The sequence below is a fragment of the Candidatus Pantoea multigeneris genome (assembly GCF_011752615.1).
Classification (GTDB): Bacteria; Pseudomonadota; Gammaproteobacteria; order Enterobacterales; family Enterobacteriaceae; genus Pantoea; species Pantoea multigeneris.
In genome coordinates, this window is record NZ_VWXF01000003.1 from 115,344 (window position 1) to 171,819 (window position 56,476).

Consider the following 56,476-nt stretch of genomic DNA (forward strand, 5'->3'; position numbering starts at 1 on the left):
TTGAAACCGGTAAGCCGGATGCCGCGCTGACGCAAAAAATCCTCGACAGTGCCTGTCAGGAAGGGCTGTTGTTGATTAAGTGTGGATTACATCGCAACACCGTGCGTTTCCTTGCGCCACTGGTCACCACCGATTCTCAACTGGAAGAGGCGCTGCATATCTTCGATATCGCGCTGGCTCGCGCCACGGGTCGCCTGGGATAATCGTCTTTCCTCATTGATTTTGCTGGAATAATTACATAACAGTCCCGATGATGCCTGCCAGCGGTAACGCTGGCACAACCAGGGCAAAGCATGCTATACCATCGGGATATCCTGCACAGTTGTTTAACAATGAGGGGTGCTATGAACGGCTTAATGAAATTAGACCGCATCGATATCAACATTCTGGTGCAACTGCAAAAAGATGGCCGTATCAGCAACGTCAATCTGGCAGATGCAGTCGGACTCTCACCCAGCCCCTGCTTGCAGCGCGTGAAGCGCCTTGAACAAGCCGGTTTTATCACCGGTTATGAAGCGCATATTAATCTGACCAAGATCACAGACTCCGTGACGGTGTTTACTGAAGTGACGCTTTCTGGCCACCGCCGCGAAGACTTTATGAAGTTTGAGAATGCGATCCGCGAAGTGGACGAACTGCTGGAGTGCCACCTGATTACTGGCGGCTACGACTATTTGCTGCGCTTTATTACCCGCAGTATTGAACACTACCAGGAAGTGATTGAGAAACTGCTGGATGCCCAAATCGGTATCGACAAGTATTTCAGCTATATCGTGATTAAATCCCCGATCATGAAAAGTACGGTTCCCCTGCGTTCTCTGATTGCTAAACAGAACTCCGTGGAATTTGGTGCTTAAGCCACACTGCGCTGTGCAGGTTTTATTATAGATAGAGCTTGCATAGCCGTTTTCTGTCTAAGGTTATTGCAAAAAGTGTGGTTTGATGGCTGACTAGAAAATTCATTCAGGTTTTATTTGGTGATGATGTTGTTAAGTGGTTTTATTTTAATGCTGTATAACAGCCAGACTTTGTATCCTATCCTGATTGGGAAAGCAGCAGGAATAAGTGAATATGATGTAAGTGTACACGCTAAAAGAATGTTCCAGTCAGAAATGTCTACTATCAATAAAGAGAAAAGTATTATCGAAAAGAGGCATTTAAACAGTAGTTTGAATCTTTTAACTATTTCAGGAAGAGATTCATGAAGTTCCATCGTGTTATCTTCGCTGATAATCTGACAGAGGAATATATCAACCGGCCTAAACCCTGCTGCCAGTAGCGTCTCTTCATTTACCTTATCCAATTGTCACTTCCTTACCCAAATACTATCGTGACGCAAACTATTCACTAATCCGCTGTTATCCGTCAACTTGGTTTATATTTATTTACATTGCAATCGAAAGTGGCATTTTTTAATGAATGGCAATTGGGTGCATGTAATGAATTTCACGTAACTGAGAGGGGTATTTCATAACTGAAAAACTCTCTACTTCGCGGTGAATTAACTGAATAACTTACATTATCTACTAATAATAAATATTTCTCTCGCTCAGAACGGTCTTGTTGTTATTTTAATTTGAGTGTGAGATAAAAACGCGCTGTTAAATTTTAACCTCTGTGCAGAACGCTTTTGTCGTTCTGCGGTTTACTATTATCTAAAAAAGGAAGCGATAATGGATATTACCCACTTCAACGGGCAGCGTGACCGTGCCTGGGCTGTGAATATGATTAATCTTGAGGCCGGAAAGTTAACCTCTTTGGCAACAAAGATAGGCGCTTACCATCTTAAGGATGGACTGACACGGTTATCTTTCCTCAAAGAGGTTCAGCAGTTCATAGAGAAACAATTTGCTATTGCACGAACAGCTAAAAGCTCGGAGGCTTTACTTGAACCATTTAAAGCATTACGTGAAGAGAGTGAGCATCTGCAGGAACAAGACCGAACATTACGTTTAAAAATTGCTAAGGTTTATGCTCAGGTAGAAATCGTTCGGGATGAAAATAAAATCGTAGGATATATTATCACTGGTGTTACGTTGATCTTAGGCGTGTTTTCAATAGTTGCAGGCTTATCTCTCTTTGCAACACTCCATCCTGTGGGAATGGTTGCTGGTGCGGTTCTGGTTATTGATGGTTTTAATACAATTTCTAAAGAAATTGTGAGTTCCATTAGTGGGGATAAAAAATATGAAGGTATGGTAGCAGATGAATTTATTTCTATGGCTAAATTTTTAGGATTTAGCCCAAAAGTAGGGCTTGCGACATACAAAACTATAAGCTTAGCTGCGAACACATTTAATGTTTTCGGTTTGTTGAAAAAGAAAGGGACATTTTCATTGTTTAGGCATGTTCCACGTGATTTCTATAGAAATGCTGATAAAATGTCCAGCTCGATGCTTACGATAAAAGTTGTTGGTTTTGGGCTTGAAGCAAAGGCTATTATAGGTGTTATTAGTGCTTCTGTAGAAGAATAACTAAATAACTCTGCGCTTGGCCTTCCAGGAAATATACGCTAACCTGGAAGGCATTACTGACCAGATTATCACTTCACATGTCATTACTGTTATTAATAATGCTTTGAAGTGAAGCTCTGGTCCATTTACATACTTTAAAATAAGTAATGTTAAAAATAAAAAGTTAATCCAGATATTTAAAGTGAAACGCGCGGAAAGGCTTCTTACAAGAAAGGAAAAAGGCTCCTTTCTGTTCTTGACTGCATTTTGCAACATCATAATCTGCATGGAGTCAAACCCTGCCGCCAACAATGTCTCTTCATTCACTTTATCCATCATTCTCTTCCTTATCCCTACGCCACAGTGGCGCAAACTATTTACCAATCACCAACACTCGTCAACCCGCTTTATCTTTATTTACATCCATCGCGTTTAATTATGACTGACTCAAAAGTTCATCCGCAGCATAAAATTTCATTTCCCGGGAAAATTCGCGCTGTTTGCGACGCTTTGCTCGGCAGTTTCAGCAACCGCCATCACATCACCGTCTTACAATAAATTTCCCCCCACAACCGGAAGCCACCATGAGCAGCCTGAATATTGCCGACCAGCAGTGGCAGCAAGATGAATTTGAGATTTCAACCTGCCGTGAACGGCTGGATATCGACTGGATCCATCATCAGTTGGCGGAACGCTCTTACTGGGCCAAGGGCCAGCCGAGGGCCAAAACTGAGCGTGCCATAGCCGGTGCGCTGCCGTTTGGCCTCTATTATCAGCAACAGCAGATTGGCTTTGCTCGCTTAATTACCGATTACACCCGTTTTGGCTGGCTGTGCGATGTCATTATCGATGACAGCTGGCGTGGTCGCGGTTTAGGTAGCTGGCTGGCAACCTGCGTCCGTGAACACCCGGAACTACAAACGGTCCACCGCTGGATGCTCTCGACCAATGATGCTCACGCAATCTACCAGCGGCTCGGCTGGCGCGTGGTGCAGGAACCACACAAGTTGATGGAATTCCCTCTCTCCTGATTTGGAGCTTTACTCACCATGGGCTACCGCGTTGGCGTTGATATAGGCGGATCGTTTACCGATTTCGCCGTGCTGGATCAGCACACAAACCAGATCCACACCCTGAAAGTCCTGTCACGGCCAGACCAGCCAGGCAGTGAAATTCTTACCGGCCTACAGCAGCTTCACCAGCGAGACAACATCGATCCGCAGCAAATTGACTACTTCACCCACGGTACTACGGTGGGCATCAATGCGGTGATCCAGCGGCGCGGCGTGAAACTGGCGCTGTTTGCTACCGAGGGGTTCTGCGATGTGCTGGAGCTGGCACGGCTGAAAATCCCCCATATTCACGATCTCTTCTCACGACGCCCATTACCGCTGATTAGCCGCGATCGGGTCTTTGCGATTGAGGAACGGACCGATCGTGATGGCCGGGTATTACAGCCGGTCAATCGTGCCAGCGTGCTGGCGGCTATTGACGCAGCACAGGCCGCAGGCTGCCAGGGTATCGTGGTTTCATTACTGCACAGCTACCGAAATGGTGAAAATGAGGCAGCAGTAAAAGCGATCATTGCTGAAGCTGCACCTGAGCTTTTGACGTCGTGCTCTTCCGAGATCTGGCCAATCATCCGTGAATATGAACGCACCATCACGGCAGTGATCAATGCTTATGTGCAGCCGATGGTCATTAACTATCTGGAGAAATTTGAGCAGGCGCTGTGCACCATGGGCGTTAAGCCGCCACCGCGTATTACCAAGTCTAATGGTGGGGTGATGGGGGTGGAGCAGGCGAAGCGCGAGTGCGTGCAGATGGTGTTATCTGGTACGGCATCCGGCGTTATAGGGGCCAGTTACATCGCCACCCACTGCGGTTTCGACAAAATCCTTAGCCTGGACATTGGCGGCACCAGTGCCGATGTCGCGGTGATTGTAGATGGGCACGTTGCCCAGGGTAATGGCGAAATTATCGGTGATTTCCCCATCTACATCCCTTCGGTAGCCGTCACTTCGGTCGGGCAGGGGGGCGGATCGCTTGCATGGATCGACGGCCAGGGCGTGTTACAAATGGGCCCCGACAGTGCAGGGTCGCTGCCAGGGCCTGTCTGTTTCCGTCGTGGCGGCACGCAGCCTACCGCAACCGATGCTTTTGCTGCCTGCGGTATGATCGGCCATGGTGACCTGGGGTACAACGCCGTGCAGGTGGACGTTGCAGCCGCTCGTGCGGCCTGGCAGCCACTGGCCGATGCGTTGCATATCTCCGTTGAAGAGACGGCGGAAACGGCGATCCAGTTGGCTATCTCGGGGATGTATGGTGACACCAGTGGCCTGCTTTCTCGCTTTGGCCTTGATCCGCGCGAATTCTGGTTCCTGGCCTTTGGCGGCGCAGGGCCAATGATGGGCTGCTTCCTTGCGCGGGAGCTGAACATGAAAGGGGTTATTGTACCACCCACGCCTGGCGTGCTCTCGGCACTGGGTGGCCTGGTGGCCGATATTCGTAATGATTTTATTCGCACGCTCTACAGTGATCTCGATCTGCGTTTGGCCGATAAACTCGCCACTGAAGCGGAAGCCCTGAGTCAGCGCGCCCGACAGTGGTTAGCCCACGAACACGGTGTGCTACCCGTCACTTTGCAGTTCAGTGCTGATATGCGCTATCGCGGCCAGTCGTTTGAAATTGAAGTTCCGCTGCAACTCTCCTGGCTGCATCAGGCTGATGTCGGCGCTATCCATGCCGCTTTCGATAGCCAGCATCAGCAACTGTTTGGGCACTGTGATGCGGACGCAGCGGTGCAGATGATCAACCTGCGCCTGGTGATCACTTCACCTACGGCGAAACCGCAGCTCAATCGTCTGCCGCCTGCCAGTGGCGCGGTGGAGGTGGTTAAATATACTCAAGCCTGGATCGATGGTGCGACACATCAGGTCCCGGTGATTGCCCGCCATACGCTACGCGCCGGGCATCATATACCTGGCCCGGCGATAATCGCTCAGGATGACTGCACCACCTGTGTTCCACCGGCCATGGAGGTCAATGTCGACCACTTTGGCAACCTGCTGATCACCCATGTGGAGGGGGAATAAGATGGCGATTGACGGACGTAACCTACAAATTTTGGCGAACTACTGCGCTGCGGCGGCTGATGCCATGGCCTTCACCCTGATGCGTACCGCCCACTCTACCTTTGTAAAAGAGACGGAAGATTTCTCCTGTCAGATTGTCAGTCGTGACGGGATGGCGTTTGCCTCGCCGCGCAGTTTTGGCGCGCCCTGGTACAGTGGCATCGACTATGCGCCGGTTCTGGCGTTAATCGAAGATTATGCCGAAGGGGATATCTGCATAACCAACGACAGTTACGCCGGTAATGTCGCGACGCACTCGCCGGATATTCATATCTGGAAGCCGGTCTTCTGGCAGGGGGAAATTGTCTGCTTCGTGGTGGGGCATATTCACAATACGGACGTCGGTGGCGCTGTGCCTGCGTCACTTTCACGTTCGCTCAGCGAGATTGTGCAGGAGGGCATTCGCATACCGCCGCTGAAAATCATGCGCGGTGGCGAACTGAACGAGGATGTCGCGCGGATTATGCGCCTCAATGTGCGCGTGCCGGATCAGAACTGGGGGGATTTCAAAGCGCAAATTGCCTCGGTCAACGTGGGGGAGCGCAAAATTCATGACATCATTAAACGCTTTGGCCTACGAGACTTTGTGGCGGGTATTGAAGGTATTCTGGACTACGCCGAACGTCAGGCGCGCAGTATTATTGCCACCATTCCCGACGGTGAATACTTCTACGCGGATTATGCCGATGAAGATGGCGAAGGCGGTTATCCCTGCCGGGTCGCGATCACGCTGCGAGTGCAGGGAGAGACGCTGGAGCTGGATTATACCGGCAGCGATCCGCAGCTGGCCTCTTCGCTGAATATGCCAACCGGTGGGCGCGAACGGCATCCGTTGGCGCTGGTCGGCGTCACTTATGTTCTCTCGACGCTGGATCGTAACCTGTTGTTGAACGCCGGTACACTACGGCCAACGCGCGCCATTTTACCGCCGGGCACCATTATGAACTGCGAAGCGCCTGCCGCTGTCGGCATGCGGTCGTTGACCTGTGCGCTGTCACAGATTGCGACGATTGGCGTCTTTTCGCTGGCGATGCCCGACCGGCTGCCTGCCAATTCGCCGGGTGGTAACTCCATTATGAATATCCGCACCAGCGACAGTCGGAATCGTAGCGTGGTGGCCTCTCTTGGCCCGGTAGGCGGCGGGGCCGGGGGGACACCGCGCCACGATGGGCCAGACGGTTCTGGTGGACTCTCTGCGTTTCTGAAAAACACCCCGGTTGAGATCAACGAGGCTGAAGTGCCGATTCGCTTTCATCGCTACGGCCTGAAGCCAGACAGCGCGGGTGCCGGACGTTATCGCGGTGGTCTGGCAACGCAGATGATATTCGAAGTGTTTGCCCCGGAAACGGTGATTACTGCACGTAACCGCAATCGTTCGGTGTTTGCTTCTGCGGGAGTATTGGGCGGGCGCGCAGGGGGATTATCGCACTTTCGTACCCACCGTCAGGGGAAGGTGATTGAACACGGTAATACCGATGTGATTCGTTGCCAGCCGGGAGACGTGGTTGAAGTGTGCGGGCCGGGCGCAGGGGGGTATGGTGACCCGGCGCGGCGCGATATTCAGGCAGTATTGCAAGATGTGCGCTGTGGCTTTATTACGGTTGGCGCCGCGCGTGAACAGTATGGTGTGGTGATTATCGATGGACAAGTCGATGAGGCTGCCAGTACAGCATTGCGTGCGGAGATGCCTGCCAGACAGGGCCATTTTGATAAAGGGACGGCGCGTGAGGCCTTTGAAGCGCTATGGACGCCGCAGCGTTATGAACATCTGACGGCATTTCTTGCGGCTGCGCCAGTCAGTTGGCGGCATTATCTGAAAACCCAGGTGTTTCAGGCGGTTGAAGCCAGCGGCGAGGAAGCTAATGTGAGCAAAATATTCCGCACATTGCGGGAAAAGTTCCCCGACCTGATGGCGGGTTAGCAATAAAACAGCCCCGGTCAGTGCCGGGGCTGTGCGTTTAGCGCGAAGTCTTATTCGCCGAAGAACCAGTAACCGCTGTTGACCAGACCGGCCAACTGCGCCAGTACGGCGGGATCATCCAGTGCATCACCGAAATCTTCCAGCGTCAGCTCCTGATGATGAGCCAGTGCCGCGAGGAATTCCGGGCGCTGCGAAGTGAGCTGTTCACCGTTGATATAAACCGCGTTGCCAATGGTCAGCACGCGCAAGCCGCCGAGGCGGGTAAGCGCATCACCTTGTTGCAGCGCATCATAAATCTCATCCGGCTGATACGGCGGTTCTGGTGGTGCCAGATCCAGCTCGTGGCGCGTCTGCGAAATAAACTCACCGAACCAGCGATCAAACTGCTCTGGCTGTTGAATCACATCCAGCATGGTTTGACGAATGCCTTCAATTTCCTGTGGCAGGATCTGGGACGGGCAGTCACGTGCTGGCACATCCGGATCGCTGAAGCGATAGCTGCCTAACTCATTGGCCAGCGCATAGTCGGCGAAGCTGCTGATCAGCTCGCGGCCACTTGGCGCACGGAACCCCACAGAGTAGTTGATGGCGTTTTCCAGTGAGTAGCCTTCATGCGGGAACCCAGGTGGAATATAGAGAATGTCGCCCGGTTCCATCTCTTCGTCGATGATGGCGTCGAAGGGTTCAACTTGCAGCAAATCCGGGTGAGGGCAGTGTTGTTTCATCGGGATTTTCTCCCCCACGCGCCAGCGGCGGCGGCCGGTGCCCTGTACGATAAACACATCATACTGGTCGAGGTGCGGCCCAACGCCACCCCCCGGAGGGGCAAAGGAGATCATCAGGTCATCGGTACGCCAGTCTGGCAGCGCGCGGAACGGGCGCATCAGGGCCGCAGAAGGCTCATGCCAGTGGTTAACCGCCTGCACCAGCAGTGACCAGTTAGATTCACCGAGATGGTCGTAGCTCTCAAACGGGCCGTGTGCAACCTGCCATTTGCCATTGTTATGGCTGACCAGGCGGCTATCCACTTCGTTTTCCATGGCCAGACCGGCCAGCTCATCAGGCGAAATAGGATCGATGAAATTTTTAAAACCACGTTTCAACACTACCGGGCGTTTTTGCCAATAGCGTTCAATAAATTCAGGCCAGTTTAGATCGAGCTGATAGTCCATACCGCTGTTCCACTCAGGAAGACACAAGGAGCCAAGTATAACAGCCTGCGGGCGATTCTACTCGCGACGATGTTCCACTTCCTGACGATGAAACACCACTTCCATGCGTGCACCGCCTAGCGGGCTGGAAGATGCGGTGACTTTGCCATCGTACTGCTCGAGGATGTCGCGGACCACGGCCAGACCGAGTCCCTGGCCGGGGCGCAGGGTATCGGCGCGCTGTCCACGCACGAAGATTAAATCGCGTTTGCTTTCAGGGATGCCAGGGCCGTCGTCGTCAATAAAGAGATGCAGGGCATGTTCCGTTTCACGCGCACTGACCTCAATAAATTCCAGGCAATATTTGCAGGCGTTGTCCAGCACGTTACCCAGCACTTCCATAAAGTCGTTTTGGTCGCCCATAAAGGTCAGTTCAGGGGAAATATCCAGGCTGATGGAGACCCCTTTACGCTGATAAACCTTATTTAGCGCGGAACACAGGCTATCGAGCAGGGCTGAGACGGAGTGGAGATCGCGCTGCAACGGGTTGTGATCGGCCTGCATACTGGCACGGTGCAGGTAATAGCCAATTTGTTGCGAGATACGGCTGATCTGCTCCAGCATCACCGGCTCGGCCTGTTCGATCGTCAGCTGCTTGCCGTTCCGCAGGGAACGTAGCGTACTCTGCAACACAGCCAGAGGCGTTTTCAGACTGTGCGTTAGATCGGCCAGCGTGGTGCGATAGCGCGTATATCGCTGGCGCTCATTGCCAAGCAGGAGATTGAGGTTCCGGACCAGACTGCGCAGTTCTTGCGGCGGATTATCGTCCAGACTTTCACGCTGGTTGGTTTCCAACTCGCGCACCTGTGCCGTTAACAGACCAATCGGGCGCAGGCTCCACTGCGCGGCAAGCCACAGCAGCGGAATAATCAGCAACAGGTTAGCGGCCAGCACGTAGCTAAACCATGACCACACCACATCGGAGTGTTGTAGCTCCTGTGGGATGGAGTCCACCACCACAATGGTTAAGGCGGGCAGGTTCGTGGTGGCATCATAGCGGTTGACCGCCACGGAGTGGGTAAAGGTATCGTTGTTATTGCTGTCGATGGCATGGATACGCTGCTGTGCGGCTTGGTTATTGCCGATGGCAGCGACGCTGGTACGGTTGTTGGTATCAATTTCGTAAAAGTCGGGTTTTAGCAGCCATTCACGTTTGATTTTATTACGGATCTGCGGCACATCGCGCTGCTGCCACAGCAGGCGACCGTGCTCATCGTAAATAAACACCAGCGTAGGAAAGTTGAGCGTCATCCGCTCCGGCTGGGCAATCGTCAGGCGGTTATCCTGCCATTGTGCCAGGGTATAAAACAGGTTGCTTTCACCTCGCATGACGCGATAGGCGTTTTTATCAAAGCTCACCACATAGCCAACCACGGCCACCATGCCGTAGGAGAGCGAGAGAAATAGCACAATAGCGGCGCACGCCAGCAAAAAGCGGGCGCGCAGTGAAAATGGACCTTTGATCTTAAGTGCGGCCATATTACCCGTTTAAATCGAAGCGATAACCTTGACCACGCACTGTAGTGATAACTTCAAAGGTATGCAACGCCTGGATTTTTTTCCGCAGACGGCCCATTAATACGTCGATGGTGTGGCTTTCACGCAGTTCCGCATCCGGGTAGAGCTGGAGCATCAGTGAGTCTTTGCTCACGACCTTGCCTGCGTTGCGAATCAGGGTTTCTACGATGGTGTACTCAAAGGCGGTAAGCTTCACTGGCTCATCGTGAATAGTGAGTTCACGCCGCGAGAGATCAACCTGAAACGGTGTCATCGCAATAATCTGTGAGGCATGGCCACTGTTGCGACGCATCAACGCCTGCAAACGTGCGGCAACTTCCTCAATGTGAAACGGTTTTGTGACGTAGTCATCGGCACCGGCTTCCAGTGCTTCGACTTTCGCCTGCCAGCCTTCACGTGCAGTCAGGACAAGAATTGGCTGGCGGACATCTTCACTGCGCCAGCGGCGAATCAGTGTCATGCCGTCTTCATCCGGTAACCCTAAGTCGACCAGGACAATATCCGGCAGGTGCTCACGCAGAAAATAATCGGCTTCTTTGGCGTCTTCGGCTGCATCAACCTGATGGCCCATTTCACGCAGTTGCACGGAGAGGTGGTGGCGCAACAGGGCATTGTCTTCCACGACCAAAACACGCATATGTGATCCTTAACTAACTAAACGATGAAGTATGAAAGGGAAAGTATAGGTGATGGCGGCTAAACAGCAGGTTAACGCAGACCGGAGGCCCGGTCTGCGAGAGGGTGCTTACTTCAGGTCGTCAACCAGCTGGATGGCGCGTCCCAGATAGTTGGCGGGTGTCATCTGCTTCAGACGCACTTTTTCTTCTTCTGGCAGTGCCAGACTGTCGATAAATGCCTGCATACCCGCAGCGTCAACACGCTTACCGCGCGTCAGCTCTTTCAACTTCTCGTAAGGCTTTTCAATGCCATAACGGCGCATAACGGTCTGGATTGGTTCCGCCAGGACTTCCCAGTTCTGGTCCAGTTCATCCAGCAGACGTGCGCGGTTAACTTCCAGTTTGGAGATGCCTTTCAGCGTTGCCTGATAGGCAATCAGGGCATAGCCCACGCCAACACCCAGGTTACGCAGTACGGTGGAGTCGGTCAGGTCACGCTGCCAGCGCGAAACAGGCAACTTGCTCGCCAGATGCTGCAAGACAGCGTTAGCCAGGCCCAGGTTGCCTTCGGAGTTTTCGAAGTCAATCGGGTTAACTTTGTGCGGCATGGTAGAAGAGCCGATTTCGCCCGCAATCGTCTTCTGCTTGAAGTGATTGAGTGCAATGTAGCCCCAGATATCACGATCGAAATCGATCAGGATAGTGTTGAAACGCGCGATGCAGTCAAACAGCTCTGCGATGTAGTCATGCGGCTCAATCTGTGTGGTGTACGGGTTCCAGGTGATGCCCAGTGAGGTAACGAAAGCTTCGCTCAGCTGGTGCCAGTCAACTTCCGGGTAAGCAGAGATGTGGGCATTGTAGTTACCTACGGCACCATTGATTTTACCCAGCACTTCGATGTTGCCGAGCTGGCGCAGTTGGCGCTCCAGACGGTACGCCACGTTTGCCATCTCTTTGCCCATGGTTGATGGGGTAGCTGGCTGACCGTGGGTGCGGCACAGCAGAGGAATGTCGCGGTATTCCTGTGCCAGCGCTTTCACGGCATCAATGATCTGCTTCCAGTAAGGCAGAATCACATCGCGGCGGGCGGTGTTCAGCATCAAGGCATGAGACAGGTTATTGATATCTTCTGAAGTACACGCGAAGTGAATGAACTCAGAAACCGCGTGCAGGGCAGCGACGTCAGCCACTTTTTCCTTCAGGAAATACTCAACCGCTTTCACGTCGTGGTTGGTGGTGCGCTCAATGGTTTTGATGCGTGCGGCATCTTCTTCACTGAAATTGGCGACAATTGCATCAAGGAAAGCGTTTGCGTCAGCGTCAAAAGCAGGAACTTCCTTGATCTCTGCGGTCGCGGCCAGTTTTTGTAACCAGCGAACTTCCACCTCAACGCGGAATTTCAGCAGACCAAATTCGCTGAAGATAGCGCGTAGTGGGCTGACTTTGTCGCCGTAACGACCATCGACTGGTGAGACGGCGGTCAGAGAGGATAATTCCATCAGTGCAACTCCTGAATCATTTAGCAAAGCGTGAATGCCGCGCCAGCTTAATACGCTGGCGGCAGGCGGGATAAAAGGTTATTCGCTTCACGCAGTAGCTGTTTACGTGAAAGCATCAGCTGCAGGCGGCCACCGCCAACCTGCTGCCATAATACGGCAGAACGTATGCCCGCCAACAGCGTGGCGCGCACCCGGCTCTGGACCTGGGTGTTCTGTAATACGGCGGGGGAGCCAGTGACCTGGATACGCGGCCCAAGGGGGCTAATCACATCGACGTAAATTCCCGCCATCGCGCTGGTAATGGTATCTGATTCCAGCTCGTAATGCGCCAGTTGACGATCTAACTGGCTGATCCGCTGTGCCAGGGTGTTTAGCGCAGTTTTGTTGGCATTGAGTTTGCGCTCCAGCACCATCAGGCTAAGGGTATAACGCGTAAGTTCCGCACCCACTCCCTGCCGGGTCGCACTGTTCAACACCGCAACCAGCGTTTCGAGGCCAAGCCGTAAATTCGCTTCCTGGTTACCGTACACAGCCAGGACGGAAGTGGGGCTAAGATCAAGCAGACTACGCAGCGAGGTGGTGAACGCTTCAGGTTGGCACTGCCCCTGATGCGCTAACTGATGCGTCAGGTGTGCGGCCTGGCAAATACCTGCCAGTGCCAGCGTAATCTCATAGTAGTTCTTAGCCACGATTATTCCTTTATACGGGGAGCGACAGCGTTACTGCGCCACTAACGGCAAACGTTCTTCAATCACGCCGCCACCAAGACACACTTCGCCGAGGTAGAACACGGCAGACTGGCCTGGTGTCACTGCGGCGACCGGATCGGTAAAACGCACTTCAATGCGGCCATCAGCCAGCGGTGCTACGGTGCAAGGAATATCGGTCTGACGGTAGCGGGTTTTCACGGTACAGGTGAAGGGTGCGGTAATGTCAGCACGATCAACCCAGTGAAGCTGCCCGGCGACCAATCCTACGGACATCAGGCGCGGGTGTTCGCCCCCCTGCGCTACAATCAGACGGTTGCGTTCAACGTCTTTGTCGACCACGTACCACGGATCGTCTTTGCTCTCTTTGAGACCGCCAATGCCCAGACCTTTACGTTGGCCCAAAGTGTGGTACATCAGACCCTGATGCTCACCAACAACCTGACCATCGACGGTTTCGATTACGCCGGGTTGTGCAGGCAGATAGCGGCCGAGGAAGTCGCGGAACTTACGCTCACCAATGAAGCAGATGCCGGTAGAGTCTTTTTTCTTTGCGGTGATCAAATCCAGCTCTTCAGCGATGCGGCGAACTTCGGGTTTTTCCAGCTCGCCCACCGGGAACAGGCTCTGCGCAACTTGCTCATGGCTGAGCGTGTAGAGGAAATAACTCTGGTCTTTATTGCCATCTAACCCGCGCAGCAGGTGGCTGCGACCGTCAATATCCTGGCGACGCACGTAGTGGCCGGTGGCAATGAAGTCGGCACCGAGATCTTCCGCCGCGAATTCAAGAAACGCTTTGAATTTAATCTCTTTGTTACACAGGATATCGGGGTTAGGCGTGCGGCCCGCTTTGTACTCTTCCAGGAAGTGTTCAAACACGTTATCCCAGTACTCGGCGGCAAAATTGACTTTATGGAGCTTGATCCCCAGTTTGTCACAGACAGCCTGTGCATCAGACAGATCTTCAGCTGCGGTACAATACTCCTCGCCGTCGTCTTCCTCCCAGTTCTTCATGAACAGGCCTTCAACCTGATAGCCCTGCTGTTGCAGTAACCAGGCGGAAACGGAAGAATCGACGCCGCCGGACATACCGACGATCACTTTTTTCTGGCTGTTGTCAGACATGACTTTAACTCACTAGCGATAAAAACAGGCGGCGTATTCTATCACGCCTGTCCCTGTTGCGCACCTTGCGCAAACGGCCACTGAAAGGCACTCAACAGCGTTAACGGATAACGCGCATTTTGCTGCCATAAGCGGACACTTTCGGCGACCAGCGGCGAACGGAGGTTATCTGCATGGATAATCTGTTCGGGCGTCAGCCACCAACAGCGGTCTATATCGCTGTCTTGCGGCTGGGTAACCGCTTTTTCTGTTAACTCCAGCGCGAACAGGAAGCGCAGAAACGGGGTGTTATCCGGGGCGATCCACTGTTGAACACCGAGGAAATACTGCATTTCGGCATGAATTCCGGTCTCTTCATACAGTTCGCGCTGCGCAGCCTGTTGCACGGTTTCTTCGGCTTCGAGGTGGCCAGCAGGTTGATTGAGCGTAGGGCGGCCGTTAACTCGCTCTTCTACCACCAGTAATTCACCCTGTGCCGCAACAATACATGCGACGGTAACATGAGGTTTGAACATCGAATCTCCCGTTAAGTTAACCTGCGGTTATGTGTTGCTGAACCCGTTAGGCGGTGATTTCACACCATTCACCCGATGCTAACTGCCCTAAAGTATGCTCCCCCATTGCGTAACGGATCAGGCGCAAGGTGGGAAAACCAATATGAGCCGTCATGCGGCGAACCTGACGGTTTCTGCCTTCAAATAGCGTGATCTTCAACCACTGCGTGGGAATATTTTTGCGCTCACGTATCGGGGGATTACGCGGCCACAGCCACGTCGGCTCGTCGACCGCTTCCACTCCGGCCGGGAGGGTCGGGCCATCATTAAGGGTAACGCCAGCACGCAATTGTGCCAGATCGGCTTCCTGCGGCTGGCCTTCCACCTGGACAAAATAAATTTTGCCGGTGCGTTTGCCTGGCTGGGTCAGCGCGGCCTGGAGCTGGCCGTCATTGGTCAACACCATTAACCCTTCGCTGTCGCGATCGAGCCGGCCTGCCGCATACACATCCGCCACGGGAACGAAATCCTTTAGCGTTTGACGGCCTGCTTCATCGCTGAATTGCGGCAAAACATCAAAAGGTTTGTTAAAGAGTATGACGCGGCGAGGCCCGCGCGCGCGTTCCGGACGGCGTGCGGGGCGGCTGAATCGTTTATCCTGGTGATTTCGTTGAGAAGTTTTTCGCATGGTCTTTGCAGTCAGTCACAATTGGCGCATTATAGCGCGAAATTGCGATGATTGGCGTGGCGACAATATTCGAGTAGTATTGAGCCGCATCTTACAAATCATTAACAAAAAAGCGCTCGAAGGAGAGGTTAATGGAAAGCAAAGTAGTTGTTCCGGCAGAAGGTCAGAAAATCACCCTCAATCAGGGAAAACTGGTAGTACCGAATAACCCAATCATCCCTTTCATTGAAGGTGACGGCATCGGAGTTGATGTTTCTCCTGTGATGCTGAAAGTCGTCGACGCTGCTGTGAAGAAAGCCTACAACGGTGAGCGAAAAATTTCCTGGATGGAAATCTACACGGGTGAGAAATCCGTTGAACTGTACGGCCAGGACGTATGGTTGCCGCAGGAAACCCTCGATTTAATCAAAGAATACCGCGTTGCCATCAAAGGCCCACTGACCACGCCGGTCGGCGGCGGTATTCGTTCTCTGAACGTTGCTCTGCGCCAGGAACTGGACCTGTACGTCTGCCTGCGCCCAGTACGTTACTACAAAGGCACCCCAAGCCCGGTTAAGCGTCCAGAAGATACCGATATGGTGATCTTCCGTGAGAACTCAGAAGATATCTACGCGGGTATCGAGTGGAAAGCCGGTTCTGCTGAAGCAGACAAAGTGATCAAGTTCCTGCGCGAAGAGATGGGCGTGAAGAAAATTCGCTTCCCTGAGCAGTGTGGTATCGGTGTTAAGCCGTGTTCAGAAGAGGGCACTAAGCGTCTGGTGCGTGCTGCTGTTGAGTACACCATCACCAACGATCGTGACTCACTGACCCTGGTTCACAAAGGCAACATCATGAAGTTCACCGAAGGTTCTTTCAAAGACTGGGGCTACCAGGTTGTGAAAGAAGAGTTCGGCGGCGAGCTGATCGATGGCGGCCCATGGCAGAAATTCAAAAACCCGAACACCGGTAAAGAGATCATCGTTAAAGATGTGATCGCCGATGCCTTCCTGCAGCAGATCCTGCTGCGTCCAGCTGAATACGACGTTATCGCCTGTATGAACCTGAACGGTGACTACATCTCTGATGCCCTGGCGGCACAGGTTGGCGGTATCGGTATCGCACCAGGCGCTAACATCGGTGACGAATGTGCACTGTTCGAAGCGACCCACGGTACTGCACCTAAGTATGCTGGTCAGGATAAAGTGAACCCAGGTTCCGTTATCCTGTCTGCAGAAATGATGCTGCGTCATCTGGAGTGGTTCGAAGCAGCCGACCTGATCGTTAAAGGTATGGAAGGCGCAATCGCGGCTAAAACCGTGACCTACGACTTCGAACGTCTGATGGACGGCGCTAAGCTGCTGAAATCTTCTGAGTTTGGTGACGCGATCATCGCGAACATGTAAGACTCGGTAAGATGAGAACCCCGGTCGCCCTCTGGGCGGTCGGGGTTTTTTAATGCGCAAAAATCCGCCTTGTAAAAAATTTAGCGATTTTTATTTATCTGGTTTTTTGCTGGTGCAACATCGGTGATTTAATGTAAGGGTTGCAGAAAAAAGAGACCATCATTCCGTTACTAAAATATAGCAATCAAGATTCTAGCAACTAAGGCCGTTTTTAAATACCCTCCATGAAACATACAAACAATTAAGATCATGGATAAAGAACAGATAGAACAAATCAATGAGCTCGCTTTAGCTCTCACGCAAGAACAGCTTGATGCAATGGAAATTAAAATCACTCTCGGCTTTCTGACGCTAGAACATGCTCTTATGATTGAACAAACGAAAGGTAAAGTGTTGAACTGGATAGATTGGTTCAAAAATCATCATAATAATTTAACGAACAGATTTACACTCTCAGTTTCGTCAAAGGGACGCCCCCCAATGGTTATTGGTGCCGCTGTCTTTTCCTACGACATAAATAATCACGCTGTAAACATCCATATGGTTGAACATTTCAAAGGGATTGCCTTTGACGATCCTCTAATTAACCGAATGGGATTTGTCGTTTTGAATGTTGGCTTCGTGTTTGCGAAAACGGTGCAAGCAACTCATATTTGCATTATTAATCCATTGGCAGATGCTAAGCCCTATTATCAATATCTCACTTTTGAGCCGGTTGACGAAGGCGTGCTGAGCGCATCGCTGGCGTCAATCAAGGATAAGCTTGCATCCTTGCATGAGATGAACGGCCAACATGACTATAAGGACTTGGATGAACCGTAATGCTCTAATCAGTAGAATATTTCTACAGAAGTCAGTAGACTGCCGCTATCGTCAACAGGAGTGTCATATGAGAACAGTTCAAGAAATTGTCGATTCCATGAATCCCGAACTGCGCTGTGCAGCAGTAGAAGCGGTGGCTGAGTCTCGTATGATTGCTGCAACATTGGCGCAAATTCCGTCTCCATCAGTGTTAAATGGCCACACTGATAAACCTCTGGCCCATGTCAGTCGTGATGATGTCTCTATTTGATTTGCCATCCTGTTGAAGTTAAAGGTTGCTAAGGCGGCCTTTTTTATTGCCTGAACGACCAGAATTACCTTCGATCTGACCGGTGAATAATCTATGCACAGAGGTGGCATGGATGACGATCTCAAGTCACTTTGTGATTCACTGGATTAATGCCCCGTCATTCAAGGCCAATTTCCCCAGAGGGCGAAATCTGAATCTTGCCTACGCTACCTTAAGGCACGCACCGAATCCCGTTCTACCCACTGGCTGCGCAATAGAGGGCGGGCTTCTGGTTTTTCTCCTGCCAGCATACTGCGCAACTGCGCGATAGCCTGTTCGACCATGGCCGCCATCGGCACTTGCACGGTGCTGAGCGGCGGGTGGAACCACTGTGCGAGGGGGATATCATCAAACCCCATCAAAGAAACATCCTCCGGGATCTGTTTTCCTGCCGAACGCAACGCCTGCGCGGCACCCATTGCCATATCATCATTACTGGCCACCAGGGCGGTAAACGCCACCTTTCTGGCCAGTATTTCGCTGGCTGCGCGTTGTCCACTGGCTGGGGTCCAGTCACCTTCGGCGACGAGTTGCGTATTCAACGTCAACCCTTGTGCCTGCAAAGCGGAAAGATAACCCTGCCAGCGGCTATCGCCGGTAGGGGAATGGGACATGCCGCGGATAAAGGCGATGCGCTTGTGCCCGCGTGCAATCAGTGCGCTTACAGCAGCATAGGCATCTGCCTGATGATCAATACATACAGCCAGCTCAGGATGCTGCACCAACTGGCGATTAAGCACCACCAGTGGCTGATTGAGCTGCGGGATCAGGGCATCTATCTGCGCAACGTCGAGATAACGGGGGTAGAGAATCATCGCGTCACAACGCATATCCGCCAGAAACTGAATGGCTTCGCGCTCCTGCTCCGCGCTGTGTTTGCCGTCTGCCAGCATCAGCTGTGAACCTGACTGCTCGGTGAGGATCGCAGCCTGATAGAGCAATTCACTGAAGAACGGCCCGTGATACAGGGTATTTGGTGCCATTAAACCAATACTGTGCGAGCGCTGCGTAGCCAGGTTGCGCGCCACCAGATTAGGCCGATAACCCAGTGCTGCAATCGCCTGTAAGACTTTATCCCGCACCGGTTTAGATACATAACTGTGTCCGGCCAACACGCGGGAGACCGTGGCTTTTGACACGCCTGCACGTAAGGCCACATCTCGCATTGTTACCATGTTTCACCTGCCTGACTGGATCACCGCTGAGCTGCGGATCGTAAGCATAAACCTAATTAAATACGCTTTCTGGGTAAATGGATTTTTTTTCGTCATCTTTGCAGCAATATGAAACCGGTATCACATTTTTCCTGGTTTTATTATGACAGTGCGGGTAGCTGATTGCGGAAGGGATCACAAAAGAACAAAGATTAATCTGTAACCGGTTGCAGATTTCGATGATGATGCGCTAATAGTTAAAAAAACAGGAGGTGAGTCATGGTGAAAATTTTATTGTGTTGCTCTGCCGGAATGTCCACCAGCATGGTGGTGCAGAAAATGGAAAAGTACGCTCAACAATCTGATTTACAAGCTGAAATACTGGCTGTGTCACTTGAAGAGTTCCGCGATACCTTACCGAGATTCGACTGCTGTTTACTGGGTCCGCAGATCAAATACAAACTGGCGGAATTTAAACAGGTTGCAAGTGAGTTCAATATTCCGGTGGATGTGATTAATCCGATGGATTACGGCATGTTAAACGGTGAAAAGATATTTAAGTCCGCACTTTCCTTAATTGCCGCGAATAAGGGGGCGGTATGAGCAGCTTCGCGGACAGCTTATTTGGTGTGATCGAAAATCGTATCAGCCCGGTGGCTGCCCGCTTATCCAGCCAGCGTCATGTGGTGGCAATAAAAGATGGTTTTATTGCCTCGATGCCATTTCTCATCGTCGGTTCGTTCATGCTGTTGTTTTCACACCCGCCCTTCAGCGCGGACAGCCAGTGGGCGTTTGCCCAGTGGTGGTTAGGCATCGTGAAAGCCCACAATGAAACCCTGATGATGCCCTACAACATGACGATGGGCATTATGTCGGTGTTCATCACCGGGGCGATAGCCTATAACCTGGCGCAGAGCTACAAACTCAATGGCCTGATGGCGGCGCTGCTGGCTGTCATGTCATTTTTGCTGGTCGCTGCGCCACAACAGGGGGGCACGCTGTCTGCTGCTTCGCTCGGAGGCGAAGGGATCTTCACCGCCATTCTGATCAGCCTGTATGCCACCGAAGTGATGCACCTGCTGCATAAATACCATATTGGGTTCCGCCTGCCTGAGCAGGTTCCGCCCAAGATCCGTCAGTCTTTCGATCTGCTGCTCCCGATTATGGTGATGTTCCTGACGCTGTTTCCGCTCAGTCTGTGGATGCAAAGCCAGTTTGGTCTGCTGATCCCACAGGCCATCATGGCACTGTTTGCGCCAGTGATTTCCGCAGCGGATTCGCTACCCGCGGTACTGTTGGCGGTGTTGCTGTGCCACCTGCTGTGGTTTGCCGGTATTCACGGCGCGGCGATTGTTGGCGGCATTTTGCAGGCGTTCTGGTTGAGTAATTTGGGGCTGAACCAGGCGGCGCTCAACAACGGCGAAACGGTCACTAAAATATTCATCGAACCTTTCTGGCAGTTCTTTATCACGGTGGGCGGTTCGGGGGCCACGTTGGGTCTGGTGCTGCTGTATCTACGTAGCCGCTCAGCGCACCTGCGGGCGATTGGTCGCCTCGGCCTGGTACCGGGGATGTTCAATATTAATGAACCGGTCATCTTTGGTTCGCCGGTGGTGATGAACCCGCTGCTGTTTATTCCCTTTATTACGACTCCGCTCATCAATGCGGTGATCGCCTGGACCGCAACTCGAACCGGGCTGATTAATCACGTTATTTCGCTGGCTCCCTGGACGACGCCGGGGCCAATTGGTGCCGCCTGGTCTACCGGTTGGGACCTGCGGGCAGTGGTGTTGGTGCTGTTTTTAATCGGCTTATCGGCGTTGATTTATTACCCGTTTTTCAAAATGTACGAACGCCAATTGTTACAGCAAGAGGTGGATATGGCGGCTGAGAACGTCGCAGAACAGGAGGCTTGATGATGCAAACCGAAGAGATGGAAAGCACCGTGATGATGTTAATCATCCATGCCGGAGAGGCCCGTTCGGCTGCGATGCAGGCGCTGCAAGCGGCGAGGGAGGCCAACTGGCAGCAGGCGGATGATCTGCTGCAACAGGCGTCAGTTGCCTCGCGCGAAGCCCACAAAATCCAGACCGGCCTGATCGGTGCCGATGAAGGCAGCGGTAAAATCCCGGTCAATTTGATTCTGGTCCATGCGCAGGACCATCTGATGAATGCCATGTTATGTCGTGACCTGGTGGAAGAACTGATCTACCTGCATCGCCAACTGAGGTCGCTACACACTGCTCACTCACATTAATTTCTGATCGTTTAAGCAAAACAAGGTGGAATTATGTCACAACAGTGTCCCGAAGATTTCCTCTGGGGTGGAGCGGTTGCAGCCCATCAAGTTGAAGGCGGCTGGCAGGAGGGCGGAAAAGGTCCCAGCATTGTCGATGTGCTCACCGGAGGTGCGCACGGTGTCGATCGTGAAATTACCGACGGCGTCCTGCCTGGCAAACACTACCCGAATCACGTCGCGACCGATTTTTATCATCATTTTCCACAAGATATTGCGCTGTTCGCCGAGATGGGGTTCCGCTGTTTCCGCACCTCGATCGCCTGGACGCGCATTTTCCCCAATGGCGATGAAACTGAGCCTAATGAAGAGGGCCTGCAGTTTTATGATGCGATGTTCGACGAGCTGCTGAAGTACCGGATTGAACCGGTGATCACGCTCTCGCACTTCGAGATGCCGTTGCACCTGGTTAAACAGTACGGTGGCTGGCGCAATCGTGCGCTGATTGACCTGTTTGTGCGCTACAGCGAAGTGGTGCTGGAGCGTTACAAGCACAAGGTCAAATACTGGATGACCTTCAATGAGATCAATAATCAGCGCAACTGGCGCAAACCGTTATATGGCTACAGTAACTCCGGTGTAATCTTTACCGAGTTTGAAAAGCCAGAAGAGGTGATGTATCAGGTCCTGCATCACCAGTTTGTTGCCAGTGCCAAGGTGGTGGCATTAGGGCGCAAAATAAACCCTGCGTTTAAAATCGGCTGTATGCTGGCGATGGTGCCGCTCTATCCCTGGTCTTGCGATCCCGAAGACGTGATGTATGCACATCAGGCAAACCGTGAACGCCTGATGTTTGGTGATGTTCATATGCGCGGTCACTACCCGGCCTATGTGCGCCAGGAGTGGGCGAATCGTGGTTTCCATATTGAAATTGCCGAAGGGGATCTGGAGATCCTGCAACAGGGCTGCTGTGACTACCTTGGCTTCAGCTATTACATGAGTAACGTCGTGCAGCACGCGGCTGCGGCACAGCATAAAGATAAAGACAGCTATCCCGGTAGCAAAAAAAATCCACACCTCCAGGCGTCCGACTGGGGTTGGCAGATCGATCCCGTCGGGCTGCGCTATACCCTCAACCTGCTCTATGAACGTTATGAGAAACCCCTGTTTATTGTGGAAAACGGGTTAGGTGCGGTGGATGAGGTGAATCCGCGTGGGGAAATTGACGATGATTACCGCATCAACTACCTGCGTGAACACATTGTGCAGATGAAAAAAGCGATGCTGGAAGATGGGGTTGATCTGCTGGGCTTTACGCCGTGGGGCTGTCTGGACTGCGTCTCCTTTGGCACGGGGCAATACAGCAAACGGTATGGCTTTATTCATGTCGATCGTCATGATGATCAGACCGGGGATTTCCAGCGGCGGCGGAAAAAAAGCTTCTACTGGTATCAACAGGTGATCGCCTCAAATGGCGACAAGCTGTAACCGGGCATAGCGCCATCCCACCCGGGATGGCGCCAGATAACACTTAGAAGCTGTAGTTGAGCGACAGCCAGTAGTTGCGGCCTGGCATCACATAGCCGCTGGTGGAAGCCTGCGTATTAAAGTAGTTCCCCGCATACATGCTGCTGCTACCAGACTGGTAGAGCTGCACTTCTGAGAAGTCCTTATCCAGCAGGTTATTCACCGAGCCGTTCAGTTTGACGTTTTTCGTCAGCTGATAAGAGGCCCCGAGATTCACCACGGTCCAGGCTTTCAGGTACGCACCTTTGTTGTTATACACCGCCTGTTCCACCGCCGACAGATTGTTGTAGTTGTCGGTAAAGCGGACGGTCTTGCCCTGATACTGCGCTTCGATCCAGCTGTTCAGATCTTCATTGATCTGCCAGCTAATACGCGCGTTAGCAGCACTGCGAGGCGTGTTGGTCAACGCGGCACCTGGGTTATCGCCACCGATCTGCTGGCTTTGGGTGTAGGTGTAGTTACCGTTGAACGTCACTTCTGGCACGAACAGCGGGAAGGAGGTGGCGAACTCAATCCCCTGGGTGCGCGCTTTGCCTACGTTAGCGTAGGTGGTGGTGGTGTCGTTCACCGTCTGCGATTCAATCGCATTACGGAAGTTGTTGATAAAGCCGGTAATGTTCGCTTTGAACTGCGCATCATTGCTGTAATAAATGCCCAGCTCGTAGTTAACACTCTCTTCCGGCTTAAGGTTTGGATTGCCGATGGTTTCGGTTAAGCCGTTCCCGCCAACGCCGCTCACGCCGTCGTGCAACTGTGCCAGAGAAGGGGTTTTATAGCCGGTGCTGACGCCGCCTTTTACCGTCCAGTCATCCAGTGCATTCCAGACCAGATAGGCGCGTGGGCTGATGTGACTACCAAAGTCATCATGCTTTTCAACGCGTGCGCCATAAGTCAGCGTCAGCGGGTCGAGTAGCTGCCAGTCATCTTCACCAAACAGTGCCCAGGTTTTTTGATCGAACGTTTCGCCGCTGTTGGCGAGCACGATGCCATCTTTCAGCCGGGCCTGTGAGAACTCCGCACCGGCTGTCACCAGATGTGAATCACCAATCGGTGCCACCAGGGAGGTGTGCAGCATCAGGTTGGTATTACGTAACTGACGGCCTTCGCCTGCTTTGCTGCTGTTCGCTGCATTGAGCGTCTTTTTCGTCAGCAGGCGTCCGGTATTGGCAGTGTTATCCCACAGCAGGTACGAACTCCAGCGCCCAAAGCTTAAATCTGTATCATGGCCGACCATCAGCTTATTGCGCTGATAGCGCAAGGTGTCGGTGTAACCGCCGCCGGAGGTGCCAACCGGGCCCAACTGGCCGTCACGGTTGTCATACTTCTGGCGTGAGGTGTCGGCGTCGATCCACAGGGTGTTTTTATCGCTGGTTTTCCAGCTCAGCTTGCCACCAAAGTCGTAGTTATCACTCTGGGTTGGGTAGGGGACGCGGGTGTTGCTGCCGCTGTCGCTGAGTGAGGTAACGCTGGAGCCCTGACGGTGCAGGAAACTGCCGTGTAGCGTCAGGTTGAGATTGTCATTGGCTAACGGTCCGCTGGCATAGAAATCATACTTCTGGCTGTCGCCCCACTTGCTGTGCTCCTGGACGTTATGGCCAATATCGACCGCACCGTGCCAGGTTTTGCTCTCTTTTTTGGTGATGATGTTAATGACGCCACCAATGGCATCTGAACCATACAGCGTCGACATCGGGCCACGAATAACCTCAATGTGATCGATGGCCGACATCGGCGGCATCACCGCCGTGTTCAAAGTGTCAAAGCCATTGGGAGTGAGGTCTGAGCTGGCATTCTGACGTACGCCATCGATGAGGATCAGCGTATAGCTGCTCGACATCCCGCGAATGCTGATATCCAGGCCACCGGTTTTCCCGGTGCTGCCGTGAACGTTGACCCCTTCAATATTTCCCAGCGCTTCGCCGAGATCTTGGTAGTTTTTCTCTTGCAGTGACTGCTGGCTAATCACGGAGACGGAGGCCGGCGCATCCGTCAGCTTCTGCTCATAACCATTCGCAGTGACGACCAGCGTGTCGTCTGCGGTTGCAGCCTGTGCCAGGTTCGGTAGTAGTGCAATCAGTGCTGCGCTGAATAATCCCGCAGCTTTATCATTATTTTTCATGTCCGAAAGACGTCCTGTTTCAGTAAGTAAATCAAGCGCCGGAATGATAATGAAAATGATTGCTATTTGTAATTCTTCTTGGCGTACGCTTACAGTCTGTTGAGGTTGGGTTTAATTTCAACAATTGTGGAGGGAATGTGTAGAGTGAAAAATAAACAGCAGAGGAGGGCGGATTAATGGAGGCGAATATTTTCACCGGGAAAAGATAAACAGGGTGGAAATAATAACGGAAGCCTCAAGGCTTCCGTTATTGTTTATATTTCGTCTACCAGCAAGGGCTGATTAGAATTTATAACCTACGCCAACGTTCCAGGTACCAACCTGAGTGTGGCCCGCGGTACCGTATTCGTAGCCCGCATCCAGAACGATATTCTGGTATGGGTTGAACTGTACGCCTGCTCCGTAAACCAGCAGTGAGCTGTCGTGGTTCTGGGTAACTGCGTTACGGCTGAATTTGCTGCTCGCATAACCATAACCCACGTCCGCGTAAACGCTAGACCAGTCGTTGATGCGGTAAGTTGGGCCCGCTTTCAGAGAGAAGTAGTGGTGTGAACCGTCTCCTGAATCGCTGTAGTTGTTACCGGTGTAAGTAATGCCGCCCATTACGCCCCAGTCGTTAGTCAGTTCATAACGACCCTGCAGCTGTACGCCTTTAGCGTCAGTGCCGTGGGTGTGGTTGAAATGGCTCTGTGCATAACCGATGGTGGTGGTGACGTCGCCAGCGGCAGCATTTGCTGCGCCAACTACTGAAGTTAAACCTGCGAGTACCAGTGCTGAAGAAATAATAATTTTTTTCATGGTGTATTACCTTATAAAGACATAAACGCATTTGCTTCTGTGGAATGAATTCTGTCATCAGCTTGAAAGAATGTTTTGGCATTTTGTGAGATCGTTCAATCGGGATAAATATCGTTGAGCTGCCGTTGAAGTCTGTGTGAAAGTGTTAATTTCATTATCTGAAAATGCGTTTTTTTTCAATTTGTGCGCATTTTAATGCATATTGTATTTATTGTAAGCAGATAAAGGGCGAATAATGTCCGTTTACTTCATTAATTGAAATAAAATGAGAGCATTGTCAGAGTGTGTAATGCTGAAATAGCGTAAAGGAAAGCGCATGGAATGATAAATTAAACGCGCGGCGTTGGCGCAAGAGTCCCTGTATAAACGCCGCAATTGCCGGTTTATTGTTCAGCTGCCTGGCATCCAGGCGCCACTGAGGACAAACCACGCGAGTAAACTGACACCAGCCACGATGATCGCGATAGGAAAAAGAATACCGATTCTCACACACAAATCCTGTTAAAGAGGTTTCCGGGAGGGGGTATTTTAACTGGCGGGGAGCAAAGAAACAGCAAAAAGATGGGCTTCACCCCCGGTAAAGGGGGGTGAAGCAGCAGTGCGGTTTACTCAGTCACTTTTTTCTTCAGGTCACTGGCACCTTCTTTGGTTTTATCCCAGCCTTTTTTGCTGGCTTCTTTGGTTGAGTCCCAGCCTTTTTCAGTGGTCTCTTTGGTTTTGTTCCAGGCTTTCTGGCTGCCTTCCTGAATTTTATCACCGGTGGTGTTGCCGCCGTTCTCAACTTTGTTCTGTGCTTTGGTTTTCAGCTCAGAACCACGGTGCTCTGCCTGATGCAGTTTCTCTTTTGCCGTATCGGCACCGGCCTGTGCATTTTCTACTGTGCTGTCAGTTGCGTGTGTTAAAGCACCAGCTGCCCAGCTAGAAGAGGCGAAAAGTACCAGTGAAAGCGCAATAATTGATTTTTTCATGATCGTATATTCCCTATAGACAATTTTTTATCTGGCGACCACCAAGTCGCGTCATAAGAGCTTAGTCGCTGTTGCGCAGAATGGAATAAGAAAAATGCCTAATTATTTCATTGGGGGGATGGGAGGGATGGCGGCACCGCAGTGCCGCACATCATCAGACGGGATTAGAACGAGGTGGTAACACCTGCGTAGTAAGCGCGGCCTGGTTCATTGTAGGTTGATGCACCATCGTTGGAACGGTAGATGCGTTTGTCCAGCAGGTTGCTGATGCCAGCCGTAAAGCGCAGATTTTTATTCACCTGGTAGTTAGCGCCAAGGCCAAACAGGGTGTAAGCCGCCACTTCGGTATCAGACATTGAACCCACTTCTTTGCGAATATCCGCAGTATGACGTGGTTTTTGACGTCCGTAGTTGGTCATGCTCAGGCTGGTAGAGAACTGATCGGTGACCTGCCAGTCAAGCCAGGTGTTCACAGTATATTTCGGGATCAGCGACAGTGGGTTACCGGTCTCTTTATAGCGTGAGGTGAACATATAGGTCGCGTTGGTGCGCCAGGTCAGCGTGTCTTCGATCAGTGGCAGCGTCAGGTTGGCTTCCAGACCTTGCGTCAGCGCTTTACCGCCGTTCTCCCAACGGTAGACATTGTAGCTGGAGCTGTACCAGCCGCTTACCGCGACGGTGCCCAGCGAGTCATCACCGGCAACGATCTTGTTTTGGTAGTCGTTACGGAAGTAGGTCAGCCCGGCCGCATAGCCATCGTGATGCCACTGGATCCCGGCTTCTTTATTGACGCTGATTTCAGGTTTCAGATTGCTGTTACCCAACAGGTAGCATCCGCCTGAACTGCCCACCGCACAGCCATTACCGCTACTTGCTAACAGATAGCCATCGCTAGACTGGTACAGGTTCGGTGCTTTGAACACGCGTGCAATACCGGCTTTGAAGGTGAAGTCGTCCCCCAGTTCCTGTTGCAGGTTCAGGCTTGGGCTCCAGTTGCTGCCGAAGCGATCGCTGTAGTCAAGACGCAGGCCCGGAATCAGCGTGGTGCCATCCAGCACGTCCATGGTGTCTTCTATATACAGTGCGCTCAGCTCTTGTGAGTTCTTACCACTGCGGTCGGCTGAATTGCCAGAAACGCCATCAATGCTCACATCACCGGCATCTGTGTCCTGCATTGAAGCCGGATCGTTGAGGGTTTCACGATTCCACTCTCCACCCAGTGTCAGTGTGTTATCGACCCACAGAGTAAATGGAATGGTCAGCTCTTCGCTGGCGCGGAAGGCTTTGTAACGGCTGGTGGTGTAGGTGTTGCTGTCGATCATCCCCTCTACTTTACCGGTAGAACCTTCCGCCAGACGGGTGTTGTTGGTCTTCTCGTAGTTCAGGCTCAGGCGTGACTGGCCCCAGTCGAAGATACCGTTGTGAGTGATGTTCCAGTTCTGGCGGTACATGCGGTTGGTTTCTGCCCCGTACAGTTCTGGCACCAGCGTACTGATGTTGCTGTTGCTGTACTGGGTATCACCGGCATAAATGTTGCCCTGGCGGCTGTAGGAGTAGCCAAAGTCGAGGATCTGCGTTGGGCTGATTTTCCACTGGAACAGGGTATTAATATCGCGGTTACGCACCCCTTCGCGACCCGCAGCGTAGGAACCATTTTCAGCGGTATTAATGTTATAGGCATCAGCGTCGGTTTTGTTGATGTTGCCATACAGGCGCATGGAGAGAACATCATCAATCAAAGGACCGCTGAGACTGAAGTTCATGCGCTTGGTCGCGCCCTCTTTGTCATCTTCCGGCTGGTTGGTGAATAGCGAAAGCGAGCCATGCCAGTCATTGGTTGGACGTTTGGTGATGATGTTTACCACACCGCCCATCGCCCCTGATCCGTAGTGAGCGGCAGCGGGACCACGCAGAACGTCAATGTGGTCGACCATTTCCGCTGGCACCCAGTTAGAATCACCACGGGTATCGCGTTCGCCGGTGCGGCTGTAGCGTACGGAATCACGGGAAGTCACGGGATTACCGTCGATCAGAATCAACGTGTTTTCCGGGCCCATACCGCGAATATCAATTTGGCGGTTGTTACCCCGGCTGCCTGAAGCACTGTTGCCAGTTAAATTCACCCCTGGCATCTTACGAATGATGTCGGACAGGTCGTTAACCGGCGGGTGTTTTTCAATATCTTCTTTGGTAATAAGCGATGCGCCCGGCTGTTGCTTGAGCGCATCTTCGGCTTTAGCGGTAACCACTAAATCCTGTTCATTGGTGGGATTGGCTTTTTTCTCCGTGCTGGCGGTAGCGGCATCATTGCCGGTTAGCGACAGAGGAGCCGTGTCTGTTGCGGCCAGTGCGTAGCCACCGTTAATCATTAACCCGATGAGTATCGAAAGCGTTGTTTTTCTGCTGTAAAAAGACTGCGACATAAGTTACACCCTGTAATCATTATCAATAGAATAAAATGAAGCAGGGAATAATTATCATAATGATTCTCATTTGTAATAAAATTGAAATATTTTGAAATAAGTTAGCGCATTTGGTTACACGCCCTGTCAAGGAACTGTATTGACGTTTAGAAAACGTTAGGTTTGTGGAGAGATTAAGGAGAGGTGGTTTCAGGGTTTTTCCGTGGAAATATCAGGAAACTGATAATTTTTCAGGTTAACAGTTTCCTGCCAATTAATAACTAGCGACGGCCCAATAAAAAGCCTACCAACAGACCCACACCTGCCGCAATGGCAAGCCCCGCCGTTGGGTTCTCTTTCACCTGTTGTTGCAGGCAATCGGCGGCATCTTTGGCAGCATGGCTGGCCCGGTGTGAGTAGCGACGGGCGGCACCGCGTACCTGATGGCGCGGTGAGTCAGTCACCTCTCCCCACTGCTGTTCAGCAGCACCGGCAAATTCTTCCAGCGTGTCTTTCGTTTTCCCGGACATAATGTTCTCCATGGTTTGCGTTCAGATAAAGCATAGCAAACGCATTCAGTTTTGCCGGGCAGACGCTACGCTTGCAGGATGGCCAGGGCGTGACTAGGTTTACCTATTGAACCGCGCCGAAAGAGGGGGGAAGCATGAAACGTGATGTACTCAATGAAGAAGACTATGACGAAGTGTGCCGCGTCATTGGTGATGCTGTGATTGTCCTGGCTGAAAGCGGGCGTGACACTCGCCGACTGGCACTGACAGACGTCCTGCAACGCGCTCGCCATGAGCGAGCGCACAGTGAAAGAGACGAACAGCGGCTGCTGGAGCATGCCATCAGGCTGGTCAAACCCTAGATATGTTAGCTGGCCGGGCAATTCCAGGTGATCATCGTGTCCTGCCACGGATTAATCAGGCGGAACTGGTGATCGGAAAGCCGTTGAGCGTAGTATCCCTCGCTCGTGACCGCAGAAGGAACATACTGAAAGCGATCGAGGGAGTGCAGTCTGCCGCTGTCTACCACCACGCCACCTTTACTCACGCTGAATGAGGTGACAAGGTCAAAAATATGTCCCTGGGTTTTGCCCATCGGTTGCCCGCTGATGGTTGCTACCTCTCCGGGGCAGTCTACCCCGTGCGGCGTGGATGAACAGCCCGCAATAATCAAAGCCATACTGAGTAAAATAAGTCGCCGCATTTCCTTTACCTGCCTGATTCCATCACTAATGGCATAATTCTGAGTTTATCACATGCGCAACCTGCTGCTGTGGTATTCCCCACGCTCTGGTAATCTCTGGCTGGGTTAATTGTTAAGCATTAGCACGGTTACTGGATGACATTGATTGCGCAGAAAGGGTACCCTTGCCATTGTCACGCACCGGGAAAACCGAACAGGAGTCGTAAGATGCGAGAAGAAGATGCCAGTTTGATGATTATCCGCCACAGTGTCTCTCAGTTAGAAGATCAACAAAAACAGCAAGTTATTTCTTGTGTTGCCGCGTTGCGTCAAACCATGAGCGCATTTAGCCGTGAAGATGCCGAGCTGGCGCTGATGGTGGTGGCAGCGGAAGTGGCGGCTGACGAGCAACCGGGCACCGAGACAGAAAGATAACGTTTGATGACCAAAAGCAGGGCCGACGTTTTCCGTAGAGTACCAACGTTGGTCATTGTTACTCGGGTTTGTCATCCCCCCTTTTTGCCTGCTGCACACCGCTTAGCGACGCAGTACCGGATGCCCGCTGATGACGAGCTGGGCATTGCCCTCGCTGACATTGAGCTGTGCTTGTGCCCCTAATGGCAAAGTGACCGTATCGGCTTCATGGCCATAGGCCAGATCGCTGACCACCACCAGGCCATACTGCTCACGCAGTCGCTGCCAGACGCTATCCAGATCAAAGCCCTGATCGTAATCTGACACCGTGCTTTTACTGAAGCTACCGGTAATGATCGCCTGTTGGCGGGCAAGAATGCCACACTGCTGTAGCTGATTCAGCATCCTTTCCACCCGGAACGGGTGCTCGTTGATATCCTCGATCGCTAAAATCCCGTTCTCAATCTGGGGCATCCAGCGTGTGCCGATTAACGAGCAGATCATGGCAAGATTGCCCCCCCAAAGTTGCCCCTGCCATGTGCCCTGATCGGGGGTGAGCGTTTGCCAGTTAAGGGTGTAAGTCTCAGAGGTTAAGGCCTGCCAGAAGTGCTGTTCCGTAAAGGAAGAGGGGATTTCTGCACCAAAATTGCCTGCCAGCATCGGTGAGCTGAAGCTGATTAAGCCACACTCGGCTAGCAGTGCCAGCTGCAGGGCGGTGAAATCGCTGTGACCGCACAATGCCAGCGGTTGGTGCTGTAGGCGGCGTTGTAACGCCGGATAATCAATGGATTCCAGCAGACGACCCACGCCATAGCCTCCGCGCACGGCCATCACGATATCTGGCAATGACTCCAGTTCTGCCAGTTGGTTTATCTCGTCTAACCGTTGCTGGTCATCTCCGGCGAAGCGCTGAAAACGGCGGGTGACAGCCTGCGGGTTCTCAACCTGGTGGCCGGCTTCGCTCAGGCGGGCGATAGCCCGCTGCGCGGCAGCTTGATTAACACAGTAGCCCGAAGGGGCGATAAGGCGAATACGGCGAGAGGCGGTCATGGTATGATCCCTGTGACAGCAAGTATCAGAATTTTATGATGATGACGAATTCAAGCGCGAATGTCATTAATCCCGCTGATTTATGCTTTTTAGGACAAACGGTAATTTTGTTAACGTGCTGGCCAGGTAATATAGGCGAAGCCAACTCTATTATGGAATTTTCAATCAGTGAAGATCCGGTTATTTGTGCTCTCGGCGCTGTTTTTAACAGGTTGCGCCAGTCAGGCACCTCATACGGTAGTAAAACAGCAGTACACGCCTCTAACCCAGGCAGCACCAACACAGATTCAGGGCGAATGGTCATTGTTTACTGCGACTGCCGCCACTCATTATGGCATCGATGAACGTCTTCTCAGTGCCATTATTAGTGTCGAGTCAGGGGGTAACCCAGATGCCATCAGCCGTTCTCACGCGGTGGGATTGATGCAAATCAAGGCCTCTACCGCCGGTCGAGCGGTTTATCACTCCCAGGGACGTCGTGGACAGCCCACCACCGCCGATCTTCGCGATCCGGCGCGCAACATTGATATTGGCGCGGCTTATATCAAAATCTTGCAAGATCGCGCGCTGGCCGGTATCGAAAATCCATTGACCTTGCGTTATGCCACCATTGTCTCCTATGCCAACGGGGCAGGCGCGCTGCTGCGTACCTTCTCACGCGATCGCAGTGAGGCGATTGCCAAAATCAATGCGCTGACGCCAGAACAGTTCTATCACTACGTGCAGACACGCCATCCAGCGGCTCAGGCACCACGCTACTTATGGAAAGTCACCACGGCGTATCGCACTATCTGATGTCACTGGAAGCGATTAGCCTTATCCCGGGCGAGTCGCTCCAGCGCAAAAATCACCTGCTGAAGTTCTCGTGCCTGCGCTGGCGCGATGGTGGTGAAGCGGAAACTGAGTCGCGGCGTTATCCGCGTCTCATTTTTACTGGTGATGATCGTCCGCTCACCAATGTGTAACAGCTGTGCCGCGACGGAAAATTTACCGTACTCCCCCAGTTCCACCTCCAGCGATGGGAACATATCGCCCGCGCTGACGCCTTCCGGCAGGGGATCATCCAACAGTGCGCCAATCCCTCCCAATGAGAGATCCTGCAAACGAAAACGCGCTTTGCTGCCGTCAGGCCATTGGCTGGTGCACCAAAAGGTGGGTTCCAGCGGTGCAGTGACGCGGAAAAACTCCCGGCGTTGAATTTGCCAGATAAGGTCGGGCAGGGCAGCGCGAAAAGCAGGCAGGCCATCGTGCGTGTCAATCGTGATGGACGGGAGACAAAATTCTATTTTCGCCCCAGACGTTTCCGCAGAGATGTTCAATTGCGAGCTCTGTTGTGCCAGCGTATTTTCCTGCGCATCACTGCCCAGATCAAAATAGAGAAAGTGATCGTCAGCGCTCAGCATCCGACTGATAAACTGTCCGGAGGAGTAGCTCACCATTAAGGGCGCACGGCTGGTCAACAGCTCGCGCATGCAGTTAAGCACTGCCAGCGTGCCACGTTTTATATATTGTTCTTTGTCGCTTTTTGTCACGTCCGGCTCCAGTTCGGTTATGCAGCGCTCTCGCGCTCTTCAGCCGTTATCGGAAAGCAAAAAAAAATCTTTAGTAATTCCTGTTTGCGCCAGGCAGGATTGCGCAGGCCCGCTATACTTGATACCGGAACAGCTTGATTAATCAGGCTTTCACCACTGAAGTAGAGGGGCTGTTTTATAGTCTCCCAGCCGGGTGGTCACTATTTTTATGATGGGTTAAGGAGTTAGCGATGGGAATTATTTCATGGATCATTTTTGGTTTGATCGCCGGTATTCTCGCCAAATGGATCATGCCTGGTAAAGATGGTGGCGGTTTCATCATCACCGTGATTTTAGGTATTATCGGTGCGGTAGTCGGTGGCTGGATCAGTACTTTCTTTGGCTTCGGAAAAGTTGACGGCTTTAATTTCGGCAGCTTTGTGGTTGCGGTGATTGGCGCAATCGTGGTGCTGTGGATCTATCGCGCCGTACGAAAATAGCGATATTGAATAAAGAGGGCGCACTGCGGTGCGCCTTTTTTTATTGCTGTGTCGCAGTGACAGGAATGTCACCGGCATTACTACAGGTTTTGTCTTTTGGGCAATATTTATCCAGCAGCATCAGCGTGACGCCGTTGGTCCAGCCGAAACCATCCTGCAACGGATATTCCCCGCCGCCACCGCCGCCCAACTGTGGCCCTTCCACCACATATTTCTCCACCAGCTTGTGCTGTTGGTTATAGGTGGTCTGCACATTATTCAGGAAGTTAAGGCCAATTTTGCGCGCCAGATCGGCGTGATGGTAGTGATTCAGCCCTTCAACGGCCACCCACTGTAACGGTGCCCAACCGTTGGGTGCATCCCACTGTTGCCCATTGTTGACGGTGGTGGTGACCAGTCCGCCAGGTTTCAGCAGCTGTTTCTCCACCGCGGAGGCGGTACGGTCGGCCTGTTTATCTGTCGCCAGTTGCATATAGAGCGGGAACAGGGTGGCTGCCGTGAGCTGCTGATGAACCTTGCCGGTTTTCCAGTCGTAATCGACATACCAGCCCTGGCGTTCATCCCATAAATAGTGGTTGATGGCGGTTTTACGCTGCTCGGCGTGCTGTTGGTAGTGCTTCGCCTGCGCTGCCTGCTGCTGTAACTGGTAGCTCTTCGCCAGCGTCACTTCCAGATGATACAGCAGGCTATTGAGGTCAACCGGCGCTAACTGCGTGGTACGGATTGACCCTAACTGTTGTGGATCGCTAAACCAGCGCGAACTAAAGTCCCAGCCAGAAGCGGCCCCTGCACGCAGATCACGCCACAGTTCTGCCTGATTACGCTGCGGTGACTGCTTAGCCGTCTCTTCATCCGCCAGCCAGGATTCTGTACGCGGCGTGTCGCGATCGTCCCAGTAGCGATTAAGCAGGCTGCCATCGGTGAGTTTGATTACGCGTTTGCTGGCTTGTCCGGCCGCTACGTTATCGCTGCCCGCCATCCAGTAGTCATACTCTTTCTGCAGCTGTGGCAGGTAATGTTGATAGACCTTGTCACCGTTGTGCTGTGCCAGCAGATCAACCATCAGGCTGAAAAACGGCGGCTGGGATCGGCTGAGATAGTAGCTACGGTTGCCGTTCGGAATATGGCCATAGTGGTCAATCTCCCAGGCAAAGTTATCTACCATATCCTGTACCCGATCCCAGTGGCCGCTTTCTGCCAGCCCCAGCAGGGTGAAATAGCTGTCCCAGTAGTAGACCTCACGGAAACGCCCACCAGGCACGACATACTGTTTGGGGATCGGCAGCAGGGAATCATACTGATTCTGGGTTTTTGCCGTGCGTGTCAGCACTGGCCACAGACCATCGATATGCTGACGCAATGTTTCCCCTGCCGGTGGGACATATTTTGCCTGATCGATCGGCAGGATGAAGTTTTCAGCAATAAAGTGTTTGAGATCAAAATTGCGCTGATGCCGCTGCATCTGCCAGTCCGCGACGATGGAAGCGGGATCGGATTTTGGAACTGCATCGGCGAAGGTTTTTTGATCTTCCCAGAGTTTCGCCTGTTGTACCGCTTTAAAAAGTGGACCCAACTGGATATCCGGTGGCTGAGGCGGACCGGCCAACAGATGTTGATCGTCTGCGGCCTGTGCCAGGTAACTGGTGGAAGCGAGTAATAATGCCAGGCAAGTGCGGGCGTAGGTACGGCGAGAGTAAGGTTGTGGTATGGCCGGTCTTATCATCGGTGATTCTCCTTGTCGTTGGGGTCTTTTGCTGTAACACATTGACCACCCAACTAACTTTAGACGCGATTGCCAGGTTTTGCTTTTTGCTTGCCATCCGGCCACTTTTGTCTGAGGCTGGTGGAAACACAGGAGAATGCAATGAATATTATCTGGTATCACCCTTCGATGTCGGCAGAGGTTTGGCTGGAAGGGATGCGTGAACGGCTGCCCGGGGTTTCTGTTCGCCACTGGCAACCGGGTGACAATGGCCCGGCTGATTATGCACTGGTGCGTAAGCCGCCTAATGAAATGCTGGCGGGCCGCCATGATTTACGTGGTGTCTTTGCGCTGGGTGCAGGTGTGGATGAAATTATGGCACAGCTCAGGGATAACCCCGATCTGTTGCCTGATTCCGTTCCGGTGTTTCGTCTGGAAGATACCGGCATGGCGATTCAGATGCAGGAATATGCGGTGTGTCAGGTGCTGAACTGGTTCCGTCGCTTTGATGACTATCGTCAGTTACAGCAGGAATCTCGCTGGTTAGAGTTGCCAGAATACCGCCGGGAAACCTTCACGGTGGGTATTCTGGGAGCGGGCGTATTGGGGCAGAGCGTGGCACAAAGCCTTAAACCTTGGGGCTTCCCGCTGCGTAGCTGGAGCCGCAGCAAGAAGCAGATTGACGGTGTGACCAGCTTTGCCGGTCAGGAATCGTTGAGCGATTTTCTCCAGGGGACACAGGTTCTGATCAATCTGCTGCCCAGCACGCCGCAAACCGTGAATATCATCAATGCGTCACTGTTAGCGCAGCTACCGCACGGCGCCTTCTTCCTCAATTTGGCGCGTGGTGCACATGTGGTCGAGGACGACCTGCTGGCGGCCCTGGAGAGTGGACAGATCAAAGGTGCCGCGCTTGATGTGTTTCAGGTTGAGCCATTAGCGCTGGATCACCCTTTCTGGCGACACCCGCGCGTCACGGTGACGCCACATAATGCTGCTGTCACCTTACCAGGCGAATCTATGGATTATTACGCCCATGCGATCACACTGCTGGAAGCCGGTGAAATGCCCGCCGGACAGGTTGACCGTCAACGAGGCTATTAATCGTTCTGCCGCCCACGGGCGGCCTTAAAGGAGAAGAGGATGTATCCAGTCGATTTACATATGCACACGGTTGCCAGTACGCACGCCTACAGCACGCTGCATGATTACGTAGCTCAGGCGAAGAAAACCGGTATTCAGCTGTTTGCTATCACCGATCATGGCCCGGATATGGCAGATGCACCGCACTACTGGCACTTCGTTAATATGAAAATCTGGCCTCGGGTAATAGACGGTGTTGCGGTATTGCGAGGTATTGAGGCCAACATCAAGAATCAGCAAGGGGATATCGACTGTTTTGGCCCCATGTTAGAGGTGTTGGATCTGATCGTTGCGGGTTTCCACGAGCCGGTTTACGCCCCACGTGATAAACATCACCACACTGAAGCGATGATCGCCACCATGGAACAGGGACTGGTGCATATTATCAGCCACCCTGGCAACCCGAAGTTCGAAGTTGATATCCCAGCGATTGCCGAGGCTGCGGCGCATTTCAACGTCGCACTGGAACTGAATAACTCCTCCTTTACCACTTCCCGTCCGGGCAGTGCACCAAACTGCCGCCTGGTGGCGGAAGCCGTAGCGAAAGCCGGTGGACGGCTGGCATTTGGTTCAGATTCCCACACCTGCTTTACGCTGGGGGATTTTGAACACTGCCTGAACATCACCCAGGAGATCGGTTTCCCGGAAGAGCGTATCCTCAACGTCACACCACGCCGCCTGCTGGATTTCCTTGAAATGCGCACCGGGAAAGTGATTCCGGAGCTGGCGGGTTTATAGGATGGGTCAAGCCTTTCTAGGGCTTGTTCCGTAGATTACCTGAATAATTGCTATGAGCAGGCTTATTAATTGTGGCCGTTTTACAAGGAGGCCTGCTCTGCAATTACCGCCTCGTTAGAGTGAGGCGGTTGTTCATACACTACGAGTTCTAATTGGATAGTCCTTAAAACTAGTGGTGAGACGCTTAGACAATTTTTATATGATTAGATTTTACGAGTTTTTTAATTTTATATGCTTTGTAGTTTCTCATGGATTCAACGAGGGTGAAACATCCTGCCACGATAAACTCAAAAGAAACGACTAGCGGACCGTAAGCTTCTAAACCTGTTTTTGGCCATGTAATCCAACCAAAAATCTTAGAGTTAATGAGCAGGAAACTTGCTGAGAAAAATACAATGGTTAGTCCTAATACAATAGCACATTTGTACCGTTTGATGATTTTTATTTTAAAGTTAACGTGTGTCGATGTGGTATCTTCAAAAAATAAACCACCAAGTTTAGTAAAGTAATATATTTGATAAGAGTTAATTTTTACCCACTTTAAGAACCTTTCGATTTCACTGGTGTCCTTAAATGAGAAATCAAATGACAAGTTGAATTTGTCTACATCATGCTGATGCTTTGCGAACTCATTAATTACAGGGTTGTAATAATCTTTCTCACCAACAAACAATGCCCATAATTTATTGATAATGACGGATGAGCTTGTGCTTTTACTTCTTAGATACAAGCAAAAAATGATAGCTCCAATAGTAGCTAAAGAACCTATTCCAGGTAATATGTAATCTTTGACTATGTCGGACATATACTTCCCTCCATGTTTTAAATGTAACGACTTCCGATTTGGCTGATGAATATGGCATGAATAAAAAAACAAATCAATTGTCTTTTCTAATTTATAAATCATAACTGGTGATGTTATGGAGGTGTTTAGCGTAAGTGTTTTTTAATAACGGGCGAGGAATTTACTTTTTTTATCTTGTCTTTTCTTTTGGTGTTAACTGGAACTGTTTGATAGGGTGTAAAATGTTGATTGTAATGGTTTGGGCAAAGTCATCTTCCACAAGGTGGCTTTTAATTTCATTAATCCCTTCTTGGAACTTTAAGTTGTAAAAACTCCCCTTTAGCGCTATAACTGCTCCGACGGAAAAGAATTTCAATCATCAGGGAGTTGATAGCAATGAAAGTATGGATTTGGATTTTCACCGTATCGGCGGTCGTGCTGGTGGGGGCGATTGCCATCGGCTTGGTTCAAAGAAGTCTTGGCCTTCTTCCGGCTCAGATTGATGCTGCTGAAACTAAAATATGCCATACACTGACGCCACAACAGCCAGTGCAAGCAGTGATCGCCGATGTAACCCGTCCTGATAATCGTCGTTTTGGGCAATACCACCTGACCGCAAGCGATATTCACATTGAACCGTACTCTGTAATAACCAGCGGTCCCTTCGCAACGGTAAACTTCACTACGTCCCGTACTGCCAACCAACGTTACATTGCGAAGATTAAATGTTCTGATCTCTCTGTCAGCTACTTCGACTAAACATTCCGCAACCGTGCCGCTCCCTGCGGCACGGAAAGGTGACAAAAATTTAAAAGCCCACGGATCTGAGATAGTGCAGGCTAGCGGTGACATCACGCAGGCTGGTATCGGCATCGCGTGGGTCACGCTCCTGCTCGACGGTGATCCAGCCGTGGTAATTGCGTTCGGCCAGGAAAGCACGGACGGCGGGGTAGTCAATCGCCCCTTTGCCAATCGGACACATCACACCTTCCGCGCAGGCGGAAAAGAAATCCACGCCCCGGGCGATAACATCACGCCAGACGGCATCGTTGACGTCCTTGAAATGCAGATAGTCGATGCGATCCCAGTAACGGCTCAGCGCGGGGATCGGATCCATGCCGGAGTAATACAGATGGCCCGTATCGAGGCACAGTCCCGCCACCTCATGTGGGATATCTTGCACCAGTTGCTCAATTTCGTCCGCAAACTCAATGCAGCCACCGGCATGGGGGTGGATCACTGCGCGCACACCGTACTCATTCCAGGCGATCTGGCTCAGGGTGGTGATGTGCTGCATCATTCGTTGCCATTCACTGTCTGGCAGGCGAGGGGCTTTATCCGATTGACCAGCATATTTGGCGCGCTCTGGATTACCAAAATCGATAATGACCAGATAGGGCGCAGGCCGGTTTTCGGCGTGGGTCTTCTCTGCGGTGGGCACTTTCGCCAGGTTGCGGCAAATATTGTGCGTCAGTTCCACCATGGCCGGGAAATTTGCTTCGCTGACCAGATCATCAAATATAGTTCCCGCCACCAGGGAAAGCTGATGGGCTTCTAATTCCTGGCGCAGTGCATTTGCATCCGTTGGCAGATAAAACCATGGGCCTAATTCAATACTTTTATAGCCAGCTGCTGCTGCTTCGGAGAGCACTTTTTTGAAAGGCGGCAGGAAAGGATTTTTCGGGTCATCAACACCCCAGCTGCAGGGCGCATTCGCAATATGGATGGACATGAGGTTTCCTTACGGGGTTGAGTTGCCTCATTATCAAATTTTCATTCCAGATTCATCAATAATGGAACTTTCATTTTTTGAGGTGGATCAAACTATTTCACCTCATTGTTATGATAAAAAAATATCATTATAAATTTGTTTGTGGCGGGTGTCGTCAGCGAAGATGTTGCGTGTATATCATCATATATATGATTTTGATGATGATTTTTCCGGGCGGGGACGCCGTTTCATAAACGCATCCCCGCTTTCAAATCCTGAGTTACTTTTGATTCTTTTCGCTGAACTGCGTGTAGTTAGCCTGAGTGATGGTCTGATACGGCACCCAGTTATAGGCCTCGGTTTTTTTGCCTGCCAGCATATCGCTGGCTACATTCACCGCACCGATGGCCTGGCCTTTGGCATCCTGGAAGATCGTGACGGCCATTTTCCCGTTTTTGATAAATTGCAGGCCGTCAGGTGTGCCATCGATACCGGCCACTAAAACGCCTTTTTTCTGTAGCTGGTCCAGTGCCATGATGGCACCAATCGCCATTTCATCATTATTCGCCACGATGGCATTGATATCGTTGCCGTCCTGCAACCAGGAAAGCGTTTTATCTACGGCTTCGTTACGCTGCCAGTTAGCCGTCTGTTTCTGAACCACTTTCATCCCCGGATGAGCACGGACAAAATCCTCAACGGCTTTGGTGCGCTGCCGGGCTTCTTCGGTGGATAACGCCCCCATCAGGATGGCAATATTTCCCTTGTCGTGCATTTTTTCTGCCAGCGCTTCGATCTGCATTTTTCCGCTTTGTGCTGAATCCGACCCCACGTAGGCGATTTTTCCTGATAGCGGAACCTCAGGCTTACGATTGACAAAAATAAGGGGAATATTGGCTTTTTCAGCCGCTTTGATGACCGGCATTACGCCCTGGGTATCTACCGGGTTGATGATAATGGCGTCAGCACCCTGATTGATAAAATCATCAACCTGTTGAATCTGAAGAGAAACATCGCCTTTGGCATCCGCAAACTGACTTTTCAATCCTTTCGCTTTGAGCTGCTGTTCCATTTGCCCGCGCAGAATGGAGACAAAATTGAGGTCCAGGTTTGCCAGCGCTATGCCGACCATATACGTTTTCGCCTGCACAGAAAGAACACTACACAGGCAACCTGCTAACAAAAGCCATTTGATTTTGTTCATGTTTGTTTTCCTGTAGGGGTATCTACTTTTTATGCACTCGGGTGCAAATTCAACGAGATGAATATGCGGCTACGTTTTTATCGGTAATTAAACATCTCGGGAGCCTTCAATTTCTGGTGTGTGTATAAATTAGTCAACGGTGGAAATAGCGAAACTTTTGTTCCGGTCACAGATCTGAAAATTTTTGCAATCGGGTGCAAAAACCACATTGCACTCGGGTGCAGTTGAGGGGCATACTCCGGGCGTACACGCGATGAGAGGTGCGTCACGCGAGTGGGTGCAGTGAAGGTTTCTTTTCATGACGTTTTCTCTTTCAATATCAGAAATTAACTGAACATGGACGGGTAAATGAGAGAGAAAGTGCACCGCATTACCGCCAGTGACGTAGCACGCCTGGCGGGCGTTTCAAAATGGACGGTTTCCAGAGCTTTCGACCCTGAGGCGTCCGTTTCTCATCATGCCAGAGAGCGCGTGCTAAAAGTCGCCCATGAACTGGGCTATCGCCCCAATCTGCTGGCGCGCAGTTTGGGTAAGAAAAAGTCCAACATCATTGGGGTAGTGGTTGATGAAATGAAGAACCCGCATACCCTGATGATGCTGGATGAGGCCACAAGGCAGATGCAAGACCGGGGGCTGATGGCCTTGCTGCTGAATATTTCCGCGGGTGCAAACTACTCCTCTGTTATGGCGCAAGCCGATCAGTTGCAGGTTGACGGTATTTTGTTCCTGGGAACCATTCTGTCCTCGGAGATTATTGATCTGGCTGAAGATATTTACCGGGTTCCACTGGTGCAGGTTTGCCGCAGCGCCGCGTCCGACGAGATAGATGCCGTTGCCGTGGAGGGGATGCGCGCCGGTGAACAGATTGCAGAATTACTGGTGGCACAGGGATATACCCGCTTCGGCTACATGAAAGGGCCAGACACGCCAACGTCGCATACGTTGCGCAGGGAAGGTTATCAGGCGGGATTGGCAAAGGCCGGGTTTTCCCTGGCAGTGACGCTGACCGCAGGCAGTTATGATCGGGAAATGAGCTGGAAAACGGTGCGTGACTATTTGCAGGTAACGCCCATGGAGCAGCGGATCAACGCGCTGTTTTGTGAGAATGATGTGCTGGCGTTAGGTGCGATGGCGGCACAGCGGGTGATGGCACCTGAATGGCAACCTGGGATCGTCGGGTTTGATGATATTGAAGAAGCGTCGGCGGAATGCTGGCAACTGACCACGGTCAGCCAGCGTATTGACCGGCTGATGAATGAGGCACTCAACCGTCTGGTTGATGGGAAAGTCAGTAATGATCATTCATGGCAACAGGGAGAATTGCGTATACGGCGCTCTCATCTGAAGGCCTGACTTAAGGAGAAAGCATGAAGTTGTCTTTGCACGGTGTATCTGTCTGGTATAGCAATGCCGTTACCCAGGTTCGCCTGGCCCGTGATGCCGGTTTTGATGGCTTAGAAATATTGCCCGAACACTTATACCGCTACCTGGAAAACGGCGGATCTTATGCGCAATTCAGGGCGCTGCTGGCTGAAAACAACATTGAAATAACCTGCATCAATGCGCTAAAACGCATTGGCCGCCATCAGCCTGAAGAGCGTGCCGCATTGATAAAAGAAGCGGAACGCATCTGTCACGCCGCAGCAGAACTGAACTGTCCGGTGGTGCAAATTATGGCGCTAACCGAACTGGATTCTCTCCCTGAAGCGCAACGAAACGCCATTTTGCGCGATAACATCCGGGAAATCGCCGATATTGGCAAACCTTTGGGCATCAAATTCCAGATCGAAGTGGTGGCTTTTACGGCATTTAACTCTCTCCAGCAGGGGCTAGATATGATTGCCGCCGTTGATCGGGACAATGTTGGATTGGTGGTCGATTTCTGGCATCTGCATGCGGGAGGTAATACCCGACCGGAAGAGGTGGCAAAGATGGACGTCAATCTTATCTATGGCATTCACTTCTGTGATGGCCGTGCCGCGCGTCCCGGTGAAACCTGGGATGAGTGGGTGCAGCGAGATTACGCGCCCGGTCAGGGCGAAGTGGATATTCCAGCCTGGCTGGATGCGGTTAAGCAAACGGGTTACACCGGTGGATGGTGCCCTGAGTTATTAAGCCCGCACCATTGGGAATGGGATCTTGCCGATATTGCCAAATCCTGCATCGATAGCTTGCATGAATATGGCATTAAATAGTCTCTAATTATTTAAATATCACCACGATAGTGCTCTTGCTATGGCGGGGATTCTATTTTATTTAATTTTCCCTGCTAAAAAGGCCATACGTTTTATGGCCTTTTTCCGTGCTTTTTTGCTGCTACGCTCTTACTGCCCCCACCCGGATTTTGCATCGGGTGGGGGCTTTCTCTGTTAATGCGGGAACGTCTGATCAGAGGCGAGGGTGGGCCTGTTTCAACCCAGATTATTCGTAGTTGACCCAGCAAGCGTGATTATCCGCAGAGCGTACGCAGTTTTCCAGCCAGCGCACACCTTCAATCCCGGCATTAATGTCGGGATAGACCAGTTTACTGAGCGTCTCTTCATCACCGCGCTGTTTAGCATCAATCGCGATAGCAAATTTCAAATAGATGTTAGCCCAGGATTCGGCAAGGCCCTCGGTATGCAAAGCACCGAGACGCTCATCAGCCAGTGCGCTTTCATGCAGATAGGGCATACCGTGATGCAGGGTTTGATTCGGCTGACCCTGCACGTCATATTTCAGTTCGCCGGGATTAGAATCGGTCCACTCCAGGCTGGCGCGAGCACCGATAACCCGGATACGCTGGCTATCCATCGCACCGGCGTTAATGGAGGAAGCCCACATACGGCCCACAGCACCATTCTGGTAGCGGATCAGCACCATGGCGTTATCTTCCAGCGGTGCGCGTGAAGCAATAAAGCTTTGACGATCGCAGAGCAGGGCGGCGATTTTTTGTTGCGGCAGCAGCAATTGGGAGAGGTAGAAAGTATGGGTAGAAATATCCCCCAGCACGAAGGTGGGGCCGGCAATTTTCGGATCCACACGCCATTTTTGCGCGTCGCTAAACTTATCAGCCGCCTCGTTTGCGCTAAAGCCATGGGTGTATTGCATATCCACCATGCGGATATCACCCAGCTCGCCATTTGCGATCATGGCGCGCATTTGCATCAACAGGGGATGCCCGGAGAAGCCATAGGTGACGCCGACAATCAGGCCTTTTTGTTCTGCCAGTTGTTTAATTTCGCGTGCTTCAGCAGAGGTGAAAAACAGCGGTTTTTCGCAAATAACATGAATACCGGCTTGCAGCGCAGCGCGGGTGATTTCGTAATGCGTGCCGTTGGGCGTTGCCACGGAAACGACTTCTACACCGTCTGGACGCGCTGCCTCTTGCTCCAGCAACTGCTGATAATTATCGTAACAGCGCGCAGCATCAAGGCCGAGATTTACCCCAAAGTCGCGACCGCGAGCTGCATCCACGTCAAAGGCGGAAGCCACCAGTTGGTAAGCCGTATTATCACGCAGCGCACCGCTACGGTGTTTGTAACCCACCTGACTCAATCTGCCGCCACCAATCATGCCCCAACGCAGCGGACGGGGAATCTGTTTTTCACCATTTAACATAGCCACTCCTGATTGTTTATCTAATGCCATTCTCTTTGTGATGATTTTTGCACTCGGGTGCAAAATCAGGCAAAAAAAAAGTCTGGCTGATTGTTACGTGAGCTAAATGTTTAACAACGGGCGCATAAAGTAAACGGGAGAAGTGAGTCTTTCACGGGCAGATCACAAAATCATAACATTTTGCACCCGGTTGCAATTAAGGGGGATTGCATCAGTTTTGGTTTTACGGCATCGTGGATCGGTTAAATAATCCACTGCGTGGTGCAGTGATCTTTCGTACAAAATTCAAAGTAAGGCATTGATTTGTAGTGTTTATATTTTATTTGGCGATTGTCATCAGTCCTGCTTCTGGTCAGTCTGGTTCTTAAACTGTTTTTTCGGCATGAAAGGGTTTGTCTGGCGTACAGGATGTTTTTTGAGTCAGAAACTGAAACCAGAACAACAGGCGAATCCGTTATGGCTGATTAGCGAAAGCATCATGTGGGATGGCGGGTGAAAGCAGAAAACCATGGCCTGGCATTGTGCCAGACCATGGAGTGACAACTACTGCTGGGTAGGGGTTTTCAGCTTCTGTTTCGCATCAACGGCCTGGCGCATCTTCGCTACGTCTTCCGCCTTAACTTCAACAGCCTGGTTGTTCCAGCCATTTCGTACATAGTTGAGCACATCAGCAATCTGCTGATCGTTCATTTTCCATGCGAAAGAGGGCATGCCCGCTGCCGTTTGCCGTTCTTCCGTATGGGGGGCACGTGCGCCCATCAGCATGGCATGGATCATATTCGTCGGATCATTTTGCATCGCGCGGTTACCGGCGAAAGCGGGCACCATACCGGTGATCCCTTCACCCTGTAAGCCATGGCAAGCGGAACAGTTCACTTCATAGCTCAGCGCGGCGGCTTTCTCACGGGCGGCATCCATCTTAAACGCCGGTTGCGCTGGCGTCGTCGAAGGCGGCAATGAACGTAAGTAAGTCGCAATCGCTTGCAGGTCATCCTTGTTGAAGTACTGCGTTGAATGCTCAACGGCTTCCGCCATTGGGCCTGCTGCCACGCTGGTGCCGTTTGAACCGGTTTTCAGGTAGTCTTCAATCTCTCCGGCTTTCCAGTCACCAATACCCGCGTGTGGATTCGGGGTGATGTCAGGGGCATACCAGCTACCGAGATTCCCACCCTGCAGATAGGCACCGCTAATCTCTCCGCCCAGTGCGTTACGGGCGGTATGGCACACGCTACAGTGAGCGGGGCCATCCACAATGTACTTGCCGCGATTCCAGGCCTCGTCTTTGGTTGTTTCCACTTTATAGGCGGAACTGTCAAAGAACAGGACGTTCCAGCCCAACATGGCGAGGCGGATGTTATACGGGAAGTGCATGCCCGCATTTTCATCAACCGCATGGTTCACTGGCGCGATAGTGGAGAAATAGGCCCATAAGTCGTGCATGTCCTGGTCCGACATTTTCGCATAGGCGGTGTAAGGCATGGCGGGATAGAGGAAACCATGTTCACCACGGCCCTGACGCACCGCCGTAAAGAAGTCTCGCTCCGTCATGTTGCCAATGCCGGTGGCGCGATCGGGCGTAATGTTTGAGGTTTCTAGCGCACCAAATGGCGTATCGATTTTATAGCCGCCGTTGAAAGAGGCATTATGACAGGCCGCACAGTCTGCCAGACGCATGACATACTCACCGCGCTTGATAGCATCAACATCACTGCTCTTAAAATCAGCCAGTTTGACGTTGTTGTCCGCGACAGCAGATCGTGAGCTTTCTAATACTGTCCACAAGCGATAGCTGCCGCCTAATCCGGCCAATACCACCACGATGGCGGCGCCGTAAACCAGCTTTTTCTTCACTCCCATGATTATGCTCCTACCAGTGGTGATGGATTATTGATGTATTTCTGGTAGATAGCCTGTGCTGCACGAACCGCTAACGCGCCCACCGTGACCGTTGGGTTGTATCCGCCATTGTTAGGAAATGCCGAGGCACCCACCACAAACAGATTGTGGGCATCCCAGCTTTGCAGATAAGGGTTAAGTGCAGAGGTGGTCGGGTCTGCCCCCATAACCGCGCCGCCAATGGTGTGCGAGCTGTGCTGCATATAGGGGTTCCAGCTTTTCTCGGTCTGGTTATCCACCACCAGATGCTGACCACCCACTTCCTTCATGATATTGATGGCGCGGTCGGTGACGTAATTTGCCATCCGGATATCGTTTTTATTCCAGTCGAAGGTCATGCGGATCAGCGGTTGGCCGTGACGGTCTTTATAGACAGGATCGAGGTCAAGGAAGGCTTCACGCACCGGCATTGAGGTGCCCTGGCAGAAAATGGTGCCTGCCGTCTGGTAATCGCGGGCATAGCCTGCTTTCCATTCGCTACCCCAGCGTGGCGTGCCTGGGCGCAGTCCATTCATGTTTTGAATCGGACGGCCATTGGTGGAGAAGCCCATGATGCCGGCCCCGCCAATGAAGTCCAGCTGGCTATGGTCGAAGTTATCACCGTTAAAATCGTCGATCTGCACCGCCAGCGCGCCGCCGCCAATAAACGGATTCATATATTCGTTATCAAAGAAGCCAGTGACGCTGGAGCAGGTTTGATAGTTATAGTTGCGCCCGATGGTGCCACGCCCGGTGCGTGGATCGTATTGCTCGCCAACGCCGGAAAGCAACATCAGACGCACGTTATCCATTTGGTAGGCGGTGATGCAGACGATATCCGCAGGCTGGAAGCCCTCTTTACCATCTTCAGAGATAAACTTCACGCCGGTCACCGTTTTACCGTCTGCATGCTTAACCGCATGTAACACTTCGGTATTTGTCAGCAGCGTAAAGTTCTTACGGCGCATTAAAGCCGGAAGAATACAGGCCTGCGGCGAGGATTTAGAGAAGTTGCCGCAGCCGTGAAAATCGCAAAATCCGCAGTAAGTGCATGGACCCATGGTGACGCCTAACGGGTTCACATAGGCCTGAGAAATGTTACCTGCTGGCACGGTGAACGGGTGATATCCCATCTTTTCCGTGGTACTGCGGTACTTACTCATCCAGTGCGTGTCTTTGAGCGGCGGAGTAGGGTAGTCACGTTGACGTGCGCCTTCGAAAACATTGCCTCCCTGCTGGGGTTGCCCGTTTAAGTTCCCCGCTTTGCCAGACGTCCCGGCAATACGTTCAAAACGATCGTAAAACGGTTCCATTTCACTGTAGGTCACCCCCCAGTCTTGCAGCTGGAGTCCTTTCATTTTGTCTGCGCCGTAGCGTTCACGGGTTTGTGTGGCAACTTCAAAATCCCACGGCGTGAAACGCCAGGACATGCCCGCCCAGTGTGTTCCTGCACCACCGACGTTCCAGCCAAACTGGAATGCAGACCAGTTACGCACCGGCGCGGCGTCTTGATCGCTACGATTGCGGAACGTGGTGGTTTCTACACTCATCGGCTGCATGATTTTGCGCCGGGTATGCCAACGTAGTTCATCAGGGTCCACGGCAGGGGGGAAATCCGTTGAGGTGTCACGCCATGCACCTCGTTCAATCGCAACCACTTCAAGTCCTGCACGGGTGAGTTCTTCCGCCATAACGGAACCCGCCCAGCCTAGGCCGACGATGACAACATCCGCTTTTTTTCTTATTAACGACATTTTACAGCTCCGGAATTAATTATCAGGGATCAGGCTAACGGGGATTAATTGAAGATTTTCATTGCGACGGTCAATATAAGGACGGTAATCATAGCGTGCGCCAGGGAAACCAATCATTTTCCAGCCAGCCATATTTTTGTTGCCGCCATAGACAGGATCGGCGAGATAACCCTCGCGCGCATTTTGTAGCATTAACTCGAACAGTGCCTGGCTATTAATATCGCCCCCTAAGTCGATTTTCCCTTTTTCCATTTCTGTCAGGAAGGCATCGATCTGCGTGCTCTCCAGTTCAAAAAAAGGCTTATTAAGGTGCGCCTGTGACCAGCGATGTAAGGCCTTTAAACCGGTTAAGTAGCGTTCACGCGGGGTACTCAGGAATTGTGGGCTACCCATGATCGCGGCTTCATTTTGTGGGTTCATCGGACCCTCAAGATAGAGTGCAGCACCGCTGCCGTAGTCGCCTGCCAGCTGATTATCAACAAACTCGATACAGCCTGCTTCACTGGCGGAAGGGCCCAGTTTATCCGCTGGAATCAGGCGATCGAAGATGGCGGTAAGGGTTTTACGGTCGTTCTCATCGGTGAGGACCTGATAGCCTTTTTGCCATGCAGGTTGTGGCGTATGGTCGGCATTAAGCTGAGTGTCTAACGGCACATTGTGCAGCTCTTCGGCACGAAGTTTAGGTGCAACCGTGAGCGTCGCCACGATTGAACTCAAGGAAAAGAGCGCTTCTCTTCGGTTCATAAATAATACCTTCAACGAGCTGATAAAATACCAGCCGCACTGTCTCTATGCTTGTGACATAGTAAAAATGAGTATGTTTTCACATACTCGCCCTGTAAAAGAACACGACCTTGCATTTATTTAGACGCAGTATTGCCTGTGATAATAAAATCACATAAAAATAACCCGATGCGAAATAACGCCCATCCCTAAAACTGACGCATTGATCAGCTGATGAAATGGGCAGTCAGTACCCTATAAAATATTTATCTGTTTTTATCCCGTGTCTGGATGACATTACTCAACGAAAAAATTGCCTGAGGGTCAGGAGCCAACGATGCCGGTTTCATCGCCCTGCGTTTGTCATTAGCGCCATGGCAGCCTTTTCGCTGCCACCCACATTCGCCTGCTATTTTGCTGCGTCATTTTTTACTCAGGCACTCCCGCAGCCTCGTCAGTTCAGCTCACACATTTCCGCTTGCAGCCTTAAATGATGGAAAACTATCAAAATGAGGGTTAATGGCTATCCCCTACTAATGTTGCGATTATGTTTGATCTTTGCACCCGATTGCAAATTTTTTTGTGATCAATTCGACGATTTGCAACCGGGTGCTAATGGGTGATGTTTATGCACCTTGCCGTCTCAACAGTGAGATTTTTGCTGGGAAAGAGGGGCAATGAGTTGAGGGCGATGGGCGGTGAGGCAGGGGGGTATACGCTTTCAGTCTATGGCGTTGAGTGAACCCTGCGGCCGGTCGGCAGGGTCCAGGTGTATTACGCGATGGTGGCGAATTAAATATTTTCGCGCATTTTTATTTCAAAGTTCACCGGCATAAACAGAGGCGAAGTCGCCGTTTGAAATTCGGTATTGATGATTTCAATCATATTTTCTATCAGGCTGTGAATGTCATGATAAATAATGACATCGACGGCATCATTAATGAGCATGGCTTGCCAACCGGGGAACGGACCATGGCAGATCAAGAAGGTGTTATTCTTATTTTCTTTCAGCGCATCAATAATGCCTACGACGCCACCGCATGGGGCATAGACCAGATCCAGTTTGGCGTTTTTATTGACGAGGTCTAGCGTCTCTTTTCGTGCCAGATCAATCTTTTCATGCGTCAGAATCGGACCCAGAATATTGATATTGACATTCTTTTCACGGAAATAGGATCTGAAGCTAATTTCGCAAATCTCCTGACATAAAAACCTGTTATGGCCTTGAAATATAGCAACATTGTCACCTTCCTGGATCAGCTTGTAGGCTATCCACGCGGCACTTCTGCCTGCTTTTCTGTCATCAAGACCGAGGTGAGCAACCTGCCCGTAATCGGCGAGAGGAGAGAATAAGGTAAAGATTTTCACGCCAGAATCAGCGGCGGTTTTAATTGACAGGCCAATGATAGGATCATCCAGTGCGACTAATCCGATATAACCCACTTTATGACTCAACGTCTCAATTAATGACGCCACCGCAGCATGGTTTTGAATATCACATTCATAAACAATAATATCAGGTGGGTTTTTAAATTCCCGGGAGAGTTTTTCTTTTAGCCCATGAAGCAACGTATCGTACATGCTGTCGGAGACTGACGGGAATATAAAGCCAATTTTGGCGGGCAAAATGCGATCACAAGTTAATGCTTCCACCGAACTGTGGGTATTCACTGGGCGATAATCCAATTTAGCCATAGCACGGCTAATTTTCTCGGCGGTCGATGGCTTTACCGTGGTACGGCCGCTCAAAAAGCGATCCACCGTGGCTTGGCCAACACCGGCTTCTGCGGCAACGTCGGCGAGCGTCACTTTTTTCTTTTTGTTTTGAGGGTTTGTCATTGTAGGTTAGCCGTTTTTAACGCGTTGATAACGACTTATCTTATCACTTTCCAGCAGATTTACTGTCATTCATCGAAAGTGTTTCATTTATCATTATGATTTTAAACACTAAATTTTCTTGATTGAACTGAGGTGATAAATGATGGTTTTTATGGGTGCAGAAAAAACCCATCAAAGAGAGAGTAAAGAGGTGAGGCCGCCCTCAGGGATAGTCGCGAAACTTTGAGATCTGATGTCACGCAGAGAGTATTGCGCTGCCACCTGTCGGTGAGCTGAAGTGACGGCAGGTGTCTGCCGTCATCAAGGCTTCATCAGTTTAAACAGCAGATAACAGGCTACCGGCAACAAAATCAATGCCAGGTCGGGGTGAAAGCACAATCTCATAAATACCTCCAGGGGGCGGAATTGTAGCCCGGTGACTGAAAATAAAGATGGATAGATTGTGAGAATGCGTGGGTTAGATGTAAGCCGCTAGTCTGGATACGTTACGGAATTCGGTACAGTGTGAGCAGACGTTGCCACTTTACATACTCCGGTGTTCACCAGGCTGTGGCTTTTCCTGCCTGAGACGTGTCTAATGGCGGGCATAGCGTGTGTTTACCCCTCTTTTTGTCTGCTTTCTCAAGGAACATTGTTGCATGAATGAGTTTTCTATCCTGTGTCGCGTTATTGGTACTCTGTTTAACCGCCAACCTCAGGATCCATTGTTGGTGCCGTTGTTCACTGCCTTGAAAGAGGGCAAACTGCGGGCGCAGTGGCCACTGGAGCAGGATGAACTGCTGCAACGGCTGGAAAAAGATAGCGATCCCCAGGCGTTGGCGAGTGACTATAACGCGCTGTTTGTTGGCACCGAGTGCCGGGTTTCCCCTTATGCCTCACAGTGGCCACAGGGCAAGCCGGAAGCAGAAATTCGCGCTTTCTTGTCAACGCGCGGTATGCCATTAAGCGAAGCCCCGGCCGACCACTTTGGTGTTTTGCTGCTGGCAGCATCCTGGCTGGAAGATCATGCGGAAGCGGATGAATTCCAGGCCCTTAGCGAGCTGTTTGATGAGTACCTGATGCCATGGTGTGGCTCCTTCCTTGGCAAAGTAGAAGCACATGCAACTACGCCGTTCTACCGTACTCTGGCGGCGCTGAGCCGTGAGGCGATTCAGGCGATGCGCGAAGAGCTGGCAGAAATTGAAGCTGAACAGGGTGAAGATGACGCAGAGGGTGATGACGCCTGAGCGTCACCACTGTGCGTTGCTGCTACCTGGCAGTGAGCCTGGTCGGCTGAATATTTGCGCTGTACCGGGCAGGTGGGCGGCAGCATGCAGCCGCTCGCCGATGCCCCAAGGCGTCAGTTCCAGCGCGGTCAGTGCATCACCGGCTTTTGCCGTGATGCCACTGGCGGGCGTTACACTGGGGTGCTGAATCAGTAAATGTGCGGTGCGGGCCAGTGAAAGTTGTGCCCGGCTGCCATGTCCATGAATCTGCCGCTGACGCAGGCCTTGCAGCGCGGCTGCGGCCATCAGATAGCCCGTGGCGTGGTCCAGTGCCTGCACCGGTAATGGCGTTGGCCGCGGGTTACCGCTCCAGTGCATGCCTGCCTCGGCAATACCACAGCCCATTTGCACCAGGCTATCAAAGCCGCGTCGGTTGCGCCACGGGCCGTTCCAGCCCCAGGCATTTAACGAGATATCCACCAATCCCGGTGCAATTCGTTGTCTCTCTTCAGCATCAAGGCCCAACCTTTCCAGCGCATCGGCGCGGTAGCCGTGTACTACCACATCGGCCTGCGCGAGTAACTGGCGCAGATGCTGTAGTCCTTCGCTGCGTTTCAGATCTAACACCGCACGACGTTTGCCGCAGGTGATCTCTTCATCCAGCGTGGGTTCTTGCCAGCCAGGGGGATCAATGCGCAGCACTTCTGCTCCCAGCCCAGCGAGAAAACGCGTTGCCACCGGACCGGCGATGATACGGGTTAAATCCAGCACTTTGATGCCCAACAGCGGGCGGGCTGGAGGCAGTAGCCAGTGCGGTTTCTTCGCCGCTGGCGCAGGGTGCCACTGTATCAGGGCTTCCTGCTGCACTGCTTGCCCCTGCGGGTGCCGTTGCCACTCCTCAGCACTGCGCATCACTGCGGCACAGCCGCCAGCCTCAACAATGAGCTGCTCCAGTTCTTCCACGCGCCACTGGGCAACCCGTTCGGCCAGTTGCTCGCGATGGTCGCTTTTGCCCAATACCGCTTCCATCGCCGCACGATGGTGTGGCGCGTTGGTATGGAGGCGGATCCAGCCGTCAGCACCTGCGTAATCGCCCGCGAACGCATCCCACAGCTCGGCAGGGGGGCGATTCAGCGGCTTAAAACTACTGCTAAACCAGCGTGAAGCGAGACGCACATTCACACTCACCGCATGAGGTGATGCGATCAACTCCGCCACCGCCTGGGTGGCGAGGCCGATAGAGGTGGCTGCCAACTCGCTCACCGCAAAGGCGGAAGCGTACCCCTGCGGCTCCTGCCAGAGGGGAACGGCACGGGGCTGAGTGTCAGGATAGAGCGCTGTGTTCATCTCTTGCCACAGCGACTGTGCGAGTAAACGGTCCATTTTGGCTCCTTTGAGTCTGCCGCAGAGCAGAGCAGGGGATTTTAGCGGCGGCGCAGGCGGGGAAAACGCGCGTGCATCCGCAAATTACGCAAGTTGACGACCGCGATGGCGGTGCCGAGCACCACCAGTGCAGCGCCCAAAATCTTGAAGCTGTTCAGGCTATCACCGAGGAATAAAATCCCCATGATGACCGAAAGCACCGGCGTCAGCAGCGAATAGGGCATGATCAGATTGACGTTATATTTTTTCAACAGCCAGTACCACAGGGTATAAGCCACAATCGAAGAAGCAATGGCACTGTAGAAAATACCAAACCAGCCGTGCCATCCCGCATGACGCAGTGCGCCCAGTTGTTCACTCTCCAGCGTCAGTGAGGCCAAACCCACCACCGGCAAGGCGAAGAGCGCGATCCAGCCCGTCATGGTAAGCGGGGGAATCGGCGGTGATTTTTTCACGATCAGATTACTGATAGCCCAGCCTGTTGCGCTACAGATCAAGATCAGCAACACCCACCAGGCCGGGATCGTCGGGCTGCCTGCCAGGACCACAACCCCGCTAAGAGAAACCATAATGCCGAACAGCTGTATGGGACGGAGTTTCTCTTTCAACACCACCATGGCGAGCAACATGGCTATCGGGGTGCCCAGTTGCACCACTATTGCGCCGGTGCCCGCATCGGTGTAGCGCATGCCGACAAACAGCAGCGAGAAATGCAAAAAGCCAAAGGTAAAGCCGAGCAGCAGAAGCCAGGGAAGTTGCTGGCGGTTAATACGACAAAACGGCACCAGCAGCAGAGCAACAACGACAAAACGCATCCACGTGAGGAACAGCGGAGGCAGTTCATACAGGCCCCATTTCACCGCGATGTTGTTAAATGCCCACAGCGAGACCACCAGTAAAATCAGAAAAAAATGCCGGGTTGCCACAGCAGTTCCTTATTGTGCGAGTGACGACATGATAAGCCTATCTTGACATGAACCAGGGGGATTAGCTGTGCCCACAGTAAAAAAACTGTGCACCATTTTCAGGAAAAAGATAAGACAGGTTGTAGGTTTACTGGCAGACTGAGATTCGCATCGCACCTGAGACGAGGACACCTGCACGTATGACCGCTAGCACGGCTTTACCCCTGGCTTTAATTCAACTTGAAGTTCCTCCCGCACATGTCGCCGCCAAAATTGGCGAACAGTCGCAGTGGTTTATTGAGGCGTTAGCACTCCAGCCTGATGAGTATGTCATTGTGCGACCGGATCTCGGTGAATCGCTGCCGGAATTTGGTAGCGTCAGTGGCGCTATCCTGAGTGGTTCCTGGGCGATGGTGACGGATCATGCCGAATGGAGTGAGCGCACGGCGGCCTGGGTACGTGCGGCGGTGGATGCAAAATTGCCGCTGTTAGGCGTCTGTTATGGGCATCAGCTGATGGCCTATGCGCTAGGCGGAAAGGTGGATGATAATCCGCACGGCTGGGAGCGAGGTTTGTTACCGTTAGTCAGTGCCCCAGCCATTCAGCAAGATCCTCTGCTGGCGGCATTCCCCGCTCAGTTCAGTGCCTGGCTGTCTCACCGGCAGTCGGTGCTGGTGCCGCCGTCGAACGCGACGGTGTTGGCGGCATCCGCTAGCGATGGCTGCCAGATCCTGCGCTACAGCCCACAGGCGCTGTCAGTGCAGTTCCACCCAGAATTTGATCGTCGCATTATGATTGCCTGCACGCCGCCCGGTATTCTCGACGAAAGCCAGGACGTGCAGGGCAAAGACTGGGCACGTGCGTTGATTGAAGCCTTTTGGCAGCAAACGCGCCCAGTGAGCGCGGCTCAGGGCGCGTAGTGACGGGTGCAGCGATAAACCCACGCCGGCGGGACGTTTTTTAACACTCGCTGGCGTTGCCAGGTAAAGTAACGCGACAGATCCGGCTGCGTCAGGGATGTGTACTGGAACTGGACAAACACCCCATGGGCGCCCAGTACATCGTGTACCGCGGCCAGGATAGTGTTACGCAAAGCGGGCGCTAGCGAGAGCAGCGGCAAGCCGGAAAATACCACATCATACTCACCGCTCAGCAGCTCTGCCGAGCAAGCCCGCACGTGCAAGCGGGAATCGTTAATCTGATGCAGTTTCTCAACCAGCGTTGGGCTGATTTCAAACGCATCCAACTGACATTTTGACCCCATCCGCAGCAGGATTTGTCGGGTCAGTACGCCGTCTCCTGCTCCTAATTCTGCAATACGCAGCGGACGTTGCAGATTAACGGCATCTGTCATGGCTCGGCACAGTGCTTCAGAGGATGGTGTAATGCTGCCGATCGCGCGCGGGTTACGAATGAACTGCTGCACAAAATCAGCTTTGGCACGCATCATAGTGAAAGCGGAAGCTAACATGCCGGTCTCCTTGTTGATGATCTCTCCCATATTGACCACGATGCCGGGACAAGTTTCGTCTATTTGCGTCATGCGGCCTAAACTCAGAATTTTCCGGCCCGAAGCGATAACGTTTTTCCTCCATCCCGCTCACAGTTTCCGCAGAGGCGATCTGACAAGCTGGTATTTATCCACCATGTTAATTGCATGTTTTGTGGTTGTTAAATTCAAGCCTGAAGGAGAGACATCATGCGTTATGCTGCACCGGGAGAGCCGGGTTCCCTGATTACACTGCAAGCGCGCTATCACAACTTCATCAACGGCGAATTCGTTGCCCCCGTCAACGGGAATTATTTCGTCAACACCTCACCCATCAACAGTTCTACCATTGGTGAGTTTCCGCGATCCGATGGTGATGACGTAAACCTCGCGGTCAATGCGGCACAGGCTGCGGCAGACAGTTGGGGCAAAACATCACCACAGCAGCGCTCCCTGGTCCTGCTGAAAATTGCGGACCGGTTGGAGCAAAACCTCGAGTACATGGCCCTGAATGAAACCTGGGATAACGGCAAACCGGTGCGTGAGACGCTGGCGGCGGACTTGCCGCTGGCCGTGGATCATTTCCGCTATTTTGCCGGGTGTGTGCGTGCTCAGGAGGGCAGTGCTGCTGAAATCGATGAGTTCACGGCGGCATATCATTTTCATGAGCCACTGGGCGTGGTGGCGCAGA

At 52.1% G+C, this 56,476-nt stretch carries 57 protein-coding genes (2 of these 57 only partly in view); 26 read left to right on the top strand and 31 right to left on the bottom strand.

The features are described 5' to 3' along the window. From gabT to F3J40_RS09385, 4 genes are all read left to right on the top strand, one after another. Positions 1-203: the 3' end of a 4-aminobutyrate--2-oxoglutarate transaminase gene (gene gabT, locus F3J40_RS09370; RefSeq protein WP_167014026.1), read on the top strand. 1,114 nt of this gene lie to the left of the window's left edge; the window shows 203 of its 1,317 coding nt (coding positions 1,115-1,317); its start codon lies off the left edge, out of view; its stop codon occupies positions 201-203. 141 nt (positions 204-344) lie between these two features. Then, the gene (locus F3J40_RS09375) at positions 345-857 is read left to right on the top strand and encodes an Lrp/AsnC family transcriptional regulator (protein WP_017346399.1); all 513 of its coding nucleotides are present in this window, start codon (positions 345-347) and stop codon (positions 855-857) included. A 120-nt stretch (positions 858-977) separates the two neighbouring features. Continuing rightward, positions 978-1,205, top strand: coding sequence for a hypothetical protein (locus tag F3J40_RS09380; protein ID WP_167014028.1), 228 nt, complete (start codon positions 978-980; stop codon positions 1,203-1,205). Positions 1,206-1,673: 468 nt separating this feature from the next. Further along, positions 1,674-2,474 (top strand): DUF4225 domain-containing protein, encoded by an 801-nt coding sequence (locus F3J40_RS09385; protein ID WP_167014030.1) that lies wholly within the window; start codon positions 1,674-1,676, stop codon positions 2,472-2,474. On the opposite strand, the gene F3J40_RS09390 is transcribed toward F3J40_RS09385, so the two are convergent. Beyond that, positions 2,475-2,792 carry a hypothetical protein gene (locus F3J40_RS09390; protein ID WP_167014032.1) on the bottom strand — a complete coding sequence of 106 codons (318 nt, stop codon included), beginning with the start codon at positions 2,790-2,792 and terminating at the stop codon, positions 2,475-2,477. Positions 2,793-3,037: 245 nt separating this feature from the next. Here F3J40_RS09390 and F3J40_RS09395 point away from each other — a divergent pair, with 245 nt between their 5' ends. From F3J40_RS09395 to F3J40_RS09405, 3 genes are read left to right on the top strand one after another with little or no spacing between them, the layout of a single operon-like run. Continuing rightward, on the top strand, positions 3,038-3,484 hold the full coding sequence (locus F3J40_RS09395) for a GNAT family N-acetyltransferase (protein ID WP_167014034.1): 447 nt from the start codon (positions 3,038-3,040) through the stop codon (positions 3,482-3,484). An 18-nt stretch (positions 3,485-3,502) separates the two neighbouring features. After that, on the top strand, positions 3,503-5,548 hold the full coding sequence (locus F3J40_RS09400; protein WP_167014036.1) for a hydantoinase/oxoprolinase family protein: 2,046 nt from the start codon (positions 3,503-3,505) through the stop codon (positions 5,546-5,548). Between the two features lies 1 nt (position 5,549). Further along, entirely contained in the window at positions 5,550-7,508 is a 1,959-nt protein-coding gene (locus F3J40_RS09405; protein WP_167014039.1) for a hydantoinase B/oxoprolinase family protein, read from the top strand. 50 nt (positions 7,509-7,558) lie between these two features. Here the strand turns inward: F3J40_RS09405 and F3J40_RS09410 are convergent, their stop codons facing one another. From F3J40_RS09410 to rluE, 8 genes are all read right to left on the bottom strand, one after another. Continuing rightward, positions 7,559-8,680, bottom strand: a complete 1,122-nt coding sequence (locus F3J40_RS09410; protein ID WP_017346392.1) for a ribosomal protein uL16 3-hydroxylase — start codon at positions 8,678-8,680, stop codon at positions 7,559-7,561. 57 nt (positions 8,681-8,737) lie between these two features. After that, on the bottom strand, positions 8,738-10,198 hold the full coding sequence (phoQ, locus tag F3J40_RS09415) for a two-component system sensor histidine kinase PhoQ (protein WP_167014040.1): 1,461 nt from the start codon (positions 10,196-10,198) through the stop codon (positions 8,738-8,740). Position 10,199: 1 nt separating this feature from the next. Next, a complete protein-coding gene (phoP, locus tag F3J40_RS09420) occupies positions 10,200-10,874 on the bottom strand; it encodes a two-component system response regulator PhoP (RefSeq protein WP_017346390.1) in 675 nt (224 codons plus the stop codon). A gap of 108 nt (positions 10,875-10,982) precedes the next feature. Then, positions 10,983-12,353, bottom strand: coding sequence for an adenylosuccinate lyase (gene purB / locus F3J40_RS09425; protein WP_017346389.1), 1,371 nt, complete (start codon positions 12,351-12,353; stop codon positions 10,983-10,985). 47 nt (positions 12,354-12,400) lie between these two features. Then, entirely contained in the window at positions 12,401-13,042 is a 642-nt protein-coding gene (gene hflD, locus F3J40_RS09430) for a high frequency lysogenization protein HflD (protein WP_167014042.1), read from the bottom strand. A 30-nt stretch (positions 13,043-13,072) separates the two neighbouring features. Then, positions 13,073-14,185 carry a tRNA 2-thiouridine(34) synthase MnmA gene (mnmA, locus tag F3J40_RS09435; RefSeq protein ID WP_167014044.1) on the bottom strand — a complete coding sequence of 371 codons (1,113 nt, stop codon included), beginning with the start codon at positions 14,183-14,185 and terminating at the stop codon, positions 13,073-13,075. Positions 14,186-14,226: 41 nt separating this feature from the next. Further along, positions 14,227-14,700 carry an NUDIX domain-containing protein gene (locus F3J40_RS09440; protein WP_167014046.1) on the bottom strand — a complete coding sequence of 158 codons (474 nt, stop codon included), beginning with the start codon at positions 14,698-14,700 and terminating at the stop codon, positions 14,227-14,229. Positions 14,701-14,746: 46 nt separating this feature from the next. Next, the gene (rluE, locus tag F3J40_RS09445; RefSeq protein ID WP_017346385.1) at positions 14,747-15,367 is read right to left on the bottom strand and encodes a 23S rRNA pseudouridine(2457) synthase RluE; all 621 of its coding nucleotides are present in this window, start codon (positions 15,365-15,367) and stop codon (positions 14,747-14,749) included. A gap of 131 nt (positions 15,368-15,498) precedes the next feature. Between rluE and icd the strand changes: the two genes are divergently transcribed. The 3 genes from icd (at position 15,499) to F3J40_RS09460 (ending at position 17,821) form a co-directional block, all read left to right on the top strand. Then, positions 15,499-16,749, top strand: a complete 1,251-nt coding sequence (gene icd, locus F3J40_RS09450) for an NADP-dependent isocitrate dehydrogenase (protein WP_017346384.1) — start codon at positions 15,499-15,501, stop codon at positions 16,747-16,749. 249 nt (positions 16,750-16,998) lie between these two features. Beyond that, positions 16,999-17,571, top strand: coding sequence for a hypothetical protein (locus F3J40_RS09455; protein ID WP_167014048.1), 573 nt, complete (start codon positions 16,999-17,001; stop codon positions 17,569-17,571). 67 nt (positions 17,572-17,638) lie between these two features. Next, positions 17,639-17,821: a hypothetical protein gene (locus F3J40_RS09460; protein WP_167014050.1), complete on the top strand. Its 183-nt coding sequence runs from the start codon at positions 17,639-17,641 to the stop codon at positions 17,819-17,821. A 206-nt stretch (positions 17,822-18,027) separates the two neighbouring features. Here F3J40_RS09460 and F3J40_RS09465 read toward each other — a convergent pair whose 3' ends face one another. Beyond that, a complete protein-coding gene (locus tag F3J40_RS09465; RefSeq protein ID WP_167014052.1) occupies positions 18,028-19,035 on the bottom strand; it encodes a LacI family DNA-binding transcriptional regulator in 1,008 nt (335 codons plus the stop codon). Between the two features lie 258 nt (positions 19,036-19,293). Here F3J40_RS09465 and F3J40_RS09470 point away from each other — a divergent pair, with 258 nt between their 5' ends. Genes F3J40_RS09470 through F3J40_RS09485 form a run of 4 tightly spaced genes read left to right on the top strand, consistent with a single transcriptional unit; the run spans position 19,294 to position 22,738 of the window. After that, complete coding sequence (locus F3J40_RS09470; protein WP_167014054.1) at positions 19,294-19,617, top strand: PTS sugar transporter subunit IIB; 324 nt, start codon at positions 19,294-19,296, stop codon at positions 19,615-19,617. Continuing rightward, positions 19,614-20,930, top strand: coding sequence for a PTS sugar transporter subunit IIC (locus tag F3J40_RS09475; RefSeq protein WP_167014056.1), 1,317 nt, complete (start codon positions 19,614-19,616; stop codon positions 20,928-20,930). Before F3J40_RS09470 ends, F3J40_RS09475 begins: the two co-directional genes overlap by 4 nt. Next, on the top strand, positions 20,930-21,271 hold the full coding sequence (locus tag F3J40_RS09480; protein WP_370659860.1) for a PTS lactose/cellobiose transporter subunit IIA: 342 nt from the start codon (positions 20,930-20,932) through the stop codon (positions 21,269-21,271). Before F3J40_RS09475 ends, F3J40_RS09480 begins: the two co-directional genes overlap by 1 nt. Positions 21,272-21,304: 33 nt before the next feature. After that, on the top strand, positions 21,305-22,738 hold the full coding sequence (locus tag F3J40_RS09485; protein ID WP_167014058.1) for a 6-phospho-beta-glucosidase: 1,434 nt from the start codon (positions 21,305-21,307) through the stop codon (positions 22,736-22,738). Between the two features lie 43 nt (positions 22,739-22,781). Here the strand turns inward: F3J40_RS09485 and F3J40_RS09490 are convergent, their stop codons facing one another. The 6 genes from F3J40_RS09490 to F3J40_RS09515 all read right to left on the bottom strand — a co-directional run bounded on the left by F3J40_RS09490 (position 22,782) and on the right by F3J40_RS09515 (position 29,594). Further along, complete coding sequence (locus F3J40_RS09490; protein WP_167014060.1) at positions 22,782-24,896, bottom strand: TonB-dependent receptor; 2,115 nt, start codon at positions 24,894-24,896, stop codon at positions 22,782-22,784. Between the two features lie 282 nt (positions 24,897-25,178). Then, positions 25,179-25,694, bottom strand: a complete 516-nt coding sequence (locus F3J40_RS09495; protein ID WP_017346377.1) for an Ail/Lom family outer membrane beta-barrel protein — start codon at positions 25,692-25,694, stop codon at positions 25,179-25,181. Positions 25,695-26,084: 390 nt separating this feature from the next. Then, complete coding sequence (locus tag F3J40_RS09500; protein ID WP_157060512.1) at positions 26,085-26,183, bottom strand: YoaK family small membrane protein; 99 nt, start codon at positions 26,181-26,183, stop codon at positions 26,085-26,087. A 116-nt stretch (positions 26,184-26,299) separates the two neighbouring features. Beyond that, on the bottom strand, positions 26,300-26,662 hold the full coding sequence (locus F3J40_RS09505; protein ID WP_167014062.1) for a KPN_00521 family repetitive protein: 363 nt from the start codon (positions 26,660-26,662) through the stop codon (positions 26,300-26,302). 164 nt (positions 26,663-26,826) lie between these two features. Next, positions 26,827-29,031: a FepA family TonB-dependent siderophore receptor gene (locus F3J40_RS09510; protein ID WP_167014469.1), complete on the bottom strand. Its 2,205-nt coding sequence runs from the start codon at positions 29,029-29,031 to the stop codon at positions 26,827-26,829. Between the two features lie 314 nt (positions 29,032-29,345). Then, complete coding sequence (locus F3J40_RS09515) at positions 29,346-29,594, bottom strand: ElaB/YgaM/YqjD family protein (protein ID WP_167014064.1); 249 nt, start codon at positions 29,592-29,594, stop codon at positions 29,346-29,348. Between the two features lie 134 nt (positions 29,595-29,728). Between F3J40_RS09515 and F3J40_RS09520 the strand changes: the two genes are divergently transcribed. Continuing rightward, on the top strand, positions 29,729-29,935 hold the full coding sequence (locus tag F3J40_RS09520) for a DUF2767 family protein (RefSeq protein ID WP_017346372.1): 207 nt from the start codon (positions 29,729-29,731) through the stop codon (positions 29,933-29,935). A 5-nt stretch (positions 29,936-29,940) separates the two neighbouring features. Here F3J40_RS09520 and F3J40_RS09525 read toward each other — a convergent pair whose 3' ends face one another. Then, entirely contained in the window at positions 29,941-30,276 is a 336-nt protein-coding gene (locus F3J40_RS09525) for a hypothetical protein (RefSeq protein ID WP_026042440.1), read from the bottom strand. 207 nt (positions 30,277-30,483) lie between these two features. Between F3J40_RS09525 and F3J40_RS09530 the strand changes: the two genes are divergently transcribed. After that, the gene (locus tag F3J40_RS09530) at positions 30,484-30,690 is read left to right on the top strand and encodes a hypothetical protein (protein WP_167014066.1); all 207 of its coding nucleotides are present in this window, start codon (positions 30,484-30,486) and stop codon (positions 30,688-30,690) included. Between the two features lie 102 nt (positions 30,691-30,792). On the opposite strand, the gene ldcA is transcribed toward F3J40_RS09530, so the two are convergent. Continuing rightward, positions 30,793-31,719, bottom strand: coding sequence for a muramoyltetrapeptide carboxypeptidase (ldcA, locus tag F3J40_RS09535; RefSeq protein WP_167014068.1), 927 nt, complete (start codon positions 31,717-31,719; stop codon positions 30,793-30,795). A 168-nt stretch (positions 31,720-31,887) separates the two neighbouring features. Between ldcA and F3J40_RS09540 the strand changes: the two genes are divergently transcribed. Continuing rightward, positions 31,888-32,514: a transglycosylase SLT domain-containing protein gene (locus F3J40_RS09540; protein WP_167014070.1), complete on the top strand. Its 627-nt coding sequence runs from the start codon at positions 31,888-31,890 to the stop codon at positions 32,512-32,514. 2 nt (positions 32,515-32,516) lie between these two features. On the opposite strand, the gene F3J40_RS09545 is transcribed toward F3J40_RS09540, so the two are convergent. Next, positions 32,517-33,251: a flagellar brake protein gene (locus F3J40_RS09545; protein WP_167014072.1), complete on the bottom strand. Its 735-nt coding sequence runs from the start codon at positions 33,249-33,251 to the stop codon at positions 32,517-32,519. Positions 33,252-33,481: 230 nt separating this feature from the next. Here F3J40_RS09545 and F3J40_RS09550 point away from each other — a divergent pair, with 230 nt between their 5' ends. Beyond that, on the top strand, positions 33,482-33,730 hold the full coding sequence (locus F3J40_RS09550) for a GlsB/YeaQ/YmgE family stress response membrane protein (protein ID WP_167014074.1): 249 nt from the start codon (positions 33,482-33,484) through the stop codon (positions 33,728-33,730). Positions 33,731-33,770: 40 nt separating this feature from the next. On the opposite strand, the gene treA is transcribed toward F3J40_RS09550, so the two are convergent. After that, on the bottom strand, positions 33,771-35,453 hold the full coding sequence (gene treA, locus F3J40_RS09555) for an alpha,alpha-trehalase TreA (RefSeq protein ID WP_167014076.1): 1,683 nt from the start codon (positions 35,451-35,453) through the stop codon (positions 33,771-33,773). A gap of 141 nt (positions 35,454-35,594) precedes the next feature. On the opposite strand from treA, the gene ghrA reads away from it, so the two are divergent. Then, complete coding sequence (gene ghrA, locus F3J40_RS09560) at positions 35,595-36,536, top strand: glyoxylate/hydroxypyruvate reductase GhrA (protein WP_167014078.1); 942 nt, start codon at positions 35,595-35,597, stop codon at positions 36,534-36,536. 39 nt (positions 36,537-36,575) lie between these two features. Beyond that, complete coding sequence (locus F3J40_RS09565) at positions 36,576-37,313, top strand: phosphatase (RefSeq protein ID WP_167014080.1); 738 nt, start codon at positions 36,576-36,578, stop codon at positions 37,311-37,313. Positions 37,314-37,497: 184 nt separating this feature from the next. Here F3J40_RS09565 and F3J40_RS09570 read toward each other — a convergent pair whose 3' ends face one another. Continuing rightward, the gene (locus tag F3J40_RS09570) at positions 37,498-38,118 is read right to left on the bottom strand and encodes a DUF6216 family protein (RefSeq protein WP_167014082.1); all 621 of its coding nucleotides are present in this window, start codon (positions 38,116-38,118) and stop codon (positions 37,498-37,500) included. A gap of 375 nt (positions 38,119-38,493) precedes the next feature. On the opposite strand from F3J40_RS09570, the gene F3J40_RS09575 reads away from it, so the two are divergent. Beyond that, positions 38,494-38,856 (top strand): hypothetical protein, encoded by a 363-nt coding sequence (locus tag F3J40_RS09575; protein WP_167014084.1) that lies wholly within the window; start codon positions 38,494-38,496, stop codon positions 38,854-38,856. Positions 38,857-38,905: 49 nt separating this feature from the next. Here the strand turns inward: F3J40_RS09575 and F3J40_RS09580 are convergent, their stop codons facing one another. Both F3J40_RS09580 and F3J40_RS09585 read right to left on the bottom strand, forming a co-directional pair. Next, a complete protein-coding gene (locus F3J40_RS09580) occupies positions 38,906-39,829 on the bottom strand; it encodes a TIM barrel protein (protein ID WP_167014086.1) in 924 nt (307 codons plus the stop codon). A 259-nt stretch (positions 39,830-40,088) separates the two neighbouring features. Further along, positions 40,089-41,012, bottom strand: a complete 924-nt coding sequence (locus tag F3J40_RS09585; RefSeq protein WP_167014088.1) for a substrate-binding domain-containing protein — start codon at positions 41,010-41,012, stop codon at positions 40,089-40,091. 348 nt (positions 41,013-41,360) lie between these two features. Here F3J40_RS09585 and F3J40_RS09590 point away from each other — a divergent pair, with 348 nt between their 5' ends. Both F3J40_RS09590 and F3J40_RS09595 read left to right on the top strand, forming a co-directional pair. Continuing rightward, positions 41,361-42,365, top strand: a complete 1,005-nt coding sequence (locus F3J40_RS09590) for a LacI family DNA-binding transcriptional regulator (protein WP_167014090.1) — start codon at positions 41,361-41,363, stop codon at positions 42,363-42,365. Between the two features lie 14 nt (positions 42,366-42,379). Then, on the top strand, positions 42,380-43,207 hold the full coding sequence (locus F3J40_RS09595) for a sugar phosphate isomerase/epimerase family protein (protein WP_167014092.1): 828 nt from the start codon (positions 42,380-42,382) through the stop codon (positions 43,205-43,207). Positions 43,208-43,433: 226 nt separating this feature from the next. Here F3J40_RS09595 and F3J40_RS09600 read toward each other — a convergent pair whose 3' ends face one another. From F3J40_RS09600 to F3J40_RS09620, 5 genes are all read right to left on the bottom strand, one after another. After that, a complete protein-coding gene (locus F3J40_RS09600; RefSeq protein ID WP_167014094.1) occupies positions 43,434-44,612 on the bottom strand; it encodes a Gfo/Idh/MocA family protein in 1,179 nt (392 codons plus the stop codon). Between the two features lie 543 nt (positions 44,613-45,155). Continuing rightward, positions 45,156-46,469: a cytochrome c gene (locus F3J40_RS09605; protein WP_167014096.1), complete on the bottom strand. Its 1,314-nt coding sequence runs from the start codon at positions 46,467-46,469 to the stop codon at positions 45,156-45,158. A 2-nt stretch (positions 46,470-46,471) separates the two neighbouring features. Next, a complete protein-coding gene (locus F3J40_RS09610) occupies positions 46,472-48,241 on the bottom strand; it encodes a GMC family oxidoreductase (RefSeq protein WP_167014098.1) in 1,770 nt (589 codons plus the stop codon). 15 nt (positions 48,242-48,256) lie between these two features. Beyond that, on the bottom strand, positions 48,257-48,985 hold the full coding sequence (locus F3J40_RS09615) for a gluconate 2-dehydrogenase subunit 3 family protein (protein ID WP_167014100.1): 729 nt from the start codon (positions 48,983-48,985) through the stop codon (positions 48,257-48,259). Between the two features lie 771 nt (positions 48,986-49,756). Continuing rightward, entirely contained in the window at positions 49,757-50,803 is a 1,047-nt protein-coding gene (locus F3J40_RS09620; RefSeq protein WP_167014102.1) for a LacI family DNA-binding transcriptional regulator, read from the bottom strand. Positions 50,804-51,441: 638 nt separating this feature from the next. Here F3J40_RS09620 and F3J40_RS09625 point away from each other — a divergent pair. Next, on the top strand, positions 51,442-52,029 hold the full coding sequence (locus tag F3J40_RS09625) for a TorD/DmsD family molecular chaperone (RefSeq protein ID WP_167014104.1): 588 nt from the start codon (positions 51,442-51,444) through the stop codon (positions 52,027-52,029). A gap of 3 nt (positions 52,030-52,032) precedes the next feature. Here the strand turns inward: F3J40_RS09625 and F3J40_RS09630 are convergent, their stop codons facing one another. Then, positions 52,033-53,391 carry a CoA transferase gene (locus tag F3J40_RS09630; protein WP_167014106.1) on the bottom strand — a complete coding sequence of 453 codons (1,359 nt, stop codon included), beginning with the start codon at positions 53,389-53,391 and terminating at the stop codon, positions 52,033-52,035. Positions 53,392-53,432: 41 nt separating this feature from the next. Beyond that, positions 53,433-54,317 carry a DMT family transporter gene (locus F3J40_RS09635; RefSeq protein ID WP_167014108.1) on the bottom strand — a complete coding sequence of 295 codons (885 nt, stop codon included), beginning with the start codon at positions 54,315-54,317 and terminating at the stop codon, positions 53,433-53,435. A gap of 179 nt (positions 54,318-54,496) precedes the next feature. Between F3J40_RS09635 and F3J40_RS09640 the strand changes: the two genes are divergently transcribed. Continuing rightward, the gene (locus F3J40_RS09640; RefSeq protein ID WP_167014110.1) at positions 54,497-55,216 is read left to right on the top strand and encodes a glutamine amidotransferase; all 720 of its coding nucleotides are present in this window, start codon (positions 54,497-54,499) and stop codon (positions 55,214-55,216) included. Here the strand turns inward: F3J40_RS09640 and F3J40_RS09645 are convergent. After that, positions 55,204-55,767 carry a class I SAM-dependent methyltransferase gene (locus F3J40_RS09645; protein ID WP_167014470.1) on the bottom strand — a complete coding sequence of 188 codons (564 nt, stop codon included), beginning with the start codon at positions 55,765-55,767 and terminating at the stop codon, positions 55,204-55,206. The two genes, F3J40_RS09640 and F3J40_RS09645, sit on opposite strands and share 13 nt — an antisense overlap. A 228-nt stretch (positions 55,768-55,995) precedes the next feature. On the opposite strand from F3J40_RS09645, the gene exaC reads away from it, so the two are divergent. Next, on the top strand, positions 55,996-56,476 hold the beginning of the coding sequence (exaC, locus tag F3J40_RS09650) for an acetaldehyde dehydrogenase ExaC (RefSeq protein WP_167014113.1). It continues 1,040 nt past the right edge of the window; only the first 481 of its 1,521 coding nucleotides appear in the window; its start codon is at positions 55,996-55,998; its stop codon lies beyond the right edge, outside the window.

Bases quoted from the DNA above. Each gene is read 5' to 3' on its own strand.
- F3J40_RS09375 (WP_017346399.1), top strand. From the start codon at position 345: ATGAACGGCTTAATGAAATTAGACCGCATCGATATCAACATTCTGGTG.
- F3J40_RS09385 (WP_167014030.1), top strand. From the start codon at position 1,674: ATGGATATTACCCACTTCAACGGGCAGCGTGACCGTGCCTGGGCTGTG.
- F3J40_RS09390 (WP_167014032.1), bottom strand. From the start codon at position 2,792: ATGATGGATAAAGTGAATGAAGAGACATTGTTGGCGGCAGGGTTTGAC.
- F3J40_RS09395 (WP_167014034.1), top strand. From the start codon at position 3,038: ATGAGCAGCCTGAATATTGCCGACCAGCAGTGGCAGCAAGATGAATTT.
- F3J40_RS09400 (WP_167014036.1), top strand. From the start codon at position 3,503: ATGGGCTACCGCGTTGGCGTTGATATAGGCGGATCGTTTACCGATTTC.
- F3J40_RS09405 (WP_167014039.1), top strand. From the start codon at position 5,550: ATGGCGATTGACGGACGTAACCTACAAATTTTGGCGAACTACTGCGCT.
- F3J40_RS09410 (WP_017346392.1), bottom strand. From the start codon at position 8,680: ATGGACTATCAGCTCGATCTAAACTGGCCTGAATTTATTGAACGCTAT.
- phoQ (WP_167014040.1), bottom strand. From the start codon at position 10,198: ATGGCCGCACTTAAGATCAAAGGTCCATTTTCACTGCGCGCCCGCTTT.
- phoP (WP_017346390.1), bottom strand. From the start codon at position 10,874: ATGCGTGTTTTGGTCGTGGAAGACAATGCCCTGTTGCGCCACCACCTC.
- purB (WP_017346389.1), bottom strand. From the start codon at position 12,353: ATGGAATTATCCTCTCTGACCGCCGTCTCACCAGTCGATGGTCGTTAC.
- mnmA (WP_167014044.1), bottom strand. From the start codon at position 14,185: ATGTCTGACAACAGCCAGAAAAAAGTGATCGTCGGTATGTCCGGCGGC.
- F3J40_RS09440 (WP_167014046.1), bottom strand. From the start codon at position 14,700: ATGTTCAAACCTCATGTTACCGTCGCATGTATTGTTGCGGCACAGGGT.
- rluE (WP_017346385.1), bottom strand. From the start codon at position 15,367: ATGCGAAAAACTTCTCAACGAAATCACCAGGATAAACGATTCAGCCGC.
- icd (WP_017346384.1), top strand. From the start codon at position 15,499: ATGGAAAGCAAAGTAGTTGTTCCGGCAGAAGGTCAGAAAATCACCCTC.
- F3J40_RS09455 (WP_167014048.1), top strand. From the start codon at position 16,999: ATGGATAAAGAACAGATAGAACAAATCAATGAGCTCGCTTTAGCTCTC.
- F3J40_RS09460 (WP_167014050.1), top strand. From the start codon at position 17,639: ATGAGAACAGTTCAAGAAATTGTCGATTCCATGAATCCCGAACTGCGC.
- F3J40_RS09465 (WP_167014052.1), bottom strand. From the start codon at position 19,035: ATGGTAACAATGCGAGATGTGGCCTTACGTGCAGGCGTGTCAAAAGCC.
- F3J40_RS09470 (WP_167014054.1), top strand. From the start codon at position 19,294: ATGGTGAAAATTTTATTGTGTTGCTCTGCCGGAATGTCCACCAGCATG.
- F3J40_RS09475 (WP_167014056.1), top strand. From the start codon at position 19,614: ATGAGCAGCTTCGCGGACAGCTTATTTGGTGTGATCGAAAATCGTATC.
- F3J40_RS09480 (WP_370659860.1), top strand. From the start codon at position 20,930: ATGATGCAAACCGAAGAGATGGAAAGCACCGTGATGATGTTAATCATC.
- F3J40_RS09485 (WP_167014058.1), top strand. From the start codon at position 21,305: ATGTCACAACAGTGTCCCGAAGATTTCCTCTGGGGTGGAGCGGTTGCA.
- F3J40_RS09490 (WP_167014060.1), bottom strand. From the start codon at position 24,896: ATGAAAAATAATGATAAAGCTGCGGGATTATTCAGCGCAGCACTGATT.
- F3J40_RS09495 (WP_017346377.1), bottom strand. From the start codon at position 25,694: ATGAAAAAAATTATTATTTCTTCAGCACTGGTACTCGCAGGTTTAACT.
- F3J40_RS09505 (WP_167014062.1), bottom strand. From the start codon at position 26,662: ATGAAAAAATCAATTATTGCGCTTTCACTGGTACTTTTCGCCTCTTCT.
- F3J40_RS09510 (WP_167014469.1), bottom strand. From the start codon at position 29,031: ATGATTAACGGTGGCTACGCACTGGCCGCAACAGACACGGCTCCTCTG.
- F3J40_RS09515 (WP_167014064.1), bottom strand. From the start codon at position 29,594: ATGTCCGGGAAAACGAAAGACACGCTGGAAGAATTTGCCGGTGCTGCT.
- F3J40_RS09520 (WP_017346372.1), top strand. From the start codon at position 29,729: ATGAAACGTGATGTACTCAATGAAGAAGACTATGACGAAGTGTGCCGC.
- F3J40_RS09525 (WP_026042440.1), bottom strand. From the start codon at position 30,276: ATGCGGCGACTTATTTTACTCAGTATGGCTTTGATTATTGCGGGCTGT.
- F3J40_RS09530 (WP_167014066.1), top strand. From the start codon at position 30,484: ATGCGAGAAGAAGATGCCAGTTTGATGATTATCCGCCACAGTGTCTCT.
- ldcA (WP_167014068.1), bottom strand. From the start codon at position 31,719: ATGACCGCCTCTCGCCGTATTCGCCTTATCGCCCCTTCGGGCTACTGT.
- F3J40_RS09550 (WP_167014074.1), top strand. From the start codon at position 33,482: ATGGGAATTATTTCATGGATCATTTTTGGTTTGATCGCCGGTATTCTC.
- treA (WP_167014076.1), bottom strand. From the start codon at position 35,453: ATGATAAGACCGGCCATACCACAACCTTACTCTCGCCGTACCTACGCC.
- ghrA (WP_167014078.1), top strand. From the start codon at position 35,595: ATGAATATTATCTGGTATCACCCTTCGATGTCGGCAGAGGTTTGGCTG.
- F3J40_RS09565 (WP_167014080.1), top strand. From the start codon at position 36,576: ATGTATCCAGTCGATTTACATATGCACACGGTTGCCAGTACGCACGCC.
- F3J40_RS09570 (WP_167014082.1), bottom strand. From the start codon at position 38,118: ATGTCCGACATAGTCAAAGATTACATATTACCTGGAATAGGTTCTTTA.
- F3J40_RS09575 (WP_167014084.1), top strand. From the start codon at position 38,494: ATGAAAGTATGGATTTGGATTTTCACCGTATCGGCGGTCGTGCTGGTG.
- F3J40_RS09580 (WP_167014086.1), bottom strand. From the start codon at position 39,829: ATGTCCATCCATATTGCGAATGCGCCCTGCAGCTGGGGTGTTGATGAC.
- F3J40_RS09585 (WP_167014088.1), bottom strand. From the start codon at position 41,012: ATGAACAAAATCAAATGGCTTTTGTTAGCAGGTTGCCTGTGTAGTGTT.
- F3J40_RS09590 (WP_167014090.1), top strand. From the start codon at position 41,361: ATGAGAGAGAAAGTGCACCGCATTACCGCCAGTGACGTAGCACGCCTG.
- F3J40_RS09595 (WP_167014092.1), top strand. From the start codon at position 42,380: ATGAAGTTGTCTTTGCACGGTGTATCTGTCTGGTATAGCAATGCCGTT.
- F3J40_RS09600 (WP_167014094.1), bottom strand. From the start codon at position 44,612: ATGTTAAATGGTGAAAAACAGATTCCCCGTCCGCTGCGTTGGGGCATG.
- F3J40_RS09605 (WP_167014096.1), bottom strand. From the start codon at position 46,469: ATGGGAGTGAAGAAAAAGCTGGTTTACGGCGCCGCCATCGTGGTGGTA.
- F3J40_RS09610 (WP_167014098.1), bottom strand. From the start codon at position 48,241: ATGTCGTTAATAAGAAAAAAAGCGGATGTTGTCATCGTCGGCCTAGGC.
- F3J40_RS09615 (WP_167014100.1), bottom strand. From the start codon at position 48,985: ATGAACCGAAGAGAAGCGCTCTTTTCCTTGAGTTCAATCGTGGCGACG.
- F3J40_RS09620 (WP_167014102.1), bottom strand. From the start codon at position 50,803: ATGACAAACCCTCAAAACAAAAAGAAAAAAGTGACGCTCGCCGACGTT.
- F3J40_RS09625 (WP_167014104.1), top strand. From the start codon at position 51,442: ATGAATGAGTTTTCTATCCTGTGTCGCGTTATTGGTACTCTGTTTAAC.
- F3J40_RS09630 (WP_167014106.1), bottom strand. From the start codon at position 53,391: ATGGACCGTTTACTCGCACAGTCGCTGTGGCAAGAGATGAACACAGCG.
- F3J40_RS09640 (WP_167014110.1), top strand. From the start codon at position 54,497: ATGACCGCTAGCACGGCTTTACCCCTGGCTTTAATTCAACTTGAAGTT.
- F3J40_RS09645 (WP_167014470.1), bottom strand. From the start codon at position 55,767: ATGTTAGCTTCCGCTTTCACTATGATGCGTGCCAAAGCTGATTTTGTG.